The 56132-nt window shown below is 60.6% G+C and carries 55 protein-coding genes (2 of these 55 running past the window's edge); 30 read left to right on the top strand and 25 right to left on the bottom strand.

Annotation, left to right across the window (positions count from 1 at the left end; translation table 11 throughout):
* Positions 1–1354, top strand: partial view of a LysM peptidoglycan-binding domain-containing protein gene (locus tag ACR0CU_RS07765; protein WP_170446562.1) — the 3' portion only. It extends 62 nt beyond the left edge of the window; the window shows 1354 of its 1416 coding nt (coding positions 63–1416); its start codon lies beyond the left edge, outside the window; the stop codon is at positions 1352–1354.
* Between the two features lie 100 nt (positions 1355–1454).
* On the top strand, positions 1455–3236 hold the full coding sequence (locus tag ACR0CU_RS07760; RefSeq protein WP_480642774.1) for an ABCB family ABC transporter ATP-binding protein/permease: 1782 nt from the start codon (positions 1455–1457) through the stop codon (positions 3234–3236).
* Between the two features lie 59 nt (positions 3237–3295).
* On the opposite strand, the gene ACR0CU_RS07755 is transcribed toward ACR0CU_RS07760, so the two are convergent.
* Positions 3296–7072 carry an efflux RND transporter permease subunit gene (locus ACR0CU_RS07755; RefSeq protein WP_480642772.1) on the bottom strand — a complete coding sequence of 1259 codons (3777 nt, stop codon included), beginning with the start codon at positions 7070–7072 and terminating at the stop codon, positions 3296–3298.
* Positions 7069–8295, bottom strand: a complete 1227-nt coding sequence (locus tag ACR0CU_RS07750) for an efflux RND transporter periplasmic adaptor subunit (RefSeq protein ID WP_170446556.1) — start codon at positions 8293–8295, stop codon at positions 7069–7071. The genes ACR0CU_RS07755 and ACR0CU_RS07750 overlap by 4 nt, the downstream gene beginning before the upstream one ends.
* Before the next feature lie 226 nt (positions 8296–8521).
* Here ACR0CU_RS07750 and ACR0CU_RS07745 point away from each other — a divergent pair, with 226 nt between their 5' ends.
* The 5 genes from ACR0CU_RS07745 to ACR0CU_RS07725 all read left to right on the top strand — a co-directional run bounded on the left by ACR0CU_RS07745 (position 8522) and on the right by ACR0CU_RS07725 (position 13836).
* Positions 8522–9193, top strand: coding sequence for a hypothetical protein (locus tag ACR0CU_RS07745; RefSeq protein ID WP_170372297.1), 672 nt, complete (start codon positions 8522–8524; stop codon positions 9191–9193).
* 46 nt (positions 9194–9239) lie between these two features.
* On the top strand, positions 9240–10562 hold the full coding sequence (locus ACR0CU_RS07740) for a PQQ-like beta-propeller repeat protein (protein ID WP_170446554.1): 1323 nt from the start codon (positions 9240–9242) through the stop codon (positions 10560–10562).
* Positions 10563–10610: 48 nt separating this feature from the next.
* Positions 10611–12065: a ribosome biogenesis GTPase Der gene (gene der, locus ACR0CU_RS07735; protein WP_170338000.1), complete on the top strand. Its 1455-nt coding sequence runs from the start codon at positions 10611–10613 to the stop codon at positions 12063–12065.
* 163 nt (positions 12066–12228) lie between these two features.
* Positions 12229–13215, top strand: coding sequence for a fatty acid desaturase (locus ACR0CU_RS07730; protein WP_480642769.1), 987 nt, complete (start codon positions 12229–12231; stop codon positions 13213–13215).
* Positions 13216–13305: 90 nt separating this feature from the next.
* Complete coding sequence (locus ACR0CU_RS07725) at positions 13306–13836, top strand: helix-hairpin-helix domain-containing protein (RefSeq protein WP_480642767.1); 531 nt, start codon at positions 13306–13308, stop codon at positions 13834–13836.
* Positions 13837–13893: 57 nt separating this feature from the next.
* Here ACR0CU_RS07725 and serS read toward each other — a convergent pair whose 3' ends face one another.
* Positions 13894–15186: a serine--tRNA ligase gene (gene serS / locus ACR0CU_RS07720; RefSeq protein WP_170338512.1), complete on the bottom strand. Its 1293-nt coding sequence runs from the start codon at positions 15184–15186 to the stop codon at positions 13894–13896.
* 85 nt (positions 15187–15271) lie between these two features.
* A complete protein-coding gene (locus ACR0CU_RS07715) occupies positions 15272–16933 on the bottom strand; it encodes a mechanosensitive ion channel family protein (RefSeq protein WP_480642765.1) in 1662 nt (553 codons plus the stop codon).
* A gap of 203 nt (positions 16934–17136) precedes the next feature.
* Here ACR0CU_RS07715 and yajC point away from each other — a divergent pair, with 203 nt between their 5' ends.
* From yajC to ACR0CU_RS07665, 10 genes are all read left to right on the top strand, one after another.
* Positions 17137–17424, top strand: a complete 288-nt coding sequence (yajC, locus tag ACR0CU_RS07710; protein ID WP_093962445.1) for a preprotein translocase subunit YajC — start codon at positions 17137–17139, stop codon at positions 17422–17424.
* A gap of 33 nt (positions 17425–17457) precedes the next feature.
* Positions 17458–19119, top strand: coding sequence for a protein translocase subunit SecD (gene secD, locus ACR0CU_RS07705; protein WP_480642763.1), 1662 nt, complete (start codon positions 17458–17460; stop codon positions 19117–19119).
* Between the two features lies 1 nt (position 19120).
* A complete protein-coding gene (gene secF / locus ACR0CU_RS07700; RefSeq protein WP_170366356.1) occupies positions 19121–20089 on the top strand; it encodes a protein translocase subunit SecF in 969 nt (322 codons plus the stop codon).
* Positions 20082–20828 carry a sulfite exporter TauE/SafE family protein gene (locus tag ACR0CU_RS07695; RefSeq protein ID WP_170338013.1) on the top strand — a complete coding sequence of 249 codons (747 nt, stop codon included), beginning with the start codon at positions 20082–20084 and terminating at the stop codon, positions 20826–20828. The genes secF and ACR0CU_RS07695 overlap by 8 nt, the downstream gene beginning before the upstream one ends.
* An 8-nt stretch (positions 20829–20836) precedes the next feature.
* Entirely contained in the window at positions 20837–21190 is a 354-nt protein-coding gene (locus ACR0CU_RS07690) for an Mth938-like domain-containing protein (RefSeq protein WP_170338015.1), read from the top strand.
* A gap of 94 nt (positions 21191–21284) precedes the next feature.
* Positions 21285–21899: a heme ABC exporter ATP-binding protein CcmA gene (gene ccmA / locus ACR0CU_RS07685; RefSeq protein WP_170358704.1), complete on the top strand. Its 615-nt coding sequence runs from the start codon at positions 21285–21287 to the stop codon at positions 21897–21899.
* Positions 21896–22552 carry a heme exporter protein CcmB gene (ccmB, locus tag ACR0CU_RS07680; RefSeq protein WP_093962439.1) on the top strand — a complete coding sequence of 219 codons (657 nt, stop codon included), beginning with the start codon at positions 21896–21898 and terminating at the stop codon, positions 22550–22552. Before ccmA ends, ccmB begins: the two co-directional genes overlap by 4 nt.
* A gap of 59 nt (positions 22553–22611) precedes the next feature.
* Positions 22612–23385, top strand: coding sequence for a heme ABC transporter permease (locus ACR0CU_RS07675; protein WP_005982368.1), 774 nt, complete (start codon positions 22612–22614; stop codon positions 23383–23385).
* Positions 23382–23540, top strand: coding sequence for a heme exporter protein CcmD (gene ccmD / locus ACR0CU_RS07670; protein WP_005982370.1), 159 nt, complete (start codon positions 23382–23384; stop codon positions 23538–23540). The genes ACR0CU_RS07675 and ccmD overlap by 4 nt, the downstream gene beginning before the upstream one ends.
* On the top strand, positions 23533–24072 hold the full coding sequence (locus tag ACR0CU_RS07665; protein WP_480642760.1) for a DsbE family thiol:disulfide interchange protein: 540 nt from the start codon (positions 23533–23535) through the stop codon (positions 24070–24072). Before ccmD ends, ACR0CU_RS07665 begins: the two co-directional genes overlap by 8 nt.
* Before the next feature lie 8 nt (positions 24073–24080).
* On the opposite strand, the gene ACR0CU_RS07660 is transcribed toward ACR0CU_RS07665, so the two are convergent.
* Positions 24081–24782, bottom strand: a complete 702-nt coding sequence (locus tag ACR0CU_RS07660) for an SDR family NAD(P)-dependent oxidoreductase (protein ID WP_480642758.1) — start codon at positions 24780–24782, stop codon at positions 24081–24083.
* 109 nt (positions 24783–24891) lie between these two features.
* Positions 24892–27582, bottom strand: coding sequence for an aconitate hydratase AcnA (gene acnA, locus ACR0CU_RS07655; RefSeq protein WP_480642756.1), 2691 nt, complete (start codon positions 27580–27582; stop codon positions 24892–24894).
* A 226-nt stretch (positions 27583–27808) separates the two neighbouring features.
* Between acnA and ACR0CU_RS07650 the strand changes: the two genes are divergently transcribed.
* The gene (locus ACR0CU_RS07650; protein WP_170446540.1) at positions 27809–28510 is read left to right on the top strand and encodes a DUF1223 domain-containing protein; all 702 of its coding nucleotides are present in this window, start codon (positions 27809–27811) and stop codon (positions 28508–28510) included.
* Positions 28511–28518: 8 nt separating this feature from the next.
* On the opposite strand, the gene ACR0CU_RS07645 is transcribed toward ACR0CU_RS07650, so the two are convergent.
* From ACR0CU_RS07645 to purB, 5 genes are all read right to left on the bottom strand, one after another.
* The gene (locus tag ACR0CU_RS07645) at positions 28519–29442 is read right to left on the bottom strand and encodes a lysophospholipid acyltransferase family protein (RefSeq protein WP_170446538.1); all 924 of its coding nucleotides are present in this window, start codon (positions 29440–29442) and stop codon (positions 28519–28521) included.
* Positions 29443–29560: 118 nt separating this feature from the next.
* The gene (locus tag ACR0CU_RS07640; RefSeq protein ID WP_170446535.1) at positions 29561–30661 is read right to left on the bottom strand and encodes a flagellar motor switch protein FliG; all 1101 of its coding nucleotides are present in this window, start codon (positions 30659–30661) and stop codon (positions 29561–29563) included.
* Between the two features lie 66 nt (positions 30662–30727).
* Positions 30728–31267 (bottom strand): tetratricopeptide repeat protein, encoded by a 540-nt coding sequence (locus ACR0CU_RS07635; protein WP_170432035.1) that lies wholly within the window; start codon positions 31265–31267, stop codon positions 30728–30730.
* A gap of 101 nt (positions 31268–31368) precedes the next feature.
* Positions 31369–31521: an adenylosuccinate lyase gene (locus ACR0CU_RS07630; protein WP_141138470.1), complete on the bottom strand. Its 153-nt coding sequence runs from the start codon at positions 31519–31521 to the stop codon at positions 31369–31371.
* A gap of 127 nt (positions 31522–31648) precedes the next feature.
* The gene (gene purB, locus ACR0CU_RS07625; protein ID WP_170446533.1) at positions 31649–32953 is read right to left on the bottom strand and encodes an adenylosuccinate lyase; all 1305 of its coding nucleotides are present in this window, start codon (positions 32951–32953) and stop codon (positions 31649–31651) included.
* Positions 32954–33040: 87 nt separating this feature from the next.
* Between purB and ACR0CU_RS07620 the strand changes: the two genes are divergently transcribed.
* The 3 genes from ACR0CU_RS07620 to ACR0CU_RS07610 all read left to right on the top strand — a co-directional run bounded on the left by ACR0CU_RS07620 (position 33041) and on the right by ACR0CU_RS07610 (position 34409).
* Entirely contained in the window at positions 33041–33373 is a 333-nt protein-coding gene (locus tag ACR0CU_RS07620) for a hypothetical protein (RefSeq protein WP_170370683.1), read from the top strand.
* A gap of 111 nt (positions 33374–33484) precedes the next feature.
* Positions 33485–34039, top strand: coding sequence for a hypothetical protein (locus tag ACR0CU_RS07615; RefSeq protein WP_254428878.1), 555 nt, complete (start codon positions 33485–33487; stop codon positions 34037–34039).
* Positions 34040–34049: 10 nt separating this feature from the next.
* Complete coding sequence (locus ACR0CU_RS07610) at positions 34050–34409, top strand: hypothetical protein (RefSeq protein WP_170372312.1); 360 nt, start codon at positions 34050–34052, stop codon at positions 34407–34409.
* A gap of 22 nt (positions 34410–34431) precedes the next feature.
* Here ACR0CU_RS07610 and ACR0CU_RS07605 read toward each other — a convergent pair whose 3' ends face one another.
* The gene (locus tag ACR0CU_RS07605; protein ID WP_170446532.1) at positions 34432–35670 is read right to left on the bottom strand and encodes a bifunctional alpha/beta hydrolase/OsmC family protein; all 1239 of its coding nucleotides are present in this window, start codon (positions 35668–35670) and stop codon (positions 34432–34434) included.
* Between the two features lie 237 nt (positions 35671–35907).
* On the opposite strand from ACR0CU_RS07605, the gene ACR0CU_RS07600 reads away from it, so the two are divergent.
* On the top strand, positions 35908–36102 hold the full coding sequence (locus ACR0CU_RS07600) for a hypothetical protein (protein ID WP_170370681.1): 195 nt from the start codon (positions 35908–35910) through the stop codon (positions 36100–36102).
* A gap of 3 nt (positions 36103–36105) precedes the next feature.
* Here the strand turns inward: ACR0CU_RS07600 and dddP are convergent, their stop codons facing one another.
* Positions 36106–37449, bottom strand: a complete 1344-nt coding sequence (dddP, locus tag ACR0CU_RS07595) for a dimethylsulfonioproprionate lyase DddP (protein WP_170446529.1) — start codon at positions 37447–37449, stop codon at positions 36106–36108.
* Positions 37450–37572: 123 nt separating this feature from the next.
* Between dddP and ACR0CU_RS07590 the strand changes: the two genes are divergently transcribed.
* Positions 37573–38316, top strand: a complete 744-nt coding sequence (locus ACR0CU_RS07590; RefSeq protein ID WP_170446527.1) for a heme-dependent oxidative N-demethylase family protein — start codon at positions 37573–37575, stop codon at positions 38314–38316.
* A gap of 37 nt (positions 38317–38353) precedes the next feature.
* Here the strand turns inward: ACR0CU_RS07590 and ACR0CU_RS07585 are convergent, their stop codons facing one another.
* The 5 genes from ACR0CU_RS07585 to ACR0CU_RS07565 all read right to left on the bottom strand — a co-directional run bounded on the left by ACR0CU_RS07585 (position 38354) and on the right by ACR0CU_RS07565 (position 43028).
* Complete coding sequence (locus ACR0CU_RS07585) at positions 38354–39262, bottom strand: hypothetical protein (RefSeq protein ID WP_342355356.1); 909 nt, start codon at positions 39260–39262, stop codon at positions 38354–38356.
* A gap of 198 nt (positions 39263–39460) precedes the next feature.
* Complete coding sequence (locus ACR0CU_RS07580; protein WP_170338547.1) at positions 39461–40255, bottom strand: lytic murein transglycosylase; 795 nt, start codon at positions 40253–40255, stop codon at positions 39461–39463.
* Between the two features lie 16 nt (positions 40256–40271).
* Positions 40272–41108, bottom strand: coding sequence for an amino acid ABC transporter substrate-binding protein (locus ACR0CU_RS07575; RefSeq protein ID WP_170338549.1), 837 nt, complete (start codon positions 41106–41108; stop codon positions 40272–40274).
* A 143-nt stretch (positions 41109–41251) separates the two neighbouring features.
* Entirely contained in the window at positions 41252–42658 is a 1407-nt protein-coding gene (gene glnA / locus ACR0CU_RS07570; protein WP_093962421.1) for a type I glutamate--ammonia ligase, read from the bottom strand.
* Between the two features lie 31 nt (positions 42659–42689).
* Complete coding sequence (locus ACR0CU_RS07565) at positions 42690–43028, bottom strand: P-II family nitrogen regulator (protein ID WP_093962420.1); 339 nt, start codon at positions 43026–43028, stop codon at positions 42690–42692.
* Positions 43029–43197: 169 nt separating this feature from the next.
* Here ACR0CU_RS07565 and ACR0CU_RS07560 point away from each other — a divergent pair, with 169 nt between their 5' ends.
* The 3 genes from ACR0CU_RS07560 to tig all read left to right on the top strand — a co-directional run bounded on the left by ACR0CU_RS07560 (position 43198) and on the right by tig (position 47738).
* The gene (locus ACR0CU_RS07560) at positions 43198–44790 is read left to right on the top strand and encodes an NAD(P)H-hydrate dehydratase (RefSeq protein ID WP_170446525.1); all 1593 of its coding nucleotides are present in this window, start codon (positions 43198–43200) and stop codon (positions 44788–44790) included.
* A 308-nt stretch (positions 44791–45098) separates the two neighbouring features.
* Positions 45099–46220 carry a porin gene (locus ACR0CU_RS07555; RefSeq protein WP_170446523.1) on the top strand — a complete coding sequence of 374 codons (1122 nt, stop codon included), beginning with the start codon at positions 45099–45101 and terminating at the stop codon, positions 46218–46220.
* A gap of 186 nt (positions 46221–46406) precedes the next feature.
* Positions 46407–47738: a trigger factor gene (gene tig, locus ACR0CU_RS07550; protein ID WP_170340026.1), complete on the top strand. Its 1332-nt coding sequence runs from the start codon at positions 46407–46409 to the stop codon at positions 47736–47738.
* A 226-nt stretch (positions 47739–47964) separates the two neighbouring features.
* Here the strand turns inward: tig and ACR0CU_RS07545 are convergent, their stop codons facing one another.
* The 6 genes from ACR0CU_RS07545 to rpsF all read right to left on the bottom strand — a co-directional run bounded on the left by ACR0CU_RS07545 (position 47965) and on the right by rpsF (position 51726).
* Entirely contained in the window at positions 47965–48828 is an 864-nt protein-coding gene (locus tag ACR0CU_RS07545; protein ID WP_170366325.1) for an acyl-homoserine-lactone synthase, read from the bottom strand.
* A gap of 95 nt (positions 48829–48923) precedes the next feature.
* A complete protein-coding gene (locus ACR0CU_RS07540; protein WP_170338055.1) occupies positions 48924–49625 on the bottom strand; it encodes a helix-turn-helix transcriptional regulator in 702 nt (233 codons plus the stop codon).
* 226 nt (positions 49626–49851) lie between these two features.
* Positions 49852–50334 (bottom strand): lytic transglycosylase domain-containing protein, encoded by a 483-nt coding sequence (locus ACR0CU_RS07535; RefSeq protein ID WP_170363218.1) that lies wholly within the window; start codon positions 50332–50334, stop codon positions 49852–49854.
* A gap of 149 nt (positions 50335–50483) precedes the next feature.
* Positions 50484–51104: a 50S ribosomal protein L9 gene (gene rplI / locus ACR0CU_RS07530; protein ID WP_170338059.1), complete on the bottom strand. Its 621-nt coding sequence runs from the start codon at positions 51102–51104 to the stop codon at positions 50484–50486.
* Between the two features lie 12 nt (positions 51105–51116).
* Positions 51117–51344 (bottom strand): 30S ribosomal protein S18, encoded by a 228-nt coding sequence (gene rpsR, locus ACR0CU_RS07525; RefSeq protein WP_005608650.1) that lies wholly within the window; start codon positions 51342–51344, stop codon positions 51117–51119.
* A gap of 28 nt (positions 51345–51372) precedes the next feature.
* Positions 51373–51726, bottom strand: a complete 354-nt coding sequence (gene rpsF, locus ACR0CU_RS07520) for a 30S ribosomal protein S6 (RefSeq protein ID WP_093962413.1) — start codon at positions 51724–51726, stop codon at positions 51373–51375.
* Between the two features lie 280 nt (positions 51727–52006).
* On the opposite strand from rpsF, the gene ACR0CU_RS07515 reads away from it, so the two are divergent.
* Positions 52007–52516 carry a hypothetical protein gene (locus ACR0CU_RS07515; protein ID WP_244952357.1) on the top strand — a complete coding sequence of 170 codons (510 nt, stop codon included), beginning with the start codon at positions 52007–52009 and terminating at the stop codon, positions 52514–52516.
* A gap of 127 nt (positions 52517–52643) precedes the next feature.
* Positions 52644–53216: a YceI family protein gene (locus tag ACR0CU_RS07510; RefSeq protein ID WP_170366323.1), complete on the top strand. Its 573-nt coding sequence runs from the start codon at positions 52644–52646 to the stop codon at positions 53214–53216.
* Between the two features lie 66 nt (positions 53217–53282).
* Here ACR0CU_RS07510 and ACR0CU_RS07505 read toward each other — a convergent pair whose 3' ends face one another.
* Positions 53283–54512, bottom strand: coding sequence for a cytochrome b/b6 domain-containing protein (locus tag ACR0CU_RS07505; protein WP_170446521.1), 1230 nt, complete (start codon positions 54510–54512; stop codon positions 53283–53285).
* A 172-nt stretch (positions 54513–54684) separates the two neighbouring features.
* On the opposite strand from ACR0CU_RS07505, the gene fabD reads away from it, so the two are divergent.
* Entirely contained in the window at positions 54685–55623 is a 939-nt protein-coding gene (gene fabD / locus ACR0CU_RS07500; RefSeq protein ID WP_170438888.1) for an ACP S-malonyltransferase, read from the top strand.
* A 41-nt stretch (positions 55624–55664) separates the two neighbouring features.
* Positions 55665–56132, top strand: the 5' portion of a protein-coding gene (gene fabG, locus ACR0CU_RS07495; protein ID WP_170338567.1) for a 3-oxoacyl-[acyl-carrier-protein] reductase. The gene runs 270 nt beyond the window's last position; the window shows 468 of its 738 coding nt (coding positions 1–468); its start codon is at positions 55665–55667; its stop codon lies off the right edge, out of view.

Genomic DNA, 56132 nt, shown 5'->3' with positions numbered 1-56132 from the left:
CTTGGCTGTGATTGGCGCCGGGGGCTTGTATCTTTCGGGTGTCTTCGGTCCTGCGCCGCAGTCTGAACAGTCCACTACGGAAGAGGCCGTCGCCGAAAGCGCCAGCGAAGAGACGACTGAGCCAGCCGCCGCACCGGCACCAAGCCCGGATGCAGAGGACTCGCAGGTCGTTGCGGAACCTGACAACGCGGACGAGGTTCAGACCTCGACCGAGACCGAAGAAGCAACCGCGCCGGAAGCCGAAGAGACAACCGCGACCGACGAGCAGACTGCGCAGGACGCGACGGTTGAAGAACAGCCGGCAGAGGCTGCTCCCACACCCAAGGCCAACGCGGCCGCGATTGCTCCGACGCTCGACCAGATATTCGTGGAGCCCGACGGCAATGCGCTGCTGTCCGGCAAAGGCGACCCGGGCAGTCAAATTCGTATCCTGCTGGATGGCGAGCCGATCCACAGCTTCACGGTCGATGGCAGCGGCCAGTTCGCCGAGTTCGTCACCATCCCCTTCAGCGAGGCCGCGCGAGGTCTGGTTCTTGAAGCCGGTGACGGTACCCGGTCTGCGCAATCGGATGACTATCTGATTGCCGCGTTGCCCAAGCCGCCTGCGCCACCCGCTAAGGACGAGCAAGTCGCCAGCACGGACACCGAAGCGCAGGACGAAACGGCGGAACAGCCGTCTGCGGCCGCAGTCGCAGAGGACACCGAGGTCGCGCAAGCGGACGAGACCGTTTCCGGGGCGCAGGACGAAGAAGCAACCTCACCCGAGGCCACGACCGAGACTCAATCCAGCGAAAGCCAGCAGGTGGCCGTTTTGCGGTCCGGTGAGGAAGGGGTTGAGCTTGTCCAGTCGCCGTCGTCCGAAGACGCGTCGCCCGAGCAGGTTGCGCTTGATACGATCGGCTATTCCGACGCTGGCGATATCCAATTGTCCGGCCGTGTGTCCGAGGGTGCTGCGGTTCGGCTCTATCTGAACAACAAGCTGGTGGCCGATATCACGCCAGGGCAGGACGGTGATTGGCGCGGGGAAATCCAAGAAGTCGATCCCGGTGTCTATACGCTGCGCGTTGACGAAGTCGACACGGACGGAACGGTGCTGAGCCGTCTGGAAACGCCGTTCAAGCGCGAGCCGGTTGAAGTTCTGCAGGCGGCCGAGGCGCAGGATGCGGTGCCGGGCGCCGACCAGAGCACGCCGATCCGGTCCGTTACCGTGCAAAAGGGCGATACCCTGTGGGCGATCTCGCGAGAGCGTTTTGGCGACGGTGTTCTGTATGTCCGCCTGTTCGATGCGAACCGCGACCTGATCCGCGACCCCGACCTGATTTATCCGGGCCAGGTCTTCACCATCCCGGAATAAAGGCTTAGGTCTTGCGGGGCCGGGTTTTCGCCCGGCCTCGAAGCTTTCCGGGTCAGACATGAGAAGACTTGCGCCTATGCATTCCGCAGACATGCCACAGATGGACGAACGCAAGTCGGGTTGGCTGACTATCCGAAAAGTGGCTCCGTACCTGTGGCCCGAAGATGAGCCGTGGGTCAAACGGCGGGTGGTCTTCGCGATGGCCATGCTGGTTCTGGCGAAGTTGATCGCGGTCTACACGCCGATCCTGTACAAAGGCGCGGTTGACGCGTTGGCGGGCGAGGGCGTGCCGCCTTTGGCGCTGGGCGCCGTAGGGCTGACCGTGGCCTATGGCGTGGCGCGGATGATGACGGTGGGGTTCCAGCAGTTGCGCGATGCGCTGTTCGCGCCGGTGGGGCAACGCGCGCTGCGGGCGCTGGCGCTGGAAACCTTCCAGCACATCCACCAGCTCTCGATGCGCTATCATGTGACCCGCCGGACGGGCGGCCTCAGCCGGATCATCGAGCGCGGGGTCAAGGGCGTGGAGTTCCTGCTGCGCTTTCTCCTGTTTTCGATCGGCCCTCTGATCCTTGAACTGCTGCTGGTGGCGGTGGTTCTGATGTGGCTGTTCGACGTCTGGTACCTGGTCGTGGTGGCCGTCACCATCGCGCTGTACATCTGGTTCACCTTCACGGTCACCGAATGGCGCGTGAAGCTGCGGCGCGAGATGAATGACCAGGATACCGAGGCCAACCAGCGCGCCATCGACAGCCTGCTGAATTTCGAAACCGTCAAGTATTTCAACGCCGAACGGCGCGAAGCTGAACGATATGACGTGTCGATGAAGGCCTATGCGCAGGCCGCGTTGAAAACGGCATACTCGCTGGCCTTCCTGAATTTTGGTCAGTCCTTCCTGATCACTTGTGGCCTGATCGGAGTGATGGTTCTGGCCGCGATCGGCGTTCAGAACGGGCAGTTGACGGTGGGCGATTTCGTGATGGTCAACGCCTACATGATCCAGATCACCGTGCCGTTGAACTTTCTGGGCACCGTCTATCGCGAGATCCGGCAGGCCTTGGTTGATATGGGCCAGATGTTCCAGCTGCTGGAGCAGCCGGCCGAGGTAGTGGACAAGCCAGACGCCAAACCGCTGCAGATTACCGAAGGCCGGGTCGAACTGGACGATGTGCATTTCGGCTATGACCCGGACCGCGAGATCCTGCGCGGCGTCTCTCTGGTGGTGCCGGGGGGGCAGACCGTGGCCATCGTGGGCGCGACCGGCTCGGGCAAATCCACCATCGGGCGGTTGCTGTTCCGGTTCTACGACGTGACCCAGGGCGCGTTGCGGATCGACGGGCAGGATGTGCGCGGCGTGACGCAGGAAAGCCTGCACGCCGCCATCGGCGTGGTGCCGCAGGATACAGTGCTGTTCAACGACACGATCCGGTACAACATCGCCTATGGCCGCGAGGGGGCCTCGCAGGCCGAGATCGAAGCCGCCGCAAAAGCCGCCCAAATCCACGACTTCATCATCTCTCTGCCCGAGGGGTACGAGACCAAGGTGGGAGAGCGTGGCCTGAAGCTCTCTGGCGGCGAGAAGCAGCGCGTGGGCATTGCGCGGACGCTGTTGAAGAACCCGCCGATCCTTCTGTTGGACGAGGCCACCAGCGCGCTGGATACCGACACCGAGCAGGACATCAAGGATGCCCTGGCCCGCGCCGGCGAGGGGCGTACGGTGATCACCATCGCCCACCGCCTGAGCACGATTGCCGAGTCCGATCAGATCGTCGTGCTGGAAAAGGGCGAAATCATCGAGCAGGGCACCCACGACGAACTGCTGCGCCGTGAAGGGCGTTATGCCCAGCTGTGGAACCGCCAGCAATCGGATACGCAGGCGGCCTGAATCCGCTTCAGCTAGGGTTTCAAATGAAAACGGGCCGGCTGTACCGGCCCGTTTTTTTGTTACTCCGCCGCTTTGAGCGGATGCCCCGGTGTGTCGCCCGGGCTTTCCTCGGCATCTGCAGCCTCATCCTCGGTCCAGACGATTTCCGTCGCCTGCATCCGGCGGGCCGAGTCTCCGATCGCCATATCCTGCGCGATCTGGCTGGAACGGCCGGCGGTCACGCGGGCCAACAGTTTGCCTAGCCATATGGCATAGGTGGTCACCCACACCCGCAACGCCAGGAACGAGGGCGTCACGATCAGCGTCAGAACCGTGGCGATCCCTAGGCCAAACACCACTGCCGTCGCCAGTTGCTTCCACCACAGCGCGGTGGGGCTGTCGATGGAATAGCCGCCGTTGATGAAATCCAGCGACAGGCCGAACATCATCGGTGTCAGGCCGGCCATCGTGGTCAGGGTGGTCAGCAGAACCGGACGGATCCGCGCCTCGGCCGTGCGCACGATGGCGTCGATCCGGGGCATGTAGCGGCTGTATTCCTGATAGGTGTCGATCAGAACGATGTTGTTGTTCACCACGATCCCCGCCAGCGCCACGATGCCGGTGCCGGTCATGATGATCGAGAAGGGCTGTTGCATCACCATCATCCCGATCAGCACCCCGGTGGTGGACAGAACCACCGCCAGCAGCACCAGCACCGAGTTGTAGAACGAGTTGAACTGCGCCAGCAGGATCACGAACATCAGACCCAGCGCGGCCAGAAAGGCGCTGGAGAGGAAGGCCTGGCTCTCGGCTTGGTCTTCCTGGTCTCCGGTCCATTCCCAGGTGATCGTGTTGGCAAAGGGCTGAGTGTCCAGCCACTCGGTCAGTACCGCGATCCGCTCGTTCGGGTTGATCAGCGTCAGGCGGGCGTCGCCGTCATCAATAGCGGCCTGCACCTCCTGCAAGCTGTCCGCACCGGTCAGCTGAACCAGAGTAAAGGCCGTACCATCGGCACCGTTGATCGTCGCACCTTCAGGTTCCGAGCCTTCGGTCACTTCGCGTACAACGGCCAGTCGCTGTTCTCCGTCCGGGGTGTCGATCACCACTTTGCTCAGACCGGACTCCACGTCGGCCTTGACGTCGTAATAGCGCTCTTGATCCACACGGTTGATTTCGGCCAGCTTTGCCACCGGTTTGCGGGTGATGAAGTTCGACAAGGGCACCAGCCCGTCCGGAGTACGCACCTTGAGCGTATCCAACGTGGACAGGACCCGATCCTGATCGGGCAAGCGGACGCGGATCTCGATCTCTTCATCCACGCTTTCGGGGCGCATTTCGCCCAGCAGGATGCCACGAGTCACCAACTGCACCATCGCACCCACGGTTGCCACGTCTGCCCCGAACCGGCCGGCCTTGGCCACGTCGACGTCGATCTGCCAGTCGATACCCGGCAAGGGCAGGGTGTCCTCGATCTTGATCAGGCCCGGGGTGTTTTCGAACACCTCGCGCGCGGTCAGCGTCGCGCGGGTCAGGTCATCCCAGTTGTCGCCCTTGATCCGCAGGTGCACGGGCTTAGCCGAGGCCGGACCTTGTTCCAGCGGCAGGATCTCGACAACGAAACCCGGCAGCTTGGCCAGTTCGGCGTTCAACTGCTCGATCACGAAATCGCCGTCATACTCGGGCGCGACGGTGTGCTTGTCGAACAATCCGCCTGCGACAGGTTCTGACACGTTCGGGCGATCCTCCCACGGGATGATCTCGAACTGCACGCGGCCCACCGTGTCCGCCGGAGCCTGCGCCCCACCGTTGTTCTGGTTCAGGCCGCCTTCACCGGCGAACGAGAACACGTTGATCACTGCCGGATGCTGGCTGATCACCTGTTCGGCCTCGAAAACCAGCGCGTCCTTTTCGGCCAGCGACAGGTTGCCCCGTGCGCGGACATAGGCGGTGGCCTGTTCCGGCTCGCTTTCGACGAAGAATTCAACACCGCGGTTGTTCTGACCGTACATGGTCATCACCGTCATCACCGCAAAGCCTACTGCCACGATCGAGACGATCGGCATGATCGGATTTCCGACCAAGAACTTGATGACATAACCGAAGGGCGTATGTTCCTTGGCCGTGTGGACACGTTCGTCCGGCTTGCGCTCGAGCCGGGCTGCGCTCAGCGTGACCGATCCGGCGAAGGCGCCGAACAGGAACAGAACCGCGCCCAGCAAGAACCCACCGCCTGCGCCTTCCGGCAGCAGATACGTGGGGTTCAGCAGCTGCATTGCGCCCAGGAAGATCATGTAGACCGACGGCGGAACCAAGACGGCACGCACCCACCACGGCGTCCGCGCGCGCAACCAATCCGAGCTGCGGTCGAACACGCGGCTCAACCGGCCCGAGACACCGCCCATCACCGGCAGGTAGATCAGCGCCACGATCAGCGAGGCCGACAGAACGAAGATCAGCGTGACCGGCAGCATCCCCATGAATTCACCCGGAATGCCCGGCCAGAACAGCATGGGCAGAAAGGCGCACAGCGTCGTAGCGGTTGACGAGACGATGGGCCAGAACATCCGCTGGGCTGCCTCGACATAGGCGTGCATCGGGCCGACGCCTTCCTTGATGCGTTTGTCGGCATACTCCACGACCACGATGGCGCCATCGACCAGCATCCCCACGGCCAGGATCAGGCCGAACATGACGATGTTCGAGATGCTGACCCCCATGATGGCCAGAAACGCGAAACACAACAGGAACGAGGTCGGAATCGCGAAGCCCACCAGCAGTGCCGCACGGGTACCCAGCGAAGCCAGTACCACGATCATCACAAGCGCGATGGCTGTCAGGACCGAACCTTCCAGCTGGCTGACCATCGAACCGACGATGCGGCTCTGGTCATTCGACGTGCCGACATTCACGGCAGCCTGCAGCTCGGCCGGCCACTTGGTCTCGGCCTTGGCGACAGTCTCTTTCACCTGGGCCACGGTGTCGATCAGGTTGAAACCCTTGCGTTTGACGACCTGCAGCGCCACGGTCGGTTCGCCGTTGAAGCGGGCGGTCCCTTCGCGGTCTTCGAAGGTGTAGTTGATCTCGGCCAGTTCGCCCAAAGTCACGACCCTGTCGCCATTGACCTTGATCGGCAGTCCGTAGACATCCTGTGCGGTCTTGAAGGACGAAGGAATCTTGACCGAAAACGCACCCTGTTCGGTCTCGACCTCACCAGCGGCGATCAGCTGGTTGTTGTTCTGAACGACGCTGATCAGTTCGGCCGCGGTGACGTTGTACGCCTCAAGCCGCAGCGGATCGATGACCACTTCCAGCATTTCATCGCGATTGCCGGCGATCCCGGCCTCAAGGACCGAATCCAGCGCCTCTAGCTCATCCTGGAGGTCCTTGGCGACCCGCGCCATCGTGCGTTCGGGCACGGCACCCGACAGGTTCACGATGACGATCGGGAATTCCGAGAAGTTGATCTCGGTCAGCGTGTATTGCTCGGCGCCTTCGGGAAAGTCGGCCTGTGCACTGTTCATCGCGTCGCGCACGTCAGCGGTAATGGCTGTCTTGTCCCAGCCAAAGTCGAACTCAAGCGCGATACCCGCATAGCCCTCGGCGGCGGTGGCGGTCATCTCTTTCAGGCCGTCCAGATCCGCAAGCTCGGTTTCCATCGGCTTGATCAGCAGGTTTTCACTGTCTTCGGCCGAAATGCCCGGAAACTGAACCGACACGAACAGGGCCGGAATCTCGATGTCCGGCTCGCCTTCTTTGGGCAGGCTGACATAGGCAAACCCGCCGATGATCAGCGAGATGGCAATGAATGCCAGAACCATTCGGGCCCTGTCGGCGGCCCAGCTGACTATGCCAGTCATTGGGAAACGTCCTTGTAGGTGGGCGCTACGACCACACCGGCGGTCACGAACTCTTGTCCGACCACGATGATGTCTACGGTTTCCGCAAGACCGCCGACCCATACACCGTCGGCCGTGTCACGCAACAGGCGGATGGGTACGAAATCGACGACATTACCGGCTCCGACCGTCCGAACGCCCAGCTGACCTTCATTGTTCAGCGTCAACGCCGATTGCGGCAGCAAGTGAGCCTTGGCGCCTTCGGCCGCGATGCGGATACTTGCGGTCTGCCCGTCCCGGATCAGAAGCTCGGGGTTCGGAACGGTGATTTCCACCTCGAACGTGCGGGTGGTGTCGTCCGCCGAGCGGCTGAGGAAGGTCACACGGCCCTCGACCTGCAATCCGGTCACCAATTGTGCCTGCGCCGGAGCGCCGACGGTGACACGGTTCACTTCGGTTTCGGGAACAAAGCCGACCAGCTTGATCGGATCAAGCTGGATCACGGTTGCGCACAGCGATCCGGGCTGCATCAGGCTGCCCAATTCGGCGGCATCGCTTTCCAGAAGGCCCTGAAACGGGGCCTCGATGGTGATGCGATCCAATTCCAGTTCGGCAGCCGAAACCGCCGCTTCCGCAGCCTCGATGCCCGCCTCCGTAGCCTTCAACTCGGCCTCGGCCGCCTTGATACCGGCCTTTGCGGTACTCATCTCGGCCTCGGCCGCGATCCGCCGGGTTTCGGAGCCGAAGCCAGTTTCCGACAGTTTGCGGGCTGCAATCAGGTTTATTTCGGCCTCGGCAACGCGCGCATGCGCTTCCTCCAGCCGTGCTTCGGCTTCGGGCACACGGCTTTCCGCCTCCAGCTTGGCCGCCTTGGCTTGGGCAAGCTGTGCCGGGCGTGAGCCGGGATCCAATTCGCACAGCAGATCGCCGGCCTCGACGAAGGTGCCCTTACGCTTGGGTTCCGAAATGACGGTTGACGTGGTTTCCGCCAGAACTTCGACCTGACGGATTGCTTTGGTTTCACCGCGCAGCAAAACCGCGCTGTCGATTTCGCGCGCAGTGGAGCGCAACGCAACAACCCCAACGGCCTGCACGGCCGAGGCGTCGTTCGCCTCAGCGCCAGCGTCAGACTGGCTCGCAGCATCTTCGCGACCGGCAAATGCAAACAGGGCATCGCGCTCGAAAACCACGAAATACAATGCAACGATGACCAATGCGGCGTTGACGAGGGATATCAATCGCATGCCGTCATTCTCCTTAAAATATTATGTCCGCACAAATGCCGATGAGCACGCAATGACATGGGGGCGTGCGTGCGCGAAGTCCATACTGAACTGAATAGTTCGGTTTGTTTTTTTTCGCAAGAGCGCCCTGACGCTGAGCAATTGTGCATTTCGGGTACTTGGCTTGCTGATGGCGCCGGGGTATGACATGGCGCCAGAAAGCTGAATGCAACGCCCGGGGGCAGGAATGAGCGACGTCGACAGTTTCATTGATGAGGTCACCGAAGAGGTGCGCCGCGACCGGCTCTACCTGCAGCTGCGTCGATGGGGCTGGGTCGGTGTTCTGGCCGTTGTTCTGATCGTGGGCGGTGCGGCTTTCAATGAATACCGCAAGGCGCGCGACGCCAGTCAGGCCCAGAAGCTGGGCGACGATATTCTGGCCGCGATGCAGCTGAACGACGCTTCCGCACGTGCGGATGCGTTGGCGCAGGTCACGGCCAATTCGGCCGGCGAGCAGGCTGTTTTGGGCTTTCTCCTCTCGGGCGCATTGTCCGAGTCGGGATCGGCCGAAGAGGCGGTTGAACAGCTGAATGCGATTGCAGTTCAGGGTGACCTGCCGGAAATCTACCGCTCGATCGCTGCCTTCAAGGCCCTGTTGTTGCAGTCCGAAACCATGCCCGCCGCCGAGCGCCGGCAACAGTTCGAGGCGCTGGCCGCTCCGGGCGCGCCGCTGCGTCTGCTGGCAGAAGAACAACTGGCCCTGATCGACCTCACCGATGGCGACACTCAGGCCGCGCTGGAACGTCTGCAGGCCATCCGTCAGGATGCAGAGGTCAGTGCCGACATCCAGCAGCGTGCAACCCAATTGATCGTCGCGCTGGGCGGAACGCCCGAACCGATCACCGCACAGCAGGGTTGATACGCGGCCCATTTCAGTGAACCAATACAGGCGAGTTCGGAGTTTCATGGCAAAAAGACTATTTTCCCGATTTGGTTTGCCGGTCGCAGCCCTGGCGCTGGCGGCGCTGAGCGCCTGCGAGGAACCCGAAGTGATCCTGCCGGGCGAGCGTGAAGACATCCGCCCGGCCCAGGATCTGGAAACCGTTCAGACAACCGGTGCCAAACCGATCAGCCTGCCGGCCGCAAAGCGCAACGCCGAATGGGCGCAGAGCCCGGGAACCGCGGCTTTCCGTACCACCAACGCGGCGCTCAGCCCCGCGCCGCAGCGCATCTGGTCAACCTCGATCGGGGCCGGCGACGGGCGCAAACAAAGGATCACCGCTGATCCGGTCGTCGCAGGTGGGCTGATCTACACCCTGGACGCGGCGGCTACCGTTTCTGCGATCTCTCCTCAGGGGCAACTGGTCTGGAGCACAAGCCTGGTCCCCGCCACGGATGGCGAAGAGCAGGCAACCGGGGGCGGCATCGCCTATGCAGACAACACGTTGTACGTTTCGTCCGGTTTCGGCCGTCTGACCGCTCTGGATGCGCGCACCGGCGGTATTCGCTGGCAAAAGAAACTGAACGCGACCGGTAGCGGAGCGCCGCTGGTATCTGGCGGCCTGCTTTACCTTGTGGCGGGGGATCAGACTGGCTGGGCGGTTGATGCAAAGGACGGGCGCATTGCCTGGCAGATCGAGGGCACGCCCAGCGTCGGCAATGTCCTGGGAGCTCCGGCGCCGGTATTGGCGAACGAGTTTGCAGTCTTTGCGTTTGGGTCCGGTGATGTGGCGGCCGCTTTCCGCAAAGGCGGTATCCGTCGCTGGAACGCGTCGGTCGCCGGCGGCCGCAGGGGGCGGGCCGCAGCGCAGATCGTGGATGTGACGGGCGGCCCGATCGTATCCGGAAATTCGATCTACATCGGCAACCACTCAGGACGCACGGTCGCCTTCGACGCCAGCTCGGGCGAACGGATCTGGACCGCTTTCGAAGGCGCGGTCGATACCGTCTGGCCGGTCGGCAACAGCGTATTCCTGATCAGCGACCGCAGCCAGTTGGTGCGGTTGGACGTATCAGACGGGTCTGTGGTCTGGGCCATCGACCTGCCGGGCTTCGTCAAGGACAAGCCCAACCGTCGCGGACCGATCTTTGCGCATTACGGCCCCATCATGGCGGGTGGACGCATCGTCATCGGCTCGAACGACGGTTATCTGCGGTTCTACAACCCTGTCGACGGCACGCTGGTGCATCAGGTCGAGGTTCCGGGCGGGGCGACAACGGCACCGGTGGTTGCGAACCAGACCCTCTACGTGGTTTCGACCAAAGGGCAACTGCACGCTTTCCGTTGACGACGAGATGCGTTAAAGGGCGCGTCTGAGTCTTGAAAGTTGAGTATCATGTCTTTGACCCTCGCCATCGTGGGGCGCCCCAATGTGGGCAAATCCACCCTGTTCAATCGCCTTGTGGGCAAGCGCCTTGCGCTGGTGGACGACCAGCCCGGCGTTACCCGCGATCTGCGTGAGGGTGAAGGGCGGCTGGGTGACCTGCGCTTTACCGTGATCGACACGGCCGGGCTGGAGGATGCCACCGACGACAGCCTGCAGGGCCGGATGCGGCGCCTGACCGAGCGTGCCGTGGACATGGCCGATGTCTGCCTGTTCATGATCGACGCCCGTGTGGGCCTGACCCCGACCGACGAGATGTTTGCCGAGATCCTTCGCAAGCGGTCCAAGCATGTGATCCTGGCGGCCAACAAGGCCGAGGGGGCGGCGGCGGATGCCGGTGTTCTCGAGGCGTACAACCTGGGTCTGGGCGAGCCGATCCGCCTTTCGGGCGAGCATGGCGAAGGCATGACTGACCTTTATGCGGCGTTGATGCCTTTGGCTGACGCCATGGAAGAAAAGCAGCCAGAGGACGTTCCGCAAACGGATATCGATCTGGACGAGGATGGGGAAACCGAAGGCGAAGCCCCTGCAATTACGCCGGACAAGCCGCTGCAGGTGGCCGTTGTCGGGCGTCCGAATGCGGGCAAGTCCACGCTGATCAACAAGATCCTGGGTGAAGATCGTCTTCTGACCGGTCCCGAGGCCGGCATTACCCGTGACGCCATCAGTCTGAAGTTGGACTGGGGTGGCACCCCCATGCGCATCTTTGACACCGCCGGTATGCGCAAAAAGGCCAAGGTACAGGAAAAGCTCGAGAAACTCTCGGTGTCGGACGGCCTGCGCGCCGTCAAGTTCGCCGAAGTCGTGGTTGTCCTGCTGGATGCGGCGATCCCGTTCGAGCAGCAGGACCTGCGTATTGCCGATCTGGCCGAGCGTGAAGGCCGTGCCGTGGTGATCGCGGTGAACAAGTGGGATGTCGAGGATAACAAGCAGGAGAAGCTGCGCGAGCTCAAAACCTCGTTCGAACGTCTGCTTCCCCAACTGCGCGGCGCACCTCTGGTGACCGTGTCGGCCAAGACGGGCAGGGGCTTGGAGCGGCTGCGTGATGCGATCCTGCGCGCCCACGATGTCTGGAACCGTCGGGTTCCCACCGCGGCCCTGAACCGCTGGCTGACCGCCATGTTGGAGCAGCACCCACCGCCAGCCCCCCAGGGGCGCAGGATCAAGCTGCGCTATATGACTCAGGCAAAGACGCGCCCGCCGGGTTTTGTCGTCATGTGCTCGCACCCGGACAAGATGCCGGAAAGCTACTCGCGGTATCTGGTCAACGGTCTGCGCGAGGATTTCGACATGCCCGGAACCCCGATCCGGCTGACGCTGCGCGGGCAGGGGGACAAGAACCCCTACAAGGGGCGCCGCAAGAAAAACGCGGGTGCGCTGGCCAAACATCTCAAGGGCAAGGCGTAACTGCGCCAATTTTCAGCATTTTCGGGCTTGGGGCGTGACAGCCCCCAAGCATCGCGCTAGCATTCGCATGCGTGCATTCATTTCGCGCGCGATTTGCGCGTGCCTGTGACGTGCAAAATTTCGCAAGGACTATTGAACCGGACCATCGTGGGGAGCGGGCTGGATGGACCTGAGAGAATATACGAGACAGTACGCGGTGCAGGACAATCGGCTGGCCGCGCTCAGCTATTTCGGGACGTTCGTGGTGTATTTCGCATCGCTGACGCTGGCGATCGTCTATGTGGATCAGTGGTCCATCATGATCCCGGCCGGGATCGTGTTCGCCTTTTCGGCAGTGCGTCTCTATGTTCTTCAGCATGATTGCGGTCATCATTCGCTGTTCGAAACCCGACGGCAGAATGAATGGGCTGGCCACGTGCTGTCGCCGTTCACCTTCGCTCCTTTCGAAGTGATGAAACAGAACCACAATCTGCATCACGCGGGCATCGGCAATCTCGAACATCGGGAGACCGGGGAAATCAACACGATGACCTTGCGGGAATGGAATGAAGCGGATTGGAAAACCCGTCTGTTCTACAGGCTTTACCGCAATCCCTTCATCCTGGTGCCGGTCGGGGCCCTGTTCACCTATTTCATCCGCTATCGCTGGCCCAAAAACACGGTGCGGTTCGGCGTTCGTGGGGTCGTGCTGCACAACTTGTCCATCGTGGTTTTCCTCGGGCTGTTGTATTGGATTGCTGGCATGACAGGCATACTCGTCTGGCTGGCCTTCTCGTTTCTCGGCGGAATGCTGGGTGTGTTTCTGGTGTATCTTCAGCACAATTTCGAGGACACCTACTGGGATCGCCGCCCGGATCTGGACCCGCAACTGGCGGCGCTTCAGGGTTCGTCAGCGCTGGATTTCGGATGGTGGTTCGATAACGCGGTCGCCTGCATCACGCTGCATGACATCCACCATTTCAATGCCCGCATCCCGTCCTACCGGTTGCGCGCCTGTCACTACAACCTGCCACCCGAATACACACCCCGCCGGATAAATTTTCCCGAGGCGGTGGCCGCGCTGAACCTGAAGCTGTGGGATGAAGATGCCAAGCGGCTGGTTCCCTTTCCGCGACAGGGTGAAACCGGTGAGCTGGCCCGGGGCAGTTAAAGGCGGTTCTCCAAAGGTTGTGCAGACCGAGGCCTTGTCTTGCCGCCTACCGGACGTAGTTTTTAAGTTGGATCGTTTAGGAGTTTTGGAATGACAGCGGTGATCAAGGTTCGCGGCATCGGAGAAGCACTTGGCCGCGCTCTCAACGACAATGGCTTCAAGACGGCCGAGGACCTGGCCAAGGCCAAACCGGCTGCGCTGGTCGCCGTTCCCGGTATCGGAGCGCGCCGGGCGCCCGGATTGATCGCCGCCGCCAAACAGGCCACGTCCGGCGCGGCACCCGTGGCCAAGACCCGCCCACCGAAGGCCCCAGCGCGGAAGGCGGCGCAACCTCGGGCCTCAGCTGCTGCGCGCAAGGCCCATGCAGAAGCCAAGGTGGCAGCCGAGAAAGCCGAAGCAGAGGCCAAGGCCCGAAAGAAGGCCAAGGCCAAAGCCAAGGCCGAAAAAGCCGCGAAGAAAAAGAATGAGATGGAAGCGGCGATCTCGAAGGCGAAGGAAAAGATAAAATCCAAGGCCAAGTCGAAAAAAGACAAGAAATCCAAGAAGGAAAAAGAGAAGGCCGGCGGTAAGTCCAAGAAAGACAAAAAGGACAAGAAGGCCAAGAAAAAGGCAAAGAAGTAGTCACTTCTTTGCCTTGATCTGAAGCAATGCGGTCGCGGCTGGGGTGACCGCCAAAGGTTACGCCAGCGTTCCGTCAGCCTGCAGGGTCAGCTTGCCGCCAAGATACGGCGAAAGAACCTCGGGCAAGGTCACGGTGCCATCGGCGTTCTGGCCGTTTTCCAGAACCGCAATCAAACAGCGACCCACAGCCAGGCCCGATCCGTTCAGCGTGTGCACGAATTCAGGTTTGCCCCCACCTTCAGGCCGGAAGCGCGCATTCATGCGACGGGCCTGGAAATCTCCGCAGGTCGAAACCGAGCTGATCTCGCGATAGGTGTTCTGGCCGGGCAGCCAGGCCTCGATGTCGAAGGTCCGGCGCGCGCCAAACCCCATGTCGCCGGTGCACAAGACGACGGTACGATAAGGAATGCCCAGCTTTTCCAGGATGCCTTCGGCACAGCGCAGCATGCGCTGCTGTTCGTCGTCCGATTTGTCGGGATGCGTGACCGAAACCATTTCGACCTTTTCGAACTGGTGCTGGCGCAGCATGCCGCGCGTGTCCTTGCCGGCCGAGCCCGCCTCGGAGCGGAAGCACAGCGAATGTGCCGTGTAGCGGCGCGGCAGATAGCTTTCCTCGATGACGCAATTGTTGACGATGTTGGTCAGCGACACCTCGGAGGTCGGGATCAGCCACCACCCCTCGCGGGTTTGGTAGCTGTCTTCGCCGAACTTCGGCAGCTGGCCGGTGCCCTGCATCATCTCGGAGAGCACCAGAACCGGGCCGTTCACTTCGGTCAGACCGTTCTCGTTGGTATGCGTATCCAGCATGAACTGCGCGAGCGCCCGGTGAATGCGCGCCACACCGCCCGACAGCAGCACGAAACGAGATCCTGCCAGTTTGGCCGCGGTTTCGAAATCCATGCCGTTCTGAACCGAGGCGATCTCGAAGTGTTCTTTCGGTTCAAAGTCATAGTCCCGCGGCGTGCCCCAGCGTTTAACTTCGACATTGTCATTCTCGTCTTTGCCGTCGGGTACGTCCTCGGCCGGCAGGTTCGGGATGCGAACCAACTGGTCAGTCAGAAGGGCGTCGATATCCTTAGCCTCGGTCTGCATACGGGCGATTTCGGCCTTTTTCTCGGCCACAAGTGCCCGAAGACGCTGGAACTCGGCTTCGTCGCCGCGCGCCTTGGCTGCGCCGACTTCCTTGCTGGCCTTGTTCTGTTCGGCCTGCGCCGTTTCGGCTGCCAGGATCTTGGCCCGACGGCTTTCATCCAGGCGCAGCAGGTCTGACGATACCGGAGCTTCCCCCCGGCGCGCGAGCGCGGCGTCGAAAGCTGCTGGGTTTTCGCGAATTGCGCGGATGTCGTGCATAGGTCAGATCCTTGGCAAGTGAATCACTAGGGCCGCTTATGCACCATCTGACGGGCAGGGTGTAGCACCGGGTTGGAAAAACGGCCTAGTTGTCCGTGTCTTCAACCGCGTCATGTGCCAGTCGACCGTCCCAGGGATGGGTCGGGATCTTCGGCTCGGGCGGGTCGGCAACGTAAGATGGCGTCATGATCTGAACACCGTTCTCGTTGAACACGTCAACGATGTTGCGGTGCAGGTCGGACTTGATCCGCGGGATCGAGTTGCCACGGGTCGTGTAGGCGTTGATCTGGTAGTTGATCGCGTAATCGGCCAGCGCGGTCCACAGGACAAAGGGCTCGGGGCGGGCGCGAAGCCCATCGGTGCGACGGGCTGCCTCGATCAGCATGGCTTCGACCTTTTCGGGAGGCTCTTCATAGCCGATCCCGACCGTCGTGTGCAAAAGCAGGCCCTTGCCGTCGGTATGCTTGGAAAAATTGACCACGTCCGAGTTCATCAATTGGGCGTTGGGGATCGAGATCAGCTCGTTCTTGATGGACTTCAGGTGTGTTTCCATGAGTTTGATCTGCACCACATCACCGATGTGTTCACCGATCTGAATGCGGTCACCGATCGAGGTCGACCGGCGATAGATTACGAACAGTCCAGCCAGCATGTTGCTGACAACCGAGTTCGCGCCCAGCGAGAGCATTGCACCAACCAGGATGGTCAGACCCTGAAAGGCCGCCGAATCCGAGCCCGGAATGTAGGGAACCGCAAAGACAAGGGCGATCAGGATCACCACGACACGCGCGATATTGAACGTGGGATTGACCCAGTGTTTCTCGAAATCGCCCATGTCGAAAGTGCCGGCCTCGACCGCGTCGAAGAACACCCGCATGCCTTTGATGATGTACATCGTCACCCAGGCGATCAACGCCAGCATGATCATGTTCGGGATGTAGCTGAGGATACCCCGGAAGATCAGCAGAACCGGTTCGGTCAGGTAGGTCAGTAGCAGCTGCGCAAAGTACCGCGACTCGGCAAATGCCAGCAGGACGAACGACAGATAGTAATAGAAACCCAGAAAGAAGATGATCAGCAGGCCAAAATTCAGCCCGTATCGGATCAGTGCGGCAATCGCCTCGGCCTGTACACTTTTCGCGGTGGCTTCCTCCACGTCCCTAAGGTATCGCCGGACAAAGATCAGCGTGCGTCGCCGAATGCGCCTGTGCAGCCACAGGATCACCAGGACGAAGACGATGAACCCCAACGTCCACGCCGCCGCTTCGATCGCACCTGACACACGCGCCTCGTCCGTGCGGTTTGCCCGGTAAGCCATGATCGCGTCCCGGATGGCGTCGCCATGCAAGACCGTCAGGACGCTCAGTTCCATTTGCTCCAGCTCGGCATCGGCCTCGGTGACGATGGTGACCATCTGACCGTCCGCCAGAATGCGGGTGCCTATCTCGGTGTCCTGATAGGTGATGTCGACATCCGTGGCATCCGAGGATTCGGCGACCTTGATGATCGCGTCCTGAATGTTCTCGGCCCTTTCCGGCGCGGGCAGGGCGCTGGAGCCTCGAATGTGGAACAAGGTGTCGCCGTCAACGATGACCGGAGCCATGAAGGTCTCGGCGGCGGCGCTGTCGGCTTCGGGTCCGTCCTGCGGGGCATCCTGCGCCATGACAGGCACCGAAAAGGCCCAAGCCGCAAACAGCATGGACAGCAAAACACCCAATGGAAATGGGGCCTTGACGATACTCCGCATGGGTCCTCCCTGACTTTGACTATACCCAAAGCCCCGCACCATCCTAGTGGATATCTGCGGTGTAATTCATCATCTTCGGGGATCGTGACACTGTTGCACGGCATGCCAAGTCGGCCATCGCTTGCAAAGGTTGATTTCAAGGCATAGTTTCCCGGCAAATTCGCGGTGCTCACTCCGCGACCCCAAGAAAAAAGGAATGTCCCATGGAAGGTGGCGCAATCGCCCAGTTTCTCCCGCTCATCCTGATCTTCGCGATCATGTACTTCCTGCTGATCCGTCCGCAGCAGAAGAAGATGAAGGAACATCAGGCCATGGTCGAGGCAGTGCGCCGCGGCGATCAGGTTGTCACTCAGGGTGGCCTCATCGGCAAAGTGTCGAAGGTCAAGGAAGGCGAAAACGAGATCGAGGTCGAGATCGCGGATGGTGTCCGGGTTCGTGTGGTCAAGTCGACCATCGCTCAGGTGCTGAACAAGACAGAACCTGCGAAGTAATTTCGCGTCGCAACTTCCTGAAAAGGCAGGGTAATGCTGCAAATTGACACCTGGAAACGGGTCCTGATCTGGCTGGTCTGCGTGGTTGGCCTGCTGATGGCCCTGCCGAACGCGTTTTACACGCGGGTCGAACAATCGAACGACGCCAAGGCCGCCATCGAACTGGGCATCGACACGCCCGAGATGCAGGCGCAAGCGGGGCAATGGCCCGATTGGCTGCCGTCGTCATTGGTCAACCTGGGGCTTGATCTGCGCGGTGGGGCGCATCTGCTGGCCGAAGTTCAGGTTGGCGATGTCTACGAGACACGGATGGAGGCCATGTGGCCCGAAGTTCGTGACGCCCTGCGGGACGAGCGGGCGACGGTCGGAACCATCCGCCGCCAACCTTCGGCCCCGGATGAGATTCGTGTTCGCATCAGCCAGCCGGACGGGATGCCAAGCGCTCTGGAAGCGGTGCGCGGGCTGGCCCGTCAGGTGCAGACGCTGACCGGGGTCGGCGCCACGGATATCGAAGTCACCGCCGACGGCGACACCCTGATCGTAAAACTGTCCGAGGCAGAGAAACTGGCCTCGGATGATCGAACGGTGCGTCAGGCACTGGAAATCGTGCGCCGCCGGATCGACGAGGTGGGCACTCGTGAGCCGACCATCCAGCGTCAGGGCACCGACCGGATCCTGATTCAGGTGCCCGGGATCGGCAGTGCCAGCGAGTTGAAGGACATTATCGGTACCACGGCGCAACTGACCTTCAATCCGGTCGTGGCCCGCGGCACCGATCCGGACGTCGTGCCCGGCGTCGGTGAAGAGGTCGTGCCGTCGATCGACGAAAACGGCGTGTACTACACCATCGAATCCGCACCCGTCGTGACGGGCGAGGAATTGGTCGACGCGCAGCCTTCCTTCGATCAGAACGGACGCCCGGCGGTCAGCTTCCGGTTCAACACATCCGGCGCCCGCAAATTCGGCGATTACACCCGTGACAATATCGGTGCTCCGTTTGCGATTGTGCTGGATGACGAGGTGATCTCGGCCCCGGTGATCCAAAGCCATATCCCCGGCGGTTCCGGCATCATCACCGGCAACTTCACCGTCGAAGAAAGCACGAACCTTGCAGTTCTGCTGCGTGCAGGCGCGCTGCCGGCGGGTCTTGAGTTCCTCGAAGAACGTACGATCGGCCCCGAACTGGGCCAGGACAGCATCGACGCGGGTAAGGTTGCCACCACCGTCGCTTTTGCAGCAGTCTTGATCTTCATGGCGCTCAGCTATGGTCTTTTTGGCGTCTTCGCCAACATCGCTTTGCTGATTAACGTCGGGCTGATCTTTGGGCTGTTGTCACTGATTGGCGCGACATTGACGTTGCCGGGCATTGCCGGGATCGTGTTGACGGTCGGTATGGCGGTGGATGCCAATGTGCTGATCTTCGAACGTATCCGAGAAGAGCTGAAATCGGCCAAAGGCCCCGCTCGGGCAATCGACCTGGGCTATGAAAAGGCCCTGTCGGCCATTCTGGATGCCAACATCACGACCTTCATCACCGCCGTTATCCTGTTCGCTATCGGCAGCGGCCCGGTTCGCGGCTTTGCCATCACGCTTGGCTTGGGCATTCTGACGTCGGTCTTCACCGCGATCTTCGTGACGCGACTGATGATCATCATGTGGTTCGAACGGCGCCGCCCGAAAACGATCGAGGTTTGACATGAGACTGAAACTCGTACCCGAAAACACCTCGTTCGATTTCTTCAGCCGCTGGAAGGTCTGGCTGGGCATTTCGGGCCTGATGATGGTCATCGCATTCGCTTCGTTCATGCTCCAAGGTTTGAACTTCGGGATCGACTTCCGGGGCGGTACCACGATCCGGACCCAGAGCACGCAGGAATTGGATGTCGGTGTTTACCGCGACGCCATTGCGCCGCTGGGCCTCGGGGATGTCACCATCACCGAAATCTTCGACCCGACATTCGGGCCTGATGAGAACGTGGCCATGATCCGCATTCAAGCGCAGGACGGTGCCGAATCTGTCACGGCCGAAACCATCGCGGCAGTCGAAGGCGCCTTGCAGGCGGTAGTCCCAGATATCCAGTTCGTTTCGGTGGAATCCGTGGGCCCGAAAGTATCGGGCGAGCTGATCCAAACAGCCGTGATTGCTGTGGTTCTGGCGATCGGAGCGGTGCTGGTCTACATCTGGCTGCGGTTCGAATGGCAGTTCGCGCTGGGGGCGGTCGCCGCGCTGGTGCATGACGTGTTGCTGACGATCGGTATTTTTTCCGAGCTGCAGATCCGCTTCGACCTCGCGATTATCGCCGCGCTTCTGACAATCGTCGGTTACTCGCTGAACGATACCGTGGTCGTATTCGACCGGGTGCGTGAGAACCTGCGTAAATACAAGAAGAAGGACCTGAAAGAGGTGCTGAACCTCTCGATCAATGAAACGCTCAGCCGAACCGTCATGACCTCGGTCACCACGTTGCTGGCGCTTGTCTCGCTGTATGTGCTCGGCGGTGACGTGATCCGCGGGTTCGTCTTCGCGATGATCTGGGGCGTGATCGTAGGAACCTATTCGTCGGTTTTCGTGGCCTCGACCATCCTGCTGTGGCTGGGGGTCAAACGCGATTGGTCCAAGCCATCGAACACGGCCGGCAACCAGTTTGCCAATATTGATGCCTGATGTGTTCGGCCAATCCCCAACGGGATTGGCCGTCATCATTTTTGCAGCCCTCGCGGGTGGAATCGTTCGAGGGTTTTCCGGGTTCGGCACCGCGCTGATCTTTCTGCCGCTGTCGACGCCTTATCTTGGTCCGTTCGGGGCTTTGATCGCGTTGACCTGCATGGATGTCTTCGGGCCACTTCCCAATCTGCGCCGCGCCTGGGTTGATGTCGACAAACGCGATCTCGTGCGACTTGTCGTCGGGTGTGCACTTTTGCTGCCGGTCGGACTGTCGATATTGACCCGAGTCCAGCCTGAGGTTTTTCGCTACGCCGTCAGCCTCGTGACCCTGTTCATGCTGGTCGTGCTGATTTCGGGGCTGCGGTACAACGGCGAAGTCCGGCGCAACATGGTAACTGCCATCGGCGCTGCGGCCGGCTTTTTGGGGGGCGTTGCAGGCATCCCGGGTCCGGCGGTAATCCTGTTCTACATGTCTCGCCCGTTGCCTGTGGCAGTTGTTCGGGCCACGATCCTGCTGTTCCTTCTGGCCTTTGATTTTCTGATCTTCGGATATCTCGCTGCGTTCGGGCAATTGACCTGGTCAACGGTTGGGTTGGGGCTGGCGCTTGCCGTTCCGAATCTGGCAGGAAATTGGCTGGGCGGCTGGATGTTTCAGCCTGCCAGGGAACGGGTCTACCGCGTGATCGCGTATGCAGTCATCGCTGCTGCGGCCTTGTCGGGCTTGCCGCTTTGGGGATAGAAGATCACATGCGTCTGAACGAGATCACATATACCAACGCAGTTCCGATTGATGGCTATGGGCCGGGATTCTTCCGGATAGGCGGCGAGGTTCACGAAGGCAGTGTTCTGACAGGCCCCGGAGGGACCGGACCTTGGGGCGGTTTTGCGGACAGCGAGAGCCTTCTAGGGCTGGCCAATCAGGTTGACGTTCTGTTCATCGGCACCGGCGCTGATCTTTCTCACATACCATCTGATTTGCGGTCGACCCTCGAAGAGGCCGGCATCGGGGTCGAGATCATGAACTCGCCCGCCGCCTGCCGCACCTACAACGTGCTTTTGTCCGAGGGGCGCCGCATCGCTCTGGCCCTGTTGCCGGTCTGACCGCTTCATCTGGCCCCTCACATCCCGCCCCGCCAAAAGGCCCTGCGGCAAATCCGTCCTTTTTCCCCCGCAACCAATCGGATAAGCGGGTCTCATGACACTGACCGTGACCGACCTTGCCATCGCCCGAGGGGGTGTGCCCGTGCTCGAAGGCCTCAGTTTCGCGCTGCCCCCGGGCAAGGCGCTGATCCTGCGCGGCCCGAACGGGATCGGCAAGACCACCCTTCTGCGCACGCTGGCCGGTCTGCAACCGCCGCTCTCGGGCCGGATCGAGGGCGCCGAAGACCGGATCGCCTATGCCGCCCATTCCGACGGGCTGAAACCCACCCTGACCGTGACCGAGAACCTGACCTTCTGGGCCTCGGTCTTTGGCACGCGTGACATACAGCCGGCGCTGGAGGCCTTCGCCCTGAACGAACTGGCCGATCGTCACGCAGGCAACCTGTCGGCGGGCCAGAAACGCCGGCTGGGTCTGGCCCGAATGCTGGTGACCGGCCGACCGATCTGGATGCTGGACGAACCCACCGTGTCACTGGACAAGACCGCCGTGGCAATGTTCGCCGATGCAGTGCGGGCGCATCTGGGGCAGGGCGGCTCGGCCCTGATTGCCACCCATATCGACCTGGGTCTCGATGGTGAGGTCCTGGATGTCGGCCCCAACAAGGCGCGCCCGAAGGCGCTGGATGACTTCGACGGAGGCTTCCTGTGATCGCCCTGCTGTTGCGTGACCTGAAACTGTCCTTCCGCGCGGGCGGAGGGTTCGGCCTCGGGCTGGCCTTCTTCCTGATCGTCACCGTTCTGGTGCCGTTTTCGGTGGGTCCGCAATCCTCGCTGTTGGCGACCATCGCGCCGGGGGTGCTGTGGCTGGGCGCATTGCTGGCCTGCCTGCTGTCGCTGGATCGCCTGCTGGCACTGGATTGGGAGGATGGGTCGCTCGATCTGCTGGCCACCGCGCCGCTGCCGCTGGAATCGGTGGTCACGATCAAGGCGCTGGCGCATTGGATCACCACCGGCCTGCCGCTGGTGCTGGCCGCGCCGGTGCTGGGTGTGCTGCTGAACCTGCCCGGCCCCGGTTTTGGCTGGCTGGTCGTCTCGCTGCTGATCGGAACGCCCGCGCTCAGCGTGATCGGCACCTTTGGCGCAGCCCTGACCGTGGGGCTCAAGCGCGGCGGCCTGCTGCTGTCGCTGCTGGTGCTGCCGCTATATGTGCCCACGCTGATCTTCGGGGCCGAGGTCGCGCGCCGTGGTGCCACCGGGATGGAGGTCCAGACCCCGCTGCTGATGCTGGCCGGGATCACCGCCGCCACGGTCGCCCTTCTGCCTTTTGCCAGCGCGGCGGTGCTGCGCATCAACCTCAGATGATTGGGGCACGTTGACCGATGTCAATTGAGAACGCCCCCGACTCGGACTAGATAAGGCCCATGTCGATAGCAGCCAAAGCCAACGCCCTGTGGGAATACGCCAACCCGCGCAAGTTCCTCGCCACCAGCGAGCGGGTCCTGCCGTTCTTCTGGATAAGCTCGGCCCTGTTTCTGGTCGTCGGGCTGGTGTGGGGGTTCTTCTTCACGCCGGATGACTACAAGCAGGGGTCGACCGTCAAGATCATCTACCTGCATGTGCCATCGGCGCTGATGGCCATCAACTGCTGGCTGATGATGCTGGTCACCTCGCTGGTCTGGCTGGTGCGCAGGCACCATGTCAGCGCCCTTGCCGCACGCGCCGCAGCGCCGATCGGCATCGTGATGACCCTGATCGCGCTGGCCACCGGCGCCATCTGGGGGCAGCCCATGTGGGGCACCTGGTGGGCCTGGGATCCGCGCCTGACCTCGTTCCTGATCCTGTTCCTGTTCTATCTGGGCTATATCGCCCTGTGGGAGGCGATCGAAGATCCCGACACGGCGGCGGACCTGACCTCGGTCCTGTGCATCGTGGGGTCGGTCTTTGCAATCCTCAGCCGCTATGCGGTGAATTTCTGGAACCAGGGTCTGCATCAGGGCGCATCGGTGATGCGCGCAGGGGCGATCACCGGCACGGACACCACCGAGAAGGTCAGCAACGTGTTCTTCTACCCGCTGCTGACCTGCATCATCGGCTTCGTGCTGCTGTTCATCGCGCTGGTCCTGTACCGGACCGGAACCGAAATCCGCGCGCGGCGCATCAAAGCGCTGCTGGCACGGGAAAGGGTAAACGGATGATGCCTGATCTGGGAAAATACGCCGAAACGGTTCTGTCCTCCTACGCGGCCTCGATCGTTTTGCTGGTGGCACTGGTGGTTTTCAGCATCCTGCGTGGTCGCAAGGTCCGGGCCGAGATGGAAAAGATCGAACAGAGGATGTCGCGCAATGGCTAAGATCTCGCCGTTGATGATTGCACCACCACTGATTTTCGGCGCCTTTGCAGTGCTGGCGGCCATCGGCATGTTCCGCGAAGATCCCAACGCGCTGCCCTCGGCCCGCGAAGGCCAGCCAGCGCCGCCCGTTGTCCTGACCGAGTTTCCGGGGAAACAGGGGTTCGACGATGCAACCCTGCGCGACGGCCAGGTCAAGCTGGTGAACTATTGGGCCAGCTGGTGTGCCCCCTGCCGTGCCGAGCATCCCAACCTCGAGAAACTGGCGCAGGAAGGCATTCCGGTCTACGGCATCAACTACAAAGACAAACTGGCGAATGCCGATGCGTTCCTGGCTGAGCTGGGCGATCCCTACGCCGCCATCGGGCGCGATGAAAATGGCCGCATGGGGTTGGACTGGGGCGTCTACGGCGTGCCCGAGACCTATGTGATCGACGGTGACGGCACGATCATCCTGCGGTTTGCCGGCCCGATCACCCAGCGCGTGATCGAGAGCACTATCCGACCCGCATTGGAAAAAGCCGCCGCGCAGTAACGCCGGGGTTAAAGGCGATACCCGCCAGAGACGGTCAGCACCTCTCCGGTGATGAAGGACGCGTCTTCGGATGCTAGAAAGCGAACTGCGCGCGCTATGTCCTCGGGTATCCCAACACGCCCCAGCGCTGTGTTCTGAACGAACAGGTCGGTCAGATCGTCGGGCCTTGGGGCTTCGGGGATGTTGATCGCTCCGGGAGCCACCGCGTTGACGCGAATGCCGTTCGGGCCCAATTCTTTCGCCATGGCGCGGGTCCACAAGTTCAGCGCGGCCTTGCTGGCCCCATAGGTCGCGGCATCGCGCGGGGGAAGTTCGGCGTTGACTGATGAGATACTGACGATCGACGCTCCCCGCTGCAGGTGAGGCAACGCGGCAGCCAGCAGCGCGGCCGGAACCAGCAGGTTGAGGTCAAGAATGGCGTGGTGGTCCGTTCGGCTGAAGCTGTCCTTCGGCGTGGCCTGAACCAACCCGGCATTGTTGATGATCACATCCAGCCGGCCGAACCGGTCGATGACGCGGCGCACCACGTCTTCGGGCTGACCTTCTTGCGTGAGATCACTGTGCAGGGTCAGGGCCGGTCGGTCATCGGGCAAGGGCTGCGGTTCGGTCTTGTGCCACGCCAGGGCGACGCGATGATCCACGGCCAGATCAACCGCGATGGCCCGGCCGATTCCGCGAGCACCACCAGTTATCAAGGCAACTTTTTCCATGCCCTCAGCAGACCGCTTATCTGCACGGAACACAACGCGATAGTGGCAGACCTGAAACGAAAAAGGGCGCCCGTCCGGGGCGCCCTTGCGTTCTTGGCTTTGTGCCGGCTTAGCTGGCCTTGGCCAGGTTCCGTAGCACATAGTGCAGCACGCCGCCGTTTTCGATGTATTCGATCTCGGGCGCGGTATCGATGCGGCACTTGAGTGTGATGGTCTTCTCGGTCCCGTCTGCGTAGGTGATGGTGCAGGGCACCTCTTGCAGCGGCTGGATCGTGTCCAGACCGTGGATCGAGAAGGTCTCGTCGCCTTTCAAGCCCAGCGTCTTGCGGTTGTCGCCGGCGGTGAACTCGAACGGGATGACGCCCATACCCACCAGGTTCGAGCGGTGGATACGTTCGAAGCTTTCTGCGATCACGGCTTTGACGCCCAGCAGCGCGGTGCCCTTGGCTGCCCAGTCCCGCGAGGAACCGGCGCCATACTGCTCGCCGCCGATCACGACCAGCGGAGTGCCTTCTGCCTGATAGGCCATCGATGCGTCATAGATCGAGGTCTGCTGCCCATCGGGGCCTTTGGTGTAACCACCCTCGACACCGTCCAGCATCTCGTTCTTGATGCGGATGTTGGCGAAGGTGCCGCGCATCATGACCTCGTGGTTGCCACGACGCGACCCGTACGAGTTGAACTCGCGCGGTTGCACCTGGCGCTCCAGCAGGTATTTGCCCGCGGGGCTGGTGGTTGCAAACGAACCAGCCGGCGAGATGTGGTCGGTGGTCACCATGTCGCCCAGAATGGCCAGAACCTTGGCGCCTTCGATGTTCGAGATGGTGCCCGGCTGTGCCCCCATACCCTGGAAGTAGGGCGGGTTCTGGATGTAGGTCGACGTAGGCGGCCAGTCATAGGTCTCGGCATCGGTGGTTTCGACCGATTGCCATTTCTCGTCGCCCTTGAAGACATCAGCATATTTCGACTGGAATGCCTCGCGGGTTACGGTTGCCTCGACCAGTTCGGCGATCTCTTTCTGGGTCGGCCAGATGTCTTTCATGTAGACGTCGTTGCCGTCCTTGTCCTGACCGATCGGTTCCGAGGTCAGGTCGATGTCCAGCGTACCGGCCAGTGCATAAACCACCACCAGCGGCGGCGAAGCCAGGTAGTTGGCGCGCACGTCCGGCGAGATCCGGCCTTCGAAGTTGCGGTTGCCCGACAGGACCGAGGTCGCCACCAGGTCGCCCTCGGCGATGGCCTCCGAGATCTCTTTCTGGATCGGGCCCGAGTTGCCGATGCAGGTGGTGCAGCCGTAACCAACGAGGTTGAAGCCGACCTTGTCCAGATCTTCCTGCAGGCCAGCGGCCTCAAGATATGCGGACACGACCTGCGATCCCGGCGCCAGCGAGGTTTTGACCCACGGTTTGCGGTCCAGGCCCAAAGCCGCCGCCTTGCGTGCGACAAGGCCCGCACCGATCATCACATAGGGGTTCGAGGTGTTGGTGCACGACGTAATCGAAGCGATCACGACCTTGCCCGATTCCATGGTGTAGTCTTCGCCTTTGACCGGCACTTCCTTGCCCATCGGGCGCTTGAAAGTGTTTTCCATCTCCTGGCGGAAAGCGGCCTTGGCGTTTGTCAGCGGCACATAATCCTGCGGACGCTTGGGGCCCGAGATCGCGGGAACGATCGTGCTCATGTCCAGGGACAGCGTGTCGGTGTAGACCGGGGCATAGTTCTCGTCGCGCCAGAAACCGTTTTCCTTGGCGTAGGCTTCGACCAGCGCGATGCGGTCCTCGTCACGGCCAGTGTTGCGCAGGTAGCGCAGGGTTTCGTTGTCGATCGGGAAGAAGCCGCAGGTCGCGCCGTATTCGGGCGCCATGTTGGCGATGGTTGCACGGTCGGCCAGCGGCAGACGGTCCAGGCCTTCGCCGTAGAATTCAACGAACTTGCCCACCACGCCCTTGGCGCGCAGCATCTCCACGACTTTCAGAACCAGGTCGGTGCCGGTGGTGCCTTCGACCATCTCGCCGGTCAGTTCAAACCCGATCACTTCGGGGATCAGCATCGAGATCGGCTGACCCAGCATCGCGGCCTCGGCCTCGATCCCGCCAACGCCCCAGCCCAGAACGGCCATGCCGTTGACCATAGTGGTGTGGCTGTCGGTGCCGACCAGCGTGTCGGGATATGCGACTTCTTCGCCGTTCTGGTCGGTGTCGGTCCAGACGGTCTGGGCCAGGTATTCCAGGTTCACCTGGTGGCAGATGCCGGTGCCCGGCGGTACCACGCGGAAGTTGTTGAACGCGCTCTGGCCCCATTTCAGGAACTGGTAGCGCTCCATGTTGCGCTCATATTCGCGGTCCACGTTCATCTGGAAGGCGCGCGGGTTGCCGAATTCATCGATCATGACCGAGTGGTCGATGACCAGGTCAACGGGGTTCAGCGGGTTGATCTTCTGGGCGTCGCCCCCCAGCGCCTTGATGCCGTCGCGCATCGCGGCCAGGTCGACAACGGCCGGAACGCCGGTGAAGTCCTGCATCAGCACGCGGGCAGGGCGGTAAGCGATCTCGCGCGGGTTCTTCCCGTTGTTGGCACCCCATTCGGCAAAAGCCTTGATGTCATCGACCGAGACCGAGAAGCCGCCGTCCTCGAACCGCAGCATGTTTTCCAGCACCACTTTCAGCGCGGCGGGAAGCTTGGAGAAATCGCCCAGGCCGGCCTCTTGCGCGGCGGGGATCGAGTAATACGAGATGGACTTGCCATTCACGCTCAGGCTGCGGCGTGTCTTGGCGGTATCCTGTCCGACTTTGATGGGCATCTGTGGCCTCCCTCTCAAATGACGTGGAATTGGGATTCGCTGAGCGGTATCTGCATCACCATGGCCTGCGGTTCAAGGTCCAACAGGGCGGGTGCGGCAATTTTTGTATACCATTGCACACATTTTTGCGGATTGCCGCCGAAACCTGTCTCAAGAAACCTTGATTGGCGCTTGATCCGGTGGCGGAGTACACCGGTGCTTGCAGGCCCTTCAAACCGAGAGTGAAATGAAAAGATCAGCCCTGACCACAGTTCTTGCGTCCGTATTCCTGTCGGCGTCTTCGGCCTGGGCGGACAGCCCAGTGGTGGTCGAATTGTTTACCTCGCAGGGGTGTTCGTCCTGCCCGCCGGCAGATGCGATCATGCACGATCTCGCCAAGCGCGACGACGTGATCGGCTTGGCGCTGCACGTGGACTATTGGGATTATATCGGTTGGAAGGATCAGTATGCCGATCCGGCGCATACGGACCGTCAACGAGCGTATGCGCGGCGCGGCGGCCGTTCGATGATCTATACCCCTCAGATGGTGATCAATGGACAGCAGGATGTCGTCGGTGCCAAAACCCGCGATTTGAACCGATTGATCGACGCGCATTTGACCGCCGCGCCCACCGCGTCGGTTTCGGCGCAGAGGTCCGGGAACATGGTAACGGTCCGCGTTGCTCCGGTCGATCTCGCCGCTGCGAAAAACTATGACGTGGTGGTCGTGCAATACACGCCCTTGCGCCACGCGTCGATTCGACGGGGCGAGCTGGCCGGACACGATCTGGACTACGCGAATGTCGTTGAGGAATGGCACGAAGCCGGCCGATGGAACGGGTCGGCTGAACAGGATTTTCAGATCGAACTGTCTTCGGACCTGCCCGCGGTGGTTCTGATTCAGGGCACCGGCAGTGGCCCGATCATCGCCTCAACGAGGGTGAAGTAGAGGGCGGCTCAGGGCATGTCCTGAGGCTGCACACCCAGCCCATTCCAGGCTTTCCACCGTCGGTGAATCCAGAACCATTGGCCCATGTGTTTCCGCACCATGCCTTCGAGGTCATCGTTGATGAATTGGGTCATGGTCTTGGGGTCCGTATGCGGCACCGGATCATGCAAAACGATCTCGAAATCGATACCGTTGGCTTGGCGCACCGCGTAACAAGGAATGAGAACGGCATCGTATTTCATCGCCAATTCCGCGTTCAAAACCGACGTGACTGCGGGTTTGCCAAAAAACGTCAATTCTTCACCGCCATGGGCGTGCAGGTCCGATACGATGGCGATGATGCCGCCCTTTTTCAGGGACCGAACCATTTCCACCATGCCGCGCCGACCTTGTTCGAACATCGGCTCGCCGGTTTTGTGGAAGGCGTCGACATACATCTCGTTGAAATACGGATTGGCCATGCGGCGGTACAGGCAGCCAATCGGCTTGCCGCTGCGCGCCTGCAAAGCGATCCGCGCAGCAAGGTAGTGGCCGAAATGTGCGGTGATCATCATCACCGGCCGACCTTCGGCCACCGCTTGTTCAAATGCGGCGATTCCTGAACCTGATACTTTTGCGTTCTTCTGCCGTTCAGTGAAATCCTCGGGCGAGAAGTGTTCCATGATCGCGCGGCCTGCGTTGTCGGGCACCGCACGGCAAATGCGTTTGACTTCGGCTTCAGGCAGGTCAGGGCAGGTCAGTTTCAGGTTGCTTCGCACACGTTTGGCGAACCCAACTGCCGGGGCCAACCCGCGCACGATCGCCCCCATCGTCGCAATGCGCCGTTCATAGGGCAAAAGGCGCATTGCGCCGATCATGCCTTTCAGGAACAGGTTGGCGACATAGTATTGACCAAGCTCAAAGCGGCTCAGTTCCGACTTTTCGACGGGCATCGGGGGATCTCACCGGGTGTTGTGAATTGCGGATTCAGACATACAGCCGGCGCGCAACAACCACAAGCATTGTCCCGAGCCCTGGTTCTACGGCATCCGAGCCAGCGGCGGGCAGCCCTTAGTCCTCGTTGCCATCGGCGTCCGCTTCGACCAAGGTGATTGTGCCTGCGTCCACGAGTGTGCGGATCGCACCGACAATCTGGGTCATGGCCTCCTCTGCTTCGGCCTGCTTGACCTTGCCGCGTTCAGCAATTTCCTCGCGCAGGTTGTCGGCCATCCGTGCGGATATGTTGGACAGCAGATGGTCGACCGAGGCCTTGTCATCCTCGGTTCTTGCGCCAGCCAGAGCGGCTATCAGAATTGGCTGATCGACTTCGCGCAGGATGGCAGGCGCATCCCGTGCAGCGATGCGCGTGGCGATGTGCGCAAAGGTGAAGATGGACTTTCGAACAGCGCTGGCGAACTCAGTATCCTCCTCATCGAGCGCGTCCAGCAGTCCGTCACGCGTGGATGGGGGGGATTGGTTCAAGATCGCCCCGACGCGCGTGTCGGGTGAATCGGTGAAGGCCGGAACTGGGCGTTGATCGAGTTGCGCGGCCAGGGACCAGCCGATCCGCTCCACCGCCTCGGGCGTCACGTTGGCGGTTTTTGAAACGGCATAGGTAATCCGTCTGGCCACCGGCCCGGGCAATTGCGCCAACAACTGTGCTGCCTTCGCCGTATCTAGCTTGGATAGCATGACGGCCGCAACTTCGATGCTTTCGGCCTGAGCCATACGCGCAAGGTCTTCAGCAGGGGTGTCACGCAGGCGCAGCCATGGATCGCCGACCTGGCGCACACCCGCGACCTTGCGCAGCCGGGCGGCGGTCGCCGGGGCAATCTTGCCATTTACCGCGTCCAGCGCCCCGGCCAAGCCGTGCGGAAAGGCAAGTCCGACGCTGTCCAGCGCATCTGCGAATTCTTGCGCGACCGCAGCGAGGGTCACGCGGTCAACCAGCCCCATCCGGCCCAGTTGGAGGGTCAGCCGTTCCTGCAGTTCGTCGGGCAGCTCCTCCAACGGAAGATCGGCTCCCTCGTTCAATAGCAGGCGTACGATGATGGCGGCCTTCTGGCCGAGCGTGAGTTGACGAGGAACGACGCGAGGGGCGTCATCCGTCTGTTTCTCGGCCGGAGCAGAATTACCCGGTGCGGTCTGTACCAAAGCATGTGAATCTTGCATCTGCCTGCGGTGTCAATTTTTGTTCCGCAGGCAGATTAGCGAGAGTCGAGTAAAGAAAGACTGAACCTAGTAGCTGTAAGTCAGCCCCGTGCGGATCGCTTCGCGAAGAGACGCTTCGGCCCAGGTGCCTTCTCCTCCGCGTGACTTGATCTCGCGCCATTGCGCGATGGCCAGTTCGGTTTTCCCTTCGGTGACATATCCTTGGCCCATATAGCTGCGGGCCAGGATGTTGTCAGGATTGGATTCGATTGCGCGTTGGTAATAGGTTTCGGCCAGCTCGGCTTCGCCCATTTTGCGGTAGGTGAAACCCCAATACGTCAAAACGCGATCATCGTCTTGATCCATGACCCGCAACACGTTCTGCGCATTTTCGAACTGGCCGTCATAAGCAAGCTCGCGCACGGCCTGATACAATTGCTCTTCGCTGAAATTGGTCTTGTTCGGCTTGACGCAACGGCCGGCTGCTTCGTCATAGACGCGGCCGAACAGGCATTTCTTGGTGGTATTCGTCGGTTTTGGGGGGCTGCTGTCACCGCCGGCGGCACTGACCGCGGGGGCAAAGGCAAAGGTCTGAAGGGCTAGTGCCGTGGCCATCAAAAGGCGCATTATCCTACTCCGTTCCAAGGGCTGCTCGCAAGAAGCATAGTGCGTTCTTCAAAAAAGCTAACAGCCAATGGCTCGCTTTTATTCACAAGTAGGACAAGAATTCAGCTGCTGGCGTTTTTCACGCAGCTTTCCGAGGCCGAATCCCAAGTCGTACCAGGCGCACAGGATTGCGATTGCTTGCTGTGGCCTTGGCAGGCGAATGCGGACGAGGCGGACAGGGCAAGGGCCAGTGCGCAGAGTGTCGTGCGGATCATGATGGGCTCTCCTTGAACGGAAATTGCCCATTCAGCATAGCCGATTTCGGACGTTTCCGCAAAAGACAGGGGCCCGGATCGCGCAGCGCGACCCGGGCCCCGGCAAAAGCCGTTCCTGCGTCGAGGGTTACTCGCCGAACACCCGCTCGAAGATCGTGTCGACATGTTTGGTGTGATAACCAAGGTCGAATTTTTCTTCGATCTCTTCCTTGCTCAGCGCTGCGGTCACATCCGGGTCGGCCAGCAGTTCGGTTTTGAAGTCCTTGCCTTCTTCCCAGACCTTCATCGCGTTGCGCTGCACCAGGCGATAGGCGTCCTCGCGGCTGACGCCGGCCTGAGTCAGGGCCAGCAGCACGCGCTGGCTCATGACCAGACCGCGGAACTTGTTCATGTTGGCCAGCATGTTGTCCGGATAGACCACCAGCTTGTCGATCACCCCGGTCAGGCGCGACAGGGCGAAATCCAGGGTCACGGTGGCGTCGGGGCCGATGTTGCGCTCGACCGAGCTGTGGCTGATGTCGCGCTCGTGCCATAGGGCCACGTTCTCCATCGCCGGGATCACGGTCATGCGCACCAACCGGGCCAGGCCGGTCAGGTTCTCGGTCAGCACCGGGTTGCGCTTGTGCGGCATCGCCGACGAGCCCTTCTGGCCTTTCGAGAAGAACTCCTCGGCCTCCAGAACCTCGGTGCGCTGCATGTGGCGGATTTCGATCGCGATGTTCTCGATGCTGCTGGCGATCACGCCCAGCGTGGCAAAGAAGGCCGCGTGGCGATCGCGCGGGATGACCTGCGTGCTGATCGGCTCGGGCACCAGGCCCAGCTTTTCGCAGACATGCTCTTCGACGCGGGGTTCGATATTGGCGAAGGTGCCGACCGCGCCGCTGATGGCGCCGGTGGCGATCTCGGCGCGGGCGTCGCGCATCCGCGACAGGTTGCGGTCCATCTCGGCGTAGAAGCGCGCGAAGGTCAGGCCCATGGTGGTGGGTTCGGCATGAATGCCGTGGCTGCGGCCGATGCGGACAGTGTCCTTGTGCTCGTAGGCGCGGCGCTTGAGCGCGGCCAGCAAGCCTTCGAGATCGGCGATCAGGATGTCGGCGGCGCGGGTCAGTTGCACGTTGAAGCAGGTATCCAGCACGTCCGAGCTGGTCATGCCCTGGTGGACAAAGCGGGCCTCATCGCTGCCGACATGCTCGGCCAGATGGGTCAGAAAGGCGATGACGTCATGCTTGGTCACGGCCTCGATCTCGTCGATGCGGGCCACGTCGAATTCCACGTCCTTGGCCTTCCAGACGGCCTCGGCGTTTTCGCGCGGGATGACGCCCAGATCGGCCATCGCGTCGCAGGCATGGGCCTCGATCTCGTACCAGATGCGGAACTTGGTCTCGGGCGACCAGACGGCAACCATTTCGGGGCGGGAATAGCGGGGAATCATGGGCGGCGGCACCTTTTTCGGTTGGCAATGGGTGTTGGCGCGGGTGATAGACTCGCCGGACCGTTGGGACAAGGCAGGAGACGCGGGATGAGACGGTTTGCCCTGATTTTGTTGGTTTGGCCCGAAATTCTGGCGGCCGACACGTTCCGACCGCTGACGGGCGCGCAGATTCTCCACGCCTTGTCAGGCCGGACGCTGTCCTATGACAACGGAGCTACACAGGTCTTCGAGCCGTCTATGGCCACGCAGTATTTCTCGGGTCGACCCAGCTCGGGGCGCTGGGCCGTGCGGGATGACAGATATTGTTCGATCTGGCCACCGTCTGACTTTTGGGCCTGTTACGATGTTCAGTCGGACGGTACGCGGATCCGATTTGTGGGAGAGGCCGGCGATGCGACAGTCGGCGTATATGCAGATTAGGCGGCAATGCAGGTCGGGCGGGCCCCTGAGCAAAACTCTTTAAAAACTGGACAAGCGCGGGTTGCATCGCTCATCCTCGGGACGATGACACCAACAAATAGAGATATCAGCTTGTTTAAGAAAAACCTTTTTGCCATCGGCGCGGCTTTTTGGGTCGGGATGGCAGGTGCGGGGCTGAGCGATACGCCGGTCACCTACACCGAAGGGGGGCGTGCGCTGTTTCAGTTCGATGTCCCGGATTTCTGGATGCTGCGCACGGGCGGCCCACGCGATCTCGAGGATACACAACTGGGCGATACCCGGTCCGTAAGCCGGGTGATGGCTGCGCGCCCGGTCACAGATGACTCGGTCTGGATCGGATTCGTGTCGCCGTTCGGCGTTGCCAGCATCGAGGACGGGGTCCGTTACTTGCAGGATGTCGACAAGTTTCTGGTCAAAAACCCAGAGGTGACAAGTGATGCGAACATGCGCATCGGCGGTTTGCCGGCCCGGGTCATTCGCGGCACCGGCACCCGTGACGGGCGCGGGATCAACTTCACCGCGACGGTGATCGACCTGCCGCGCAACCGTGTTGCGGTTGTGGTGACCATCCTGCGCGACGGTGCAGATCCTGGCTATGTCGAGGATCTGAATGCCATCTTCGCGTCATTCCGGTCAGTACAGTGAGGGCGTGACAATGGCAGGAACATTTTTGAAGCGATCCGTCATCGTTCTGACGCTTGGGGCCGGGGGATTCACCCTCTCGGGCTGTGAAGGCGTCACGGTCGGCGTAGGATACGGATACGACCCGTTCTATGACTCGATGCTGTGGAACGACTATTACCGCAACGTGAATGTCGACATAGACGTGGACCGCCCTCCGCCGCCAGGCAAACCGCCGGGTGGAAAACCGCCGCCCAAACCCAAGCCGCCAATTGCGAAACCGCCTGCGCGGCCCAAACCTCCGATCGCCAAGCCGCCGGCGCGTCCTCGACCGCCCGTGGCCCGCCCACCAGCGGCACGGCCCCCGATCCACAGGCCTGCGCCTCGGCGATAGGCCATCCGGACCGGATATCGGTTCACGCCGGAGCCGCAACAGGTTCCGGCGGCAGCAGTTCGGTGGTGATATGCGCCGAATTTTCAAGCGTGCGGTGCACCGGGCATTTGTCGGCAATCTCAAGAAGCTTGGTCCGCTGGTCATTGTCCAGCGGTCCGTCCAGTCGGATCTTGCGGCGGAACTGGTCGACCTTTCCATCCCCCGCCAACCCCGCGTCCTGCGCGTGCACCTTGTTGTGACAGACATCCACGCTGATCCCGGTCAGGGGCCATTGCTTGCGTCGCGCATACATTCGGATGGTCATCGAAGTGCACGCCCCAAGCCCGGCAGAAACGAAGCCATAAGGCGACATGCCGCGATCGGTCCCGCCGTAAGAGGCCGGCTCATCCGCCACGGCATGATGGCTGGGACCTGATTGAATGTCCTGAAGAAATCCGCCCGGGTCCACTTCGGTCACGCGCACCACGCCTTCGGGCGCGCCCGGCGGCGGGGCGGGCGGCGACAGCGGGACATAGCGCGATACCCAGGCCGCGATGACGTCCGCGGCGTATTCTGCATCCTTTGGACGGGTGATCAGGTGGTCTGCGTCGTCCAGCGTTACAAAGCTTTTAGGGTGCTTGGCGGCCAGAAAGATCGTGCTGGCATTGTCGACGCTGACTGTTTCGTCACGCGGCGCATGCAGGATCAGCAGCGCGGCCTTCAACTCGGCAATCGAGGGCGTCAGTTCGGATTCAGAGATGTCGCGCACAAACTCTCGGCCGATACGGATGGGGCGCCCACCCAGCAGAACTTCGGCGCTGCCATCCTGTTCGATCTGGCCCCGTGCGTCTTCAAAGTGATGAGCCACATGGCCGGGATCGGCCGGGGCGCCGATCGTGACCACCGCCTTTACCGAGGGTATACCGGCCCGCGCCCGTAAGACCGCGGCCCCGCCCAAAGAATGCCCGACAAGCAGGTCAGGCGCCATGTTCCGACCCGCAAGAAACTGCGCAGCGGCGATCAGATCCTCAACGTTCGAAGTGAAAGTCGTGTTGGCGAACTCGCCTTCGGAATGGCCCAGCCCGGTGAAGTCGAACCGTAGAACGGCAAATCCCATCGCTGCAAGCCGCGCGCTGATGCGCCGGGCCGCGGGAATGTCCTTGGAGCAGGTAAAGCAATGCGCAAACAACGCAGTTGCCAGCACCGGCCCATCGGGGAGATCCAGCCGAGCAGCCAGCTTGCCACCATCGTGACCGGAAAATGTGACGCGTTCTGTGGGCATGTAGGGTCCTCAGGCTGTGATGCTAAGCGCAATACTGTGAATAAGGCAGTGCAGTCTCAACCCTTGTGACAGGACCGTCACGGGAAGGTGAGGGCGCAGGCGGTGATCGTGAGGCGCCCTTTGTCAGCGCGTTGATCACAATTTGTGAAGTCTAGTCGAACAACAATTGGTTTTAATAATGAGTCAGAAGCTCCCATGTTCGGCCTAACCGAAACCAAAAGATCAAGGAGCGCGGAGATGACACATTCGACAGACGCAGCGCATTTCGAAGTTGCACAGGTCGGTAAGGCGGTTGCCGTTTTTCTGGCCACGGCCATCGGATTTGCCGCCGGACTGCACTGGCCCCAAGACACGTTTTCGCCGGGCGCATCGGCAGAGCCGGTGCTTGAGGATTGGCACGGAAATGTGCGTCGCTCTCACTGGGCGGATTGAGGCCTAGTCGAGCCCCATAAGCGCGGAATCGAACGGATAGCGGGTCAGGTTCTCAAAGCCGTCTTCGGTGATCAGAACCTGATCTTCCAGCTTGATCGAGAAATCGCCGCCCACTTCGCCCACGGCGGCCTCGACGCACAGTACCATGCCGGGTTCCAGCGGATAATCATATGAGCCTGGCACTGCCTTGTCCGGATAGGCCACCAACGGCCACTCGTCGCACAGGCCCACGCCATGCATCAGGCAGCCGTATTTCTGCGCTTGAAATTTGTCGTCCAGCTTGTGGCAGTTGGCGGTCAGGTCGGGGATCATCACGCCGGGCTTCAGCATCTCCATGTTGGTCATGATGTGCTCGTGCGCGTGCTGCATGGCATAGACCATGTCGGGGCGCGGCTTTTCGTCCCCGATCCACCAAGTGCGAGAGATGTCGACGCAGATACCGTAGCTGCCGATCAGATCGGTATCAAAGGCGATGATTTCGTTCTTCTGAGTAATCCGCGGCCCGCATTCCTGAAACCACGGGTTGGTACGTGGCCCTGAGGCCAGCAAGCGGGTTTCGATCCACTCGCCACCGCGCTTGATGTTCTCGGCGTGCAGAACGGCCCAGATGTCATCTTCGGAGGTCTTGCCGTCGCCCACATGGGCGCGGGCGAATTTTTCCATCTCGGCCACGGCGGTTTCGCAGGCGTGGCTGGCGCAGCGCATGGCCAGAATCTCGTCAGGGCCTTTGATGGCGCGGGTCTTTTCGGTGACCTCTTCGCCTTCCATGATCTCGAAGCCCTGCGCCTCGAGCGCGCGGAGGCCATGCAGCATGATCTTGTCCACCGCCAGACGGGTGTGGCCGGGGGCGTGATCCTGCATCAGCACGCGCACCTCGTTGGCGAACACGTCCGCCTGCACATCCACCTTGTCGCCCCGGTCGAAATAGAACAGGTCCGCACCCGAGCGTTGTTCCCGCACCAGCGGGTTGAACTTGGACAGGAAGGGCGAGTTCTTGTAGTCCCAGATCACCATGTAGCCATCGGCGCACAGCAGCACGGCCCGGAAGGGGTTGTGGGTGTTCCACAACTGCATGTTGGTGCTGTCGGTGGCGTATCGGATGTTGAGAGGGTCGAACATCAACAGCCCGCCATAGCCCCGATCGACGATCGCCTGGGTCAGCCGTTTCCAGCGATATTCGCGCATGCGGTCCAGGTTGGGCAGTTGCAACCCGGCGGTGGCCCATTCGTTGAATGCAAGTTGTGTGGGGCCGATCTCGATCCGGTCATTGTCGTTCGGCGTGCCGTCGCCCAGCGTCGCGCCGCGGCTTGGGTCGATCTTGCGGGTATCTCGGTAGTGGTGGTTCACGGCGCGCCTCCCTGCATGCCGGTTCAGCCTGAAGGGGCAGGGCGGCCCTGTCTGGGTGAATTGCGACGATTTGCCAGTCGCTTTTTGACCGACAAGGCCTGTTTCGAGTGCTAACCCAAGGTCATGACAGCCATTCTGCAACAGACTCTGCCCTATGATCCGACCCACCAGCGATCGCTGCCGGGGATCGCGCCGACCACTATGGAATACTGGCTGCATCGCGATGATGCCTTCGCCGCGCAGATGCGCCACCGTCAGCACCTGCTTGAAACCCGCCGGGACGACGTTCTGGCGCTGGACCCGCAGGCCCACCCGGCCGCCGTCGAACTGCTGGATCTGGTTCTGGCGCAGGCCTATCCCGACGCAACCGACACCGCACTGCGGCCGGATGGCGTGGCCGTGCCGATTGAACGCGACACCCCTTTGGATACGCTTTGCCATCTGGCGCAGGAGGATTTCTGCATCCTGCAGAAACAGGGCGACGAGCATGTGCTGACCGGGGCCATCCTGTGCTTTCCCGCCAGCTGGCGTCTGTCCGAGAAATTCATGCGACCACTGGTCGACATTCACGAGCCGGTCGACAGCTACGATCTCAACATCGCGCGCCGGGTTCAGCGCCTGTTCGACGGGATTCAGGTCGGCCGGCCTTTGTGGCGGTTCAACGCGCTGTGGTATGACGACCCCGAACTGCACCAGCCCCGCAGCGCCAGCGCCCCGCGCGAGATCCGGGACCGTGGTACCACCCGGTATCTGCGCAGCGAGCGGCAAACGCTTTTGCGGTTGCCCGAGACCCGGGCCGTGGTGTTCTCGATCCACACCTATGTCGTGCCGGTCGAGCACCTGCCAGAAATGGAAAACCCCGCCTGATGGCGGGGCCTCCAAGGAGGGTCTTCTGGTAATTCAGTTACAGTCCGATCGCATTGGCGACATCGGCAAACGCACCACTTGAGTTCAGCGACACGATGGCGACCGTATAGGCCAGGACCTGAGTGTTCAGGCGAAAGTCTTCGCCCCGGATGAGGTTCACAGCGGCCATCGACAGAGCAATCGGCGCCGACAGGCTGGCCACGGCACCGGTCAGGGCCCAGCTGGTCAGTCGCAACGCGTCACTGGGCCGGTCTTCATCGCCATCCGTCGCGGCCGGTGCATCGGAAACGGGTGCGTCGGCCTCGTCGGAACGGAAGGCGATGCTGAGCAATTGTTCATCGGTCAGTTGAATTGGGCGCGGCGGCTTTGCCGGTGATTTGACGGCTTCGTGGTCATCAGTTGCAGCGGGCTCAAGGCCGGCGAAAGGTCCGCTGACCGCCTCGAACGCCTCGCGGCGGTTCCGCTGCTTGCGTGGCATCAACGAGTCAAACGCGCCCATGAACTGTTCGATCGTCAAAACGGTTTTCGGCGACAGCCATTCCACTCGTTGCGTCGAGCAGATGTCGACCATCCGATACAGCATGACGACAAGCATCAATTCGGAAATCTCGGGGTCATCCACCAGGCCGGAAACAGGCGAGACCGAGATCACCAATCGGTTGCGCGGTCGTGCCGCCGATGGGCGCACCATGGTCTTCAGGCCAACCGTACGGTCCAGACGCCCATAGCGGTCGCTGGTCTCCCGGGGTTCGGACTCGAGGGTCAAACGGACAAGGTACTGGCTGGACACGATGGTTGCCTCGGTCTGGCTCAGCAGGGTCTTGCGTTCCACAAGATGCCCGTAGTCCTCAAGAGTTGCCACCACGATATGGCCGAACCGCTCCAACGCGCCGTTCGTGTCGCCGTTGAATTGCAGGCCACCGTGGTATCTGTGCTTCGTGGTCACAGTCTTGCCCTCTGCCGTACGAATACTGAACCAACACTCTAGTTGGTGATGAGGGTCAAATTTTGACCATATTGCAAAAAAATGAATTTTTGCGACGATTGATTACGCTTTGGAAACCAAGAAATTAGAGCTTTCCGCCCGACACTGTGGCAGCAATGTGGCGGAATTGAGTGCGGCGGTCAGGTTGCTGACAAAGCCTCAGTTGTCGATTCGAGCGGCCATGATCGCAATTGATTTTTGGTAAACCGATGCGGCATTCCATTGCTGGATCACCGCAAAATTCGGTTCGCCGGGTTGATAGCCCCGGCCGGGTTTCCACCCTTTCTGCCGAAGAAAATTTGCGGTTGAGGCCAACGCATCCGTCATGTTGTAGAAGTCCACGCGCCCGTCACCCGTGGCGTCCACGCCATAGGTCAGAGCATTGCCGGGCAGAAACTGGGTGTGGCCCAACTCGCCATGTTTTGCCCCTTTTGTTGCCACCGTGATCGCCCCCTGATCGACCAGTTTCAGCGCTCCGATGGCATGGGGAACAAAGAAGTCGGACCGGCGACAATCGTAGGCCAATGTTGTGATTGCGGAAACAACCTGGCTGTCGCCCATGAAGTTTCCGAACCCGGTTTCCATGCCGTGAATGGCAATCAGAACGCCGGCCGGGACACCGTACTGACGCTCCAGCGCCGCGTAGAATTCCGGGTTTCTGGCCTTGCGCTTGCGGCCCTGGGCCACGATCGTATCCGCCCCTCGAACCTTCATGAACTTGTCGAGGGAGTATTTGAAGCTTTTTTGCCCCCGATCCGCGGCGATGGTTCGCGTGGCGTATTGGGTTTGCGCCAGAGCCTGCAGCCCTTTTTTCTTTACTCCGGCTTTGCGCGCCTGCTTGGCAAAATCGGCCTTCCAGGCTTCAAAACCAGCGCCTGTGTTCCCGCAGGGAGCGGACTGCGCCGCAATGGGTGCACTCAGTGCAATGAAAACGGACAGGACCGTAAGGCGCATGGAGACCTCCTGGAAATCAGGGCAGGGTGGGTGCGATAACGTACAGGGCTTTCAGGGCCTCGCTGGGTTCAATCCCGGGGAGTGCGGCGCGAAATATCTCTTCCATCGTGCCTTGTGCATACATCTGCGACAGAATCTCATCGACCATCAGGCGAAAGTCATCATCGCCGCGTGCAAGGGCCAGGCCCTGTTTTTCAATCGTCAGAATCTCCTGCGAGATTTTGAAGTCGTCCTTCAATCCAGCTGCTAGATAATTCACCAAAAGGATGGATTGGTCGGCGAAATAGGCGTCGATCTCTCCGTCCCGCAAAGCCTTGATCCCGTCGGGATGCGAGGCGAACCGAACGAGCTTTGCCTCGATCCCCGCAGATCCGAACGAGTTGAACACGGCTTCTTCGGTGGTCGTGCTGCTGCGCATGCCGACTTTCTTGCCGGAAAGCGACGCCATCGTGGTTTCCGCATCTATCGGCAGCAAAACCGATGTTCCGTCTACGAAGATCGGGATCGAAAAATCGACGGTTTCCCGCCGCGACAGTGTGATTGTCGCCGCGCCGCACAACAGGTCGATCTGGCCAGAGGCGACCATGTCAAAGCGTGTATCCGACTGCACCGGAATGAACTGTGCGGTGAGGTCGTCCGCACCCAGTCGGCTGGCGATGGCTCGGGCAACTTGGTCGCAGACCATCACGGACAACCCGTCGGGTCGCTCCTTGTCGTTGATGAACGAAAGCGGGGCAGCATCTGTACGAAACCCAAATCGGATTTCGCGTGTTTCTTTGATCCGGTCGATCGTTTGCGCAGCAGCGCCTGAAACAAGAAGTGCTGCAGAGAGGGTCAGGGCGAGAAGGCGCATGAAAAATCCTGATAATTGAATTGATCTTCAGCCTAGCGGCAAAGGCGCCTGTCACAAAGGGAAATATCGGGGCCTTGCACCACTGAAAAGGGGCGCCCGACAGGACGCCCCCCAAGGTCTTTTCATTGGACTTCCGACCGGGGTCAGCAGCTGTAGTACATGCCGTATTCGACCGGGTGCGGAGTGTGCTCGTAGGTTTCGACCTCTTCCATCTTCAGTGCGATGTAGCCGTCGATCTGGTCTTTGGTGAACACGTCGCCCTGCAGCAGGAAGTCGTGATCGGCCGCCAGACATTCCAGCGCCTCGCGCAGGCTGCCGCAGACGGTCGGGATACCGGCCAGTTCTTCGGCGGGCAGATCGTACAGGTTCTTGTCCATGGCTTCGCCCGGATCGATCTTGTTCTTGATGCCGTCCAGGCCGGCCATCAGCAGTGCCGCAAACGCCAGGTAGGGGTTTGCCGACGGATCGGGGAAGCGGGCCTCGACGCGCTTGGCCTTCGGCGATTCAGTCCACGGGATACGGACGCAACCCGAACGGTTGCGGGCCGAGTAGGCGCGCAGAACGGGGGCTTCGAAGCCCGGGATCAGGCGCTTGTAGCTGTTGGTCGACGGGTTGGTGAAAGCGTTCAGGGTCTTGGCGTGCTTGAGGATACCGCCAATGAACCACAGGGCTTCGTCCGACAGATCGGCATATTTGTCGCCTGCAAACAGCGGCTTGCCGTCCTTCCAGATCGACATGTTGACGTGCATACCGGTGCCATTGTCGCCTGCGATCGGCTTCGGCATGAAAGTGGCCGACTTGCCGTAGGCGTGCGCGACGTTGTGGATGACGTACTTGTATTTCTGCAGCTCGTCGGCCTGCTTGGTCAGGCTGTCGAAGATCAGGCCCAGCTCGTGCTGGCACGAGGCCACTTCGTGGTGGTGCTTGTCGACCTTCATGCCCAGACGCTTCATGGTCGACAACATTTCCGAACGCAGGTCCTGGGCTTCGTCGATCGGGTTGACCGGGAAGTAGCCACCCTTGACGCCCGGACGATGGCCCATGTTGCCCATCTCGTATTCGGTGTCGGTGTTCCAGGATGCATCGGTTGCATCAACTTCGTAGGACACCTTGTTGATGCTGTTCGAGAAACGCACGTCGTCGAACAGGAAGAACTCGGCCTCGGGGCCCATGTAAGCCACGTCGCCAACGCCCGAAGACTTCAGGTAGGCTTCGGCCTTCTGCGCGGTGCCGCGGGGGTCACGCTCATAGGCTTCGCCGGTATCGGGTTCCACGACCGAGCAGTGCAGGCAGATAGTCTTTTCCGCATAGAAGGGATCGACATAAGCGCTTTCGGTATCGGGCATCAGTTTCATGTCCGATGCTTCGATCGACTTCCAGCCGGCGATGGACGAACCGTCGAACATGAAGCCTTCCTCAAGGAAGTCTTCGTCGACCTGGTCGGCCATGACGGTCACGTGCTGAAGCTTGCCACGCGGATCGGTGAAGCGGATGTCGACATACTCGGCACCCTCGTCTTTGATCAGCTGAAGAACTGCGTCCTTGCTCATTACTATGTTCCTCTAGATTGCAGAATTGGTTTTACAGCGCGTCCGAGCCGGTCTCGCCGGTCCGGATGCGAATGGCTTGTTCAACGGACGAGACAAAGATCTTGCCGTCCCCGATCTTGTCGGTTTTGGCGGCCGACACGATGGCTTCGATGGCCGCATCGACCTGATCGGCATCCAGAACGACCTCGACTTTGACCTTGGGCAGAAAGTCCACCACATATTCCGCGCCGCGGTACAGTTCGGTGTGTCCTTTCTGGCGGCCGAAGCCCTTGACTTCGATCACGCTAAGACCCTGGACGCCAACGTCCTGCAGGGCCTCTTTCACTTCGTCCAATTTGAACGGCTTGATGATCGCTTCGATCTTTTTCATCCGGGCTCACCTCGCATGGTTGTCAGAATGGCAGTGATCACGTCTAAGATCGGGCGGCAATGCGATTGCCGAATTGACCGTCTGCTGGTGAAGGGATTCTGGGCAGCGGGCCAATTTTTAGGCAAGTTGCACAAAAAGTAATCAGATTTGAATCGCGTGAGGGTTTCGGATGCCAAAACTGCTGAGTTCGTCCCAGATGAGGGCGGCTGAACGCGCCGCAATCGAATCCGGCCTTGTCACCGGCCTGGAACTGATGGAGCGCGCAGGTCGTGGTGTGGTCGAGGCCGTCTTTGAAACCTGGCCTGACCTCGCGGCCGGGTCCGGCCGGGCCGTTGTGTTCTGCGGGCCGGGCAACAATGGCGGCGACGGTTTTGTAGTGGCGCGCATTCTGAAAGAGTGGGGGTGGACCGTGGACCTTTTCCTGTTGGGCGACCCCGAGAAGTTGCCTGCAGACGCGCGGGCGAACTACAAGCGTTGGTGCGCGATGGGTTCGTGCCATGTGCTGTCTGATGACGCGCTCGATGCCTACGCCGCGGCCTGTTCGGATACTGTTCTGGCGGTTGATGCCTTGTTCGGAACCGGACTAACGAGACCGGTAGCCGGGCTGCCCCGCACAATGCGTAAATTGGGCCAGTGGAAAGCGTCACTGTCGGAAGGTGGTTGCCCACGTGTCGTCTGTGTGGACATTCCCAGCGGCCTATGCGCGGACAGTGGTCGGCGTCTGGTGTCAGAGGGATTTGCCCCCGAAGACTGCGCCGTTTCGGCCAACCTGACGGTGACGTTTCATACCGCAAAGCCGGGCCATTATCTGGCCGAGGGACCAGAGTGCTGTGGCAGGATGTCCGTTGTCGATATCGGTCTGCCGGCTCTGTCAGTTGAAGAAACGCCAGATCACCGGCCGAGCGTGTTGTTGGGCCCCGAAAATCTGCCTGATCTGCGGAAATCGGCTTTCGATCACAAATACGGCCACGGTCATGCGCTGATCCTGACAGGCGACACAGGTAGAACAGGTGCCGCGCGATTGGCTTCCCGCGGAGCGTTGCGCGTGGGCGCCGGTCTTGTCACGCTGGGTGTCCCTCCCGCCGCATTGCAGGAAGTCGCCAGCCAAGTCACCGCGGTCATGATTGAGCAGATCGCAGGCGCGGAAGGGCTGGCCATTGCATTGCGGGACCAACGTCTGAACGCGCTGTGTCTGGGGCCTGGATTGGGCCTGGACAGGGCCCGATCGTTGGTCCCCGTGGCATTGGAGTCCGGAAGGGCAACCGTGCTGGATGCCGACGCTCTTTCGGCATTTGCCGAGGATCCGGCGTCACTGATGAAGATCTTGCATGAAAACTGCGTCCTGACACCGCACGGCGGCGAATTCGCCCGTCTGTTCCCCGATATCTCGGCCAAGCTTTCCTTGCACCCCAAGAATGGCCCAGCTTTCTCAAAGGTTGATGCCGTGCGCGAGGCGGCCGGCAGGGCAGGTTGCGTGGTACTTTTGAAGGGACCGGACACTGTGATTGCGGGTCCGGACGGTCGGTGCTCGATCCATTCAGCCCACTATGATCGGGCCGCGCCGTGGCTGGCGACCGCAGGAGCGGGCGACGTGTTGGCGGGTTTTTTGACCGGGCTGCTGGCACGTGGATTGCACCCGCTGAATGCCGCCGAAACCGCCGTCTGGCTTCACGTGGAGTGCGCGCGCGCTTTTGGCCCGGGATTGATCGCGGAAGACCTTCCCGAGCAACTGCCCGGTGTGCTCAAGCGTCTTCAGGTATGAAGTTCTTGCGTGTTCCCAAGGCGCAAGGCTAAAATATCGGCGGGTTTTTGCTGTCAAGACCGCGCAAATGCATAGCGAGTGTTTGCCAAACGCATGGCCGGATGGCAGAATTCTCTTGCGGGCCGTCTGAAGCCTGCGCACGTTTGTTGTTAAAATATTGATAACACGGACATTTTGCTTTGCTGCCACTCTGTCTTTGTGGCGGATTTGCAATGATCGAGCTGAATGGCGTAGGGGCCTCTGGAACCGGACAGTTCCACTGAACATCTGGGCAGTACCTGAAACCCGAACCTTTCATGGTGAGTGCTATGACATTGAACATCAAACTCTCCTCAGTCGCCGTTGTTCTGGCGGCCACCACGGCCATCCCCGCCGCGGCAGAACTGAAATATGAGAACAACAGCGGTGGCTATGTTCTGCTGTATGGGCAGTTCAACCCGGCAATCATCTCGGTTGACGACGGCCAAGAGACCGATACCCGCCTGCTGGACAACGACCTGTCCAACAGCCGCGTCGGCCTGAGCCTGATGCAGCCGTTTGGCCAGAACGAATTCACCTTCCGCTTTGAAACCGCGCTGGGTCTGCCGAACTCGAGCGAGTGGAACCAGCTGGGAACCGATTTCAGCGGCTGGACCCGGGAAGACATTCGTCACGTGGATTTTGCGCTAAAAGGTGGCTGGGGTAAATTCTCGGCCGGTCAGGGCAGCATGGCGTCTGACGGTGCAGCGGAAACTGACCTGTCTTATGTCGGCACCGCGCTGTATTCGTTCACCAACGATGAAAACTCGGGCTTCTTCTACCGCGGAACCGACGGAACCCTCAGCGACATCACCGTCGGCGACTCCAGCAGCAACTTTGACGGCGCGCGCCGTGGCCGCGTGCGGTATGACACGCCGGATTTCAGCGGCTTTTCGGCAAGCTTCGCCTATGGTCAGAACATCCTGTCCAGCAGTGATGACGACGACTATTACGACGTTGCTCTGAACTACAACAACACCTTTGCCGGTGGAGTCGAGTTCGCGGCAAGCGTGGCCTATGCGGTGCGTGATTTCGACGATGGTTCGGGCGACCGTGAAGACACGATCGGCTCGGCATCGGTACTGCTGCCCAGCGGCTTCAGCTTCACCGCTGCTGCCGGTACCCGAAACAACGTGTCGGGCGAAAGCGATCCCAACTTCTGGTACACCAAGATCGCCTACGAGGATAATTGGGTGTCCTGGGGTAAGACTGGTATCGGCATCGACTACTATGATGGTTCCGATTTCAACACGGACGGGTCCAGCACCGAGTCTTGGGGTATCGCAGTGGTGCAGCGCATCGACAGCATCAACACCGATGCCTACCTGAAGTATCGCAACCACGACTTCAACGACGGGACGTCGTTTGACAAGAACGAAGCTTGGGTCCTGGGGGCCCGCTGGAAGTTCTGATCCGGATGTTGTTGTGAATTCATGGCGCCCCGGCTCTGTCCGGGGCGTTTTTTGTAGGGCAGGGTGGCAAAACAAGGCCAATCTGGCACCTTGCCCCTTGCCCTTCGGCGGCTAGGCAAATAGAAGGCGTCAAATTTGCCCGGCGCGCCCGTTTTGCGCGCCCCGAATCCTATGGGGACTACCAGAATGCAGGTTACCGAGACGCTGAACGAGGGTCTGAAACGCGGCTACAACATCGTTGTCACCGCCGCCGAGCTGGACGAGAAGGTCAATGAGAAACTGATCGAAGCTCAGCCGGAAATCGAGATGAAAGGCTTCCGCAAGGGCAAGGTTCCCATGGCACTGCTGAAAAAGCAGTTTGGCCAACGCCTGTTGGGCGAAGCAATGCAGGAAACCATCGATGGTGCGATGAACAAGCACTTCGAAGACAGTGGTGATCGTCCGGCGCTTCAGCCTCAGGTCAAAATGACCAACGAAGACTGGAAAGAAGGCGACGACGTTCACGTCGAAATGTCCTATGAAGCCCTGCCGGAAATCCCCGAAGTTGATCTGAAATCGGTCGAGCTGGAAAAGCTGGTCGTCAAGGCGGACGACGCAGCCGTGGAAGAAGCCCTGCAGAACCTGGCTGAAACCGCTCAGGACTTCAAAGCCCGCCGCAAGGGATCAAAGGCGAAGGAAGGCGATCAGGTCGTCATCGATTTCGTCGGCAAGGTTGACGGCGAGGCCTTCGAAGGCGGTTCGGCCGAGGATTACCCGCTGGTGCTGGGCTCGAACAGCTTCATCCCCGGTTTCGAGGATCAGCTGGTTGGCGTGAAGGCCGAGGAAGTCAAAGACGTCACCGTTACCTTCCCCGAAGAGTACGGTGCCGAGCACCTGGCCGGCAAAGAGGCCGTGTTTACCTGCACCATCAAAGAGGTGAAGGAACCTGTTGCCGCCGAGATCAACGACGAACTGGCACAGAAGTTCGGCGCTGAGGATCTGGCTGCGTTGAAGGCACAGATTGCCGAACGTCTGGAAGCCGAATACGCGGGTGCGTCGCGCGCGGTGATGAAGCGCGCCCTGCTGGACGCGCTGGACGAGAAAGTGTCGTTCGACCTGCCGCCGACCCTGGTCGAAGCCGAAGCCAAGCAGATCGCACATCAGCTGTGGCACGAAGAAAACCCCGAGGTGACCGATCACAACCACGATGAGATCGAGCCGACCGAAGAGCACAACAAACTGGCTGAGCGCCGCGTGCGTCTGGGCCTGTTGCTGGCCGAGCTGGGCCAGAAGGCTGAAGTCGAAGTCACCGACGCCGAGATGACCCAGGCGATCATGAACCAGGCTCGCCAGTACCCGGGTCAGGAGCGTCAGTTCTTCGAGTTCGTTCAGCAGAACGCTCAGATGCAGCAGCAACTGCGCGCGCCGATCTTTGAGGACAAGGTTGTGGACTACGTGGTCGAGCTGGCCAAAGTGACCGAAAAGGAAGTCAGCAAGGAAGAGCTGCAGAAGGCAATCGAAGCCCTCGAAGAGGAATAAGCCGCGTTTACTGGTCGGTCCGGGTGCCGCCGCACCCGGTCTGTCAAATGGCGATTGTCCGGACAGAATGAAATGAAAACAGGCCCTCTTCGGAGGGCCTTTTTTGTTGCTGCCGAGCACCGGAACGTTTGTCGCCAGCGGCGGATCGGTTCCCGAAATTAGAGCGGAGCCGCCTGGAATGAGACGGCTCCGCATGGGTGGCTTTTGGACTTATGAGGTGAGGGGGTCAGGCCTCATGAGCAAAAGCACGGGGGGTTTGCAACAGAGCGGTTTTCTGCTCTGGGGTGAAGCGGTCCGACAGGCTCTCGATCAATTTGAGTACGGCCTGGACTTCTTCTTTCGTCGTCGCAGCGTGCATCTGCTCGACGAAGTATTTCTCAAGATCGGTCAGTGGTTGGTGGTCAAGATTTGCGGCACCGGCCTGTGCAAGCTTGGCTTGCTGACCCGAATTGAACAGTTCGAGCGCCTGATCGTCGGTCAGGAACACGTCGTAGTCGATGCTCGAATACTCGCGGATCGATTGGATACGCTCGTCCGAACAATCCATCAGGGCGGCCATTGCGACCACTTTGCCCATCGGCTTGGCCGTTCCGACATAGTCGTACGGAGCATTTCCGGACCGTTGCAACACCCGGTTCATAACCGGATCAATGACCGCGACCGAGTCGAGCACTCCAGCTTCCTGGGCGTATTCGAATGACCCAATCATGACCTCGCTGGTCACGTAGGATACGGAATTTTTGCCGCGTCCCCGGCCGAGCCGTTTCGTGTCGACGCAGAACCGCGTGGCTTCCCAGACCTGGGCGCTGCGGATCGGCGGCTCGCCATCAAGGATCGAGCTGAACACGTCGGCCAGCATGTGCGGGCCGGTCGTCTGCAAGAGGCGCATGCACCCAACGACGTCCCCCTCGTCGTTGATGCTGACCACGTGTGCAGGATTGAGCGAGTCGAACTGATCGAATTCGCGCCCGTCCTGGATGTTCACTTCCCAGCCCAAGCGATCCCCGAACACGCGTGCTCGCAGCTTGAACATCTCATCCAAGACGTCTTTGAACTTATGCTGGTTGATGCCATCAATAACGATGATCATTCCATCCCCCTACAGTTTGGTTACCGTAAGGAGCAGATTAACCAAGTTTCGAAACAAGACTATTGGGGATATCCCGTATTTTTCTGCCTTAATTGTTAACCGGGGTAAATTAACCCCAGACCAATGGCACGGCCAATCGCCTGGGCGGTCGTTAGTGCGCCCAGTTTCTCTCGCCCGGAACGCATATGCACCTCGACCGTCCGGTGCGAAATGCACAGAATATCTCCGATATCCTGCTGGGACTTGCCCTCGGCGACCCATTGCAGGATTTCTTTTTCGCGCGAAGACAGGGTCGGAAGGTATAGAGCCTTGGCCAGAAGGCCAGATTGCATGACGGTGTCATGTGCGTGAACCGCGGCCATCTGCAGGTCACCCATTACGTGCTTTTTTAGCTTTTTCCATTCCTCGTCCGTGCAATCCTTGGTCACGCTGAGCAAGCCAGTTTCGCCATAAGGCCCCCGAACCGGAACCGTCAGGCCGCGGTCGGTGATCCCGAAATCATGAGCGTCACGGAACACCGCGTTGAACTTGTCGTCGTGATTGAAGCGGCCCCAGTCCACCGGCGCGATGCTGAGCGCCGACTGATACAAGGTTGGATCAAGGTGATGGTAGCCTTGCGTGGCATAGTGGATCTTCCACTCGTCCGGGTAGTTCGCGTAACCTTGGACGTCACCATTCACGGGATGGGTCGTCGCATAGGACGCATAATCGAAACCAAGTTCGTTGCAGACGGAATTGATGATGTCGTAAGCCGACCGTTCATCATGATCAATTGTGGCCAAGTCAATAAGTTTCACTCGTCCAACCTTTATCCCATCGGCATTTCCCCCGAAAAATGCCGTATCTGTCCGTATCACAGCCTACGTTGCGTCAATCTGAACAGATTGCGCAACCCATTTGTACATATCACATGGAGTTATTGAGTGCTAATGGCAACAGACAACCTCCGGATTATTTCATACTGTGAGGTATTCTCGGTCAAATTGAACGCTGTATAGACCGGTGTCGATTGCCCCTTTCAAGCTATTCGGACCGCAAGCCGGTTTCAACCAGCATTCCGCGAGCCTTGGCTTCGGGATAGTACCCCTTTGCATACAGGAAGATCGCGCGCTGCTGGTCGCCGTCGGCCAGCATCCAGGCCCCGCGAAGATACTTGCCCGCGTATTCCAGATTGGTGTCCGCATCCAGAAGCCCCTTGGCGTCGCCCTTGTAGCCCATTGAACGAGCGGTGGCGGGAAGGATCTGCAGCAGGCCGTAATATGGCCGGTTCGTCGCCCAGGGGCGATGCGTGCTTTCGCGGATCGCCAACTTATGGACCAGTTCCCGCGGCAGTTCATAGTGATCAGCCCATTTGTTGATCGACTCGCGCAATTCGGGCGTTTCGTTGGGGTGGAGCGGCGGCTCGAATGCCTGTTCCTTCGTCGCTTTGCCGGATGGGTCGCTGCACGCGGCAATCGGGGCAGCCAGAAGCACTGAAAGCAATATTCGACGCAGGACCTTTGCCATGCAACTTCTCCGGGTTGTTACGCGGCTGGATGATACGAAAGTGGCCCCGGGTCGCAAGTCCGGCGCGCTGCGGTGGCCAAAAATTGCCAGTAGAAAGAAAAAGGCCGCGCAATGCAGCGCGGCCTTTAAGATAAACCGACCTGATCGGATCAGGCTTTGGGTTCGTCTTCCTCGGTCGTAGCATCGGCGGCAACCAGTTCTTCGTCTTCCGAAGCGGCCGAGCCGATGTCGTCGAACAGTTCCGCGATTTCAAAATCTGCGGCGGCCTCTTCTTCAGCGGCCAGTTCCTGGATCGACTTGCCCGATGCCTGAAGTTCGGCTTCTTCTTCCGAGCGGGCAACGTTCAGTTTTATTTCGACTTCGACTTCGGGGTGCAGCTTGACGGAAACCGTGTGCAGACCCAGCTCTTTGATCGGCGAGACCAGAACGACCTGCTTCTTGTCAACAGTGAAACCAGCAGCGGTCGCGGCATCGGCTGCGTCACGCGGGGTGACCGAGCCGTACAGCGCACCGGCGTCCGATGCCGAGCGAATCACGATGAACTGCTGACCGTCCAGCTTTTCAGCCAGAGCTTCAGCTTCTTTCTTGGTTTCCAGGTTGCGGGCTTCCAGCTGTGCTTTCTGGGCTTCGAACGAGGCGATGTTGGCCTCGGACGCGCTCAGCGCTTTGCCTTGCGGCAGCAGGAAGTTGCGGGCGTAGCCGGGCTTGACGTCGACGACATCGCCCATCTGACCCAGTTTCGCAACGCGTTCCAGAAGGATAACTTGCATATCAGTCTCTCCTTACTTCACGGCGTAGGGCAGCAGGGCGAGGAAGCGGGCGCGCTTGATGGCGCGGGCCAGTTCACGCTGCTTCTTTGCCGAAACGGCGGTGATGCGCGAAGGCACGATCTTGCCACGCTCAGAGATGTAGCGCTGCAGCAGACGGGTGTCTTTGTAGTCGATCTTCGGCGCGTTCTCGCCCGAGAACGGGCAGACCTTGCGGCGGCGGAAAAACGGTTTTGCGGCCATGATTTGGTGTCCTTTCCTCAGGCGTTGATCAACGGCGCTCGCGGCGGCCATCGCGCTCATCGCGCTTCTGCATCTGGACCGAGGGGCCCTCGGGATGTTCGTCGACCTTGATGGTCAGAACGCGCATCACGTCTTCATGCAGGCGCATCAGGCGCTCCATTTCCTGAACGGCGCCCGACGGAGCGTCGGTCTTCAGGAAGGCATAGTGGCCCTTGCGGTTTTTGTTGATCTTGTAGGCCATCGTTTTGACGCCCCAGTACTCGCTGTCGACGATCTTGCCGCCGTTGTCAGCCAATACGGTGCCAAAGTGTTCGATCAGGCCCTCGGCCTGCGCGTTGGACAGATCCTGACGCGCGATCATTACATGCTCATACAGTGGCATGTTCACTCCTGTTTATATCAAGGCGCATTTCATAGGCGGGGCCAGCAACCCTTCGCGACCCTGCCACGAGAGGCTGCGCGGTTCATGCGTATTGCGAAGGATGGCCCCGTATACACGTTTCTGGATGGGGGGCAAGCCCTGCCATGAATGCCTTTCTCACGCCGCCCAATTACCTTTGGGCCGCCCAAATCCTGACGCTTTTCGGCTTGAGGTTGTTTGCAAGCCCGGCGTTACCCGGGGGGTCTCAAGAAACTTGGACAGGGCAAAAGCGATGGCCGTCATGAACACGAACACATTTCAACAGTCCGCAGCCGGCGCAGCATACGACAAGTCGGTGCCCGTGCTTATTTCCTTTGCACCGAATTGGAAGGCCCGGTTGGTCCTGTTCCGTGTGCTGGGTGCATTTCTGATCGTATCGGCCTTTTCGATGTGGCTGATGCCGGGTTCGGTCATCGGGGCCGACGTCTGGACCATCAAGCTGGTCGCGTCGCTGATGTTCCTGATCCTCGGGGTGAGCCTGCTGACCATCGAGGTTCTGGATCCGCGCCCCGACGCATATTTTGACCCGATCCGCCGCGAGGTTCGGGTGCTGCAGAAGAACGAAAACGGGCGTCCGCAGACCGTACTGCGCCGCAGCTACGATACGTTGGGCGGAGCGCGGTTCGTGGACGACCAGGTTGAACTCTTTGAAGTCGATGGCAGCCTTCTGATGAAGCTGCCGCTGGAATCGGCGGATGTCAGCCGAGCGCTGAAAGGGCAACTCAGCGGAAGCGTAACAATTTTCGCCTGAATTTTATTCTGTTCATTGAGGAACAGAATTTGTGAGAGAATGAAGGTTGTGTGCCGCCCATGGGCGGCACATCTTTGTTTTGGAGCAACCCAACCGGTTTGCGCTTTGAAAACTTTCGGAGATTGTCATGAAATCCACCCTTATTGCAGCAGCAATTGCCACGGCGGCGACCTCGGCCATCGCGGCCCCGGAAAAATACGTTCTGGACCCAAGCCACAGCCAGGTTGTTTTCAGCTACAACCATCTTGGCTTTTCGACCACCACCGGCATGTTCTCGGGTTTCGAGGGCGAAATCATGTTTGATCAGGAAGATCCAGCAGCGTCGAGCGTGACGGTTTCGATGCCCGTGGTCGAGATGATCACCGGCTGGAAACCCCGTGAAGATCATTTCATGTCCGAAGATTTCTTCGCGGCGACTGCCGAGGAAATGGTGACATTTACCTCGACCTCGATCGAGGTGACGGGTGAGAACACCGCAAAGATCACCGGGGACCTGACCTTGAATGGTGTGACCAAGCCAGTGGTTCTGGACGCCAAGCTGAATCAGGTCGGCGAGCATCCGATGGCGGGCAAGCCTTGGGCCGGGTTCGATGCCACCACCACCCTGGTGCGCAGCGATTTCGAACTGGGCAAGTTCGCGCCTTTCGTCGGAGATGAAGTTGCCATCGCGATTTCGATCGAGGCGCAGAAGGCCGACTGATCCGGGCTTCAGAACTAGAGAAACCGCCGGTGGCCGATGCCCCGGCGGTTTTTTCGTGTCGTCGGCTTACTGAGCGTTGCGTGTTGCCGTCAACTCGACCGAAACGGTGACGGCGAAGGCCAACGAATCCTCTTTCGGCATCGATTGGCCAACCCCGAAGTCGAGGCGGTTGAGGTCCATCCTGCCGGACATTTTGGCAGTCTCGCCTTGGATGTCCAAAGAGAAGGGCAATACAACGTCCAGTGTTTGATCGCGGATGGTCAGCGGACCCCTTGCTTCATACCCCGTTTCGGTTTTGTAGATTTCGGCATCGAACTGGGCCGTCGGGAATTGCGCCTTGTCGAAGAAATCAGCCCCCATGGCCTGATCGGTCACGGTACCCAGGCTCAAAGATCCGATGGAGACGGTGACCTCTACCGAGCCGGCCGGACCGGGTTCGACGGGGTCGTCAAACGTAATCGCGGCGGTCCAGTCTGAAAACTGACCGGTAACAGGGTTGCCCAACTGTGTGATCGTGATGGCAAGCGTGCCTTCTTCCACCTGCCAATCCGATTGAACCGCCGCCAACTCGGCCGTTTCAACCTCGGCATCAGGCTTGTCTGAAAAACTGCCGGTCAGCAGGCCGGCTGACAGAACGCCAACCCAGACAAGCCCAGCAGCCGCGGCAGGAACCATCGAGTGCTTCTGTTCCGGCGGAACCGGCGCAGCGGACGCCCCGGGCAACATTCGCCGCAGGGTGCTGTCCTTGTCGATGACGTGGTGTTTCAGTGCTCCGGCTATGTGCAGGGTCAAAGCTGCGACGAGAACCAGCATGAAAAGCCAGTGCAGTGTTGCCATCACCTCGGCCAGATGCTCGGACTTGGGCACCAGTGGCAGGTTCTGCCCAAATGGCCAAAGGATGGGCGCGAAGCCTTCGGTAGCAGCGTGGTCGATCCAACCAGACAGCGGAACCAGAACCAAGGACCCATACAGCAGCCAATGGACCGTCTCGGCCGCAAAGGCCTCGGGCTTGTTGTCGGCGTTCAGCAGTCCGGGCTTGGCTTGAGTGAGCGACCAGAGAATGCGTGCCAGCGCAACGAAGAAGACGGTGATCCCTACGGTTTTGTGCAGGGAAAACAGCCGGGCGGCTTGGGCAAGATCGGCCTCGGTGGTGGGGATGGTCGGGTCATAGATTGCATGGGCCAGGTTGTTTGCGAACCACCCCAAGGGCAAGGCGGTGAAGATCAACAATGCGGTCAGCCAGTGGAATGTCTTGGTCACGCTGCCATAGCTGACATTGGTGTTGGTTAGGGACATTGATCTTGCGCTCCGGGTTTTCTGCTGTGGCCAAGGTAACCGTGTGACGCACATAGACAATAGCGTGTGGCGCACAGACCCGGTGCCGTCACGCAGAGTGCAGGCAGTGCTTGTGCCGGAACCTCACTCGGTTTACACCCCGGCGCAACCTAACGTCATCCAAGAGGTTGCAATGACACTTGCGTTCGTTTTTCCGGGGCAGGGCGCCCAGACCATCGGCATGGGCAAGGCGCTGGCCGACGCTTATCCGGCCGCCAAGGCCGTGTTTGACGAGGTGGACGAAGCGCTGGGCGAAAGCCTCAGCAGCCTGATCTGGGATGGCGACATCGAGACCCTGACTCTGACGCAGAACGCGCAGCCGGCGTTGATGGCCACATCGATGGCGGCGATGCGCGCGCTTGAGGCCGAAGGGGTCGATGTGACAAGGGCCGCCTTCGTGGCCGGTCATTCGCTGGGCGAATACTCGGCCCTTGCCGCAGCCGGCGCGCTGAGTGTCGCGGATACTGCTCGCCTGCTGCGCACCCGCGGTCAAGCCATGCAGAGCGCCGTTCCGGTGGGCGAGGGCGCGATGGCCGCGATCCTGGGACTGGACCTCGACGCCGTTCGCGCCGTGGCCGAAGAGGCCGCACAGGGCGAGGTGTGCCAGGCTGCCAATGACAATGACCCTACGCAGGTCGTGGTTTCAGGTGCCAAAGCCGCCGTTGAACGCGCCGCTGAAATCGCCAAGGAAAAGGGCGCGAAGCGCGCTGTGATGCTGCCGGTCAGCGCTCCGTTCCATTGTGCCCTGATGCAGCCTGCCGCCGACGTGATGGCCGAAGCTCTGGCGGGAGTCGAAATCAAGGCGCCGGAGGTTCCACTGGTTGCCAATGTCCGCGCCGAGGCGGTGACCGACCCCGACTTGATCCGGCAATTGCTGGTCGAACAGGTCACCGGTTCGGTCCGGTGGCGCGAATCCGTTCAGTACATGGTGGCGCAGGGTGTGACCGAAGCGTGGGAGATCGGTGCGGGCAAGGCTCTGTCGGGCATGATCCGCAAAATCGACCGGTCCATTGCCTGCTCCGCCGTTGGTACGCCGGAAGACGTTCAAAAAGCGCTGCAGGCAGGCGATTAACTCAAAGCTGGTCCGACAGGACACTCGAAAAGGATACCGGTATGTTTGATTTGACTGGAAAATGCGCCCTTATCACCGGGGCTTCGGGCGGGATCGGGGGCGAGATTGCACGCACCTTGCACGCCGCAGGGGCTACTGTTGGTCTGTCCGGCACGCGCGTCGAACCGCTGCAAAAGCTGGCGGATGAACTGGGCGAGCGCGCTCATGTCCTGCCGTGCAATCTGGGTGATCCCGAGGCCGTGGCCGCGTTGCCGAAACAGGCCGCCGATGCCATGGGGTCCGTTGATATTCTGGTCAACAACGCAGGCATCACCCGCGACAACATCTTCATGCGTATGTCTGACGAGGAATGGCAGAGCGTGATCGACGTGAACCTGACCGCCACCGCCAAGCTGTGCAAAGGCGTTCTTCGCGGCATGATGAAGGCGCGCTGGGGCCGCATCATCAACATCTCGTCCGTTGTCGGTGCAACCGGCAACCCGGGGCAGGTGAACTATGCCGCGTCCAAG

This window comes from Ruegeria sp. BC2, from assembly GCF_056539245.1.
The sequence above is the reverse complement of the archived record's forward strand: the minus strand, read 5'-3'. Positions and strand labels throughout refer to the sequence as shown.

Coding starts and splice junctions, on each gene's coding strand:
- ACR0CU_RS07760 (WP_480642774.1), top strand. CDS start 1,455: ATGGACGAACGCAAGTCGGGTTGGCTGACTATCCGAAAAGTGGCTCCG.
- ACR0CU_RS07755 (WP_480642772.1), bottom strand. CDS start 7,072: ATGACTGGCATAGTCAGCTGGGCCGCCGACAGGGCCCGAATGGTTCTG.
- ACR0CU_RS07750 (WP_170446556.1), bottom strand. CDS start 8,295: ATGCGATTGATATCCCTCGTCAACGCCGCATTGGTCATCGTTGCATTG.
- ACR0CU_RS07745 (WP_170372297.1), top strand. CDS start 8,522: ATGAGCGACGTCGACAGTTTCATTGATGAGGTCACCGAAGAGGTGCGC.
- ACR0CU_RS07740 (WP_170446554.1), top strand. CDS start 9,240: ATGGCAAAAAGACTATTTTCCCGATTTGGTTTGCCGGTCGCAGCCCTG.
- der (WP_170338000.1), top strand. CDS start 10,611: ATGTCTTTGACCCTCGCCATCGTGGGGCGCCCCAATGTGGGCAAATCC.
- ACR0CU_RS07730 (WP_480642769.1), top strand. CDS start 12,229: ATGGACCTGAGAGAATATACGAGACAGTACGCGGTGCAGGACAATCGG.
- ACR0CU_RS07725 (WP_480642767.1), top strand. CDS start 13,306: ATGACAGCGGTGATCAAGGTTCGCGGCATCGGAGAAGCACTTGGCCGC.
- serS (WP_170338512.1), bottom strand. CDS start 15,186: ATGCACGACATCCGCGCAATTCGCGAAAACCCAGCAGCTTTCGACGCC.
- ACR0CU_RS07715 (WP_480642765.1), bottom strand. CDS start 16,933: ATGCGGAGTATCGTCAAGGCCCCATTTCCATTGGGTGTTTTGCTGTCC.
- yajC (WP_093962445.1), top strand. CDS start 17,137: ATGGAAGGTGGCGCAATCGCCCAGTTTCTCCCGCTCATCCTGATCTTC.
- secD (WP_480642763.1), top strand. CDS start 17,458: ATGCTGCAAATTGACACCTGGAAACGGGTCCTGATCTGGCTGGTCTGC.
- secF (WP_170366356.1), top strand. CDS start 19,121: ATGAGACTGAAACTCGTACCCGAAAACACCTCGTTCGATTTCTTCAGC.
- ACR0CU_RS07695 (WP_170338013.1), top strand. CDS start 20,082: ATGCCTGATGTGTTCGGCCAATCCCCAACGGGATTGGCCGTCATCATT.
- ACR0CU_RS07690 (WP_170338015.1), top strand. CDS start 20,837: ATGCGTCTGAACGAGATCACATATACCAACGCAGTTCCGATTGATGGC.
- ccmA (WP_170358704.1), top strand. CDS start 21,285: ATGACACTGACCGTGACCGACCTTGCCATCGCCCGAGGGGGTGTGCCC.
- ACR0CU_RS07675 (WP_005982368.1), top strand. CDS start 22,612: ATGTCGATAGCAGCCAAAGCCAACGCCCTGTGGGAATACGCCAACCCG.
- ccmD (WP_005982370.1), top strand. CDS start 23,382: ATGATGCCTGATCTGGGAAAATACGCCGAAACGGTTCTGTCCTCCTAC.
- ACR0CU_RS07665 (WP_480642760.1), top strand. CDS start 23,533: ATGGCTAAGATCTCGCCGTTGATGATTGCACCACCACTGATTTTCGGC.
- ACR0CU_RS07660 (WP_480642758.1), bottom strand. CDS start 24,782: ATGGAAAAAGTTGCCTTGATAACTGGTGGTGCTCGCGGAATCGGCCGG.
- acnA (WP_480642756.1), bottom strand. CDS start 27,582: ATGCCCATCAAAGTCGGACAGGATACCGCCAAGACACGCCGCAGCCTG.
- ACR0CU_RS07650 (WP_170446540.1), top strand. CDS start 27,809: ATGAAAAGATCAGCCCTGACCACAGTTCTTGCGTCCGTATTCCTGTCG.
- ACR0CU_RS07645 (WP_170446538.1), bottom strand. CDS start 29,442: ATGCCCGTCGAAAAGTCGGAACTGAGCCGCTTTGAGCTTGGTCAATAC.
- ACR0CU_RS07640 (WP_170446535.1), bottom strand. CDS start 30,661: ATGCAAGATTCACATGCTTTGGTACAGACCGCACCGGGTAATTCTGCT.
- ACR0CU_RS07635 (WP_170432035.1), bottom strand. CDS start 31,267: ATGCGCCTTTTGATGGCCACGGCACTAGCCCTTCAGACCTTTGCCTTT.
- ACR0CU_RS07630 (WP_141138470.1), bottom strand. CDS start 31,521: ATGATCCGCACGACACTCTGCGCACTGGCCCTTGCCCTGTCCGCCTCG.
- purB (WP_170446533.1), bottom strand. CDS start 32,953: ATGATTCCCCGCTATTCCCGCCCCGAAATGGTTGCCGTCTGGTCGCCC.
- ACR0CU_RS07620 (WP_170370683.1), top strand. CDS start 33,041: ATGAGACGGTTTGCCCTGATTTTGTTGGTTTGGCCCGAAATTCTGGCG.
- ACR0CU_RS07610 (WP_170372312.1), top strand. CDS start 34,050: ATGGCAGGAACATTTTTGAAGCGATCCGTCATCGTTCTGACGCTTGGG.
- ACR0CU_RS07605 (WP_170446532.1), bottom strand. CDS start 35,670: ATGCCCACAGAACGCGTCACATTTTCCGGTCACGATGGTGGCAAGCTG.
- ACR0CU_RS07600 (WP_170370681.1), top strand. CDS start 35,908: ATGACACATTCGACAGACGCAGCGCATTTCGAAGTTGCACAGGTCGGT.
- ACR0CU_RS07590 (WP_170446527.1), top strand. CDS start 37,573: ATGACAGCCATTCTGCAACAGACTCTGCCCTATGATCCGACCCACCAG.
- ACR0CU_RS07580 (WP_170338547.1), bottom strand. CDS start 40,255: ATGCGCCTTACGGTCCTGTCCGTTTTCATTGCACTGAGTGCACCCATT.
- ACR0CU_RS07575 (WP_170338549.1), bottom strand. CDS start 41,108: ATGCGCCTTCTCGCCCTGACCCTCTCTGCAGCACTTCTTGTTTCAGGC.
- glnA (WP_093962421.1), bottom strand. CDS start 42,658: ATGAGCAAGGACGCAGTTCTTCAGCTGATCAAAGACGAGGGTGCCGAG.
- ACR0CU_RS07565 (WP_093962420.1), bottom strand. CDS start 43,028: ATGAAAAAGATCGAAGCGATCATCAAGCCGTTCAAATTGGACGAAGTG.
- ACR0CU_RS07560 (WP_170446525.1), top strand. CDS start 43,198: ATGCCAAAACTGCTGAGTTCGTCCCAGATGAGGGCGGCTGAACGCGCC.
- ACR0CU_RS07555 (WP_170446523.1), top strand. CDS start 45,099: ATGACATTGAACATCAAACTCTCCTCAGTCGCCGTTGTTCTGGCGGCC.
- tig (WP_170340026.1), top strand. CDS start 46,407: ATGCAGGTTACCGAGACGCTGAACGAGGGTCTGAAACGCGGCTACAAC.
- ACR0CU_RS07545 (WP_170366325.1), bottom strand. CDS start 48,828: ATGATCATCGTTATTGATGGCATCAACCAGCATAAGTTCAAAGACGTC.
- ACR0CU_RS07535 (WP_170363218.1), bottom strand. CDS start 50,334: ATGGCAAAGGTCCTGCGTCGAATATTGCTTTCAGTGCTTCTGGCTGCC.
- rplI (WP_170338059.1), bottom strand. CDS start 51,104: ATGCAAGTTATCCTTCTGGAACGCGTTGCGAAACTGGGTCAGATGGGC.
- rpsR (WP_005608650.1), bottom strand. CDS start 51,344: ATGGCCGCAAAACCGTTTTTCCGCCGCCGCAAGGTCTGCCCGTTCTCG.
- rpsF (WP_093962413.1), bottom strand. CDS start 51,726: ATGCCACTGTATGAGCATGTAATGATCGCGCGTCAGGATCTGTCCAAC.
- ACR0CU_RS07515 (WP_244952357.1), top strand. CDS start 52,007: ATGAACACGAACACATTTCAACAGTCCGCAGCCGGCGCAGCATACGAC.
- ACR0CU_RS07510 (WP_170366323.1), top strand. CDS start 52,644: ATGAAATCCACCCTTATTGCAGCAGCAATTGCCACGGCGGCGACCTCG.
- ACR0CU_RS07505 (WP_170446521.1), bottom strand. CDS start 54,512: ATGTCCCTAACCAACACCAATGTCAGCTATGGCAGCGTGACCAAGACA.
- fabD (WP_170438888.1), top strand. CDS start 54,685: ATGACACTTGCGTTCGTTTTTCCGGGGCAGGGCGCCCAGACCATCGGC.